This is a genomic window from Bradyrhizobium sp. AUGA SZCCT0283 (assembly GCF_018130385.1).
GTDB lineage: Bacteria > Pseudomonadota > Alphaproteobacteria > Rhizobiales > Xanthobacteraceae > Bradyrhizobium.
In genome coordinates this window covers 55,816-112,424 of record NZ_JAFCLU010000020.1, presented here as the reverse complement: position 1 = coordinate 112,424, position 56,609 = coordinate 55,816, and the positions used below count along the sequence as shown (strand labels likewise).

At 62.8% G+C, this 56,609-nt stretch carries 54 protein-coding genes, 1 pseudogene and 1 riboswitch; of the genes and pseudogenes, 29 read left to right on the top strand and 26 right to left on the bottom strand.

The features are described 5' to 3' along the window. Positions 1–44: 44 nt before the first annotated feature. The 4 genes from JQ624_RS25235 to JQ624_RS25220 all read right to left on the bottom strand — a co-directional run bounded on the left by JQ624_RS25235 (position 45) and on the right by JQ624_RS25220 (position 3,319). Complete coding sequence (locus tag JQ624_RS25235; RefSeq protein ID WP_212421613.1) at positions 45–602, bottom strand: inner membrane-spanning protein YciB; 558 nt, start codon at positions 600–602, stop codon at positions 45–47. 44 nt (positions 603–646) lie between these two features. Further along, on the bottom strand, positions 647–1,225 hold the full coding sequence (locus tag JQ624_RS25230; RefSeq protein ID WP_212421612.1) for a hypothetical protein: 579 nt from the start codon (positions 1,223–1,225) through the stop codon (positions 647–649). A gap of 151 nt (positions 1,226–1,376) precedes the next feature. Further along, positions 1,377–1,775, bottom strand: coding sequence for an MAPEG family protein (locus JQ624_RS25225; protein ID WP_212421611.1), 399 nt, complete (start codon positions 1,773–1,775; stop codon positions 1,377–1,379). A gap of 140 nt (positions 1,776–1,915) precedes the next feature. Then, a complete protein-coding gene (locus JQ624_RS25220) occupies positions 1,916–3,319 on the bottom strand; it encodes a carotenoid oxygenase family protein (protein ID WP_212421610.1) in 1,404 nt (467 codons plus the stop codon). A 113-nt stretch (positions 3,320–3,432) separates the two neighbouring features. Between JQ624_RS25220 and JQ624_RS25215 the strand changes: the two genes are divergently transcribed. After that, on the top strand, positions 3,433–4,167 hold the full coding sequence (locus JQ624_RS25215) for a TetR/AcrR family transcriptional regulator (RefSeq protein ID WP_212421609.1): 735 nt from the start codon (positions 3,433–3,435) through the stop codon (positions 4,165–4,167). A gap of 72 nt (positions 4,168–4,239) precedes the next feature. Here the strand turns inward: JQ624_RS25215 and JQ624_RS25210 are convergent, their stop codons facing one another. Then, on the bottom strand, positions 4,240–4,572 hold the full coding sequence (locus JQ624_RS25210; protein WP_212421608.1) for a hypothetical protein: 333 nt from the start codon (positions 4,570–4,572) through the stop codon (positions 4,240–4,242). Between the two features lie 117 nt (positions 4,573–4,689). Then, positions 4,690–5,307 (bottom strand): hypothetical protein, encoded by a 618-nt coding sequence (locus JQ624_RS25205; RefSeq protein ID WP_212421607.1) that lies wholly within the window; start codon positions 5,305–5,307, stop codon positions 4,690–4,692. Between the two features lie 166 nt (positions 5,308–5,473). Between JQ624_RS25205 and JQ624_RS25200 the strand changes: the two genes are divergently transcribed. After that, positions 5,474–6,199, top strand: coding sequence for an SET domain-containing protein (locus JQ624_RS25200; protein ID WP_212421606.1), 726 nt, complete (start codon positions 5,474–5,476; stop codon positions 6,197–6,199). A gap of 17 nt (positions 6,200–6,216) precedes the next feature. Here JQ624_RS25200 and JQ624_RS25195 read toward each other — a convergent pair whose 3' ends face one another. After that, positions 6,217–6,540: a DUF6522 family protein gene (locus JQ624_RS25195; RefSeq protein WP_249130057.1), complete on the bottom strand. Its 324-nt coding sequence runs from the start codon at positions 6,538–6,540 to the stop codon at positions 6,217–6,219. Further along, entirely contained in the window at positions 6,537–6,977 is a 441-nt protein-coding gene (locus JQ624_RS25190) for an Rrf2 family transcriptional regulator (RefSeq protein ID WP_283816964.1), read from the bottom strand. Before JQ624_RS25190 ends, JQ624_RS25195 begins: the two co-directional genes overlap by 4 nt. Before the next feature lie 74 nt (positions 6,978–7,051). Here JQ624_RS25190 and JQ624_RS25185 point away from each other — a divergent pair, with 74 nt between their 5' ends. Then, positions 7,052–7,522, top strand: coding sequence for a group III truncated hemoglobin (locus tag JQ624_RS25185; protein WP_212421661.1), 471 nt, complete (start codon positions 7,052–7,054; stop codon positions 7,520–7,522). Then, complete coding sequence (locus tag JQ624_RS39375; RefSeq protein WP_256380295.1) at positions 7,522–7,656, top strand: hypothetical protein; 135 nt, start codon at positions 7,522–7,524, stop codon at positions 7,654–7,656. The genes JQ624_RS25185 and JQ624_RS39375 overlap by 1 nt, the downstream gene beginning before the upstream one ends. 131 nt (positions 7,657–7,787) lie before the next feature. Here JQ624_RS39375 and JQ624_RS25180 read toward each other — a convergent pair whose 3' ends face one another. Further along, complete coding sequence (locus JQ624_RS25180) at positions 7,788–8,186, bottom strand: hypothetical protein (RefSeq protein WP_212421605.1); 399 nt, start codon at positions 8,184–8,186, stop codon at positions 7,788–7,790. 38 nt (positions 8,187–8,224) lie between these two features. Then, positions 8,225–8,446, bottom strand: coding sequence for a hypothetical protein (locus JQ624_RS25175; protein WP_212421604.1), 222 nt, complete (start codon positions 8,444–8,446; stop codon positions 8,225–8,227). A 99-nt stretch (positions 8,447–8,545) separates the two neighbouring features. Between JQ624_RS25175 and JQ624_RS25170 the strand changes: the two genes are divergently transcribed. From JQ624_RS25170 to JQ624_RS25155, 4 genes are all read left to right on the top strand, one after another. After that, on the top strand, positions 8,546–9,367 hold the full coding sequence (locus JQ624_RS25170) for a helix-turn-helix domain-containing protein (RefSeq protein WP_212421603.1): 822 nt from the start codon (positions 8,546–8,548) through the stop codon (positions 9,365–9,367). Between the two features lie 179 nt (positions 9,368–9,546). Continuing rightward, positions 9,547–9,990 (top strand): hypothetical protein, encoded by a 444-nt coding sequence (locus tag JQ624_RS25165; RefSeq protein WP_312014489.1) that lies wholly within the window; start codon positions 9,547–9,549, stop codon positions 9,988–9,990. A gap of 47 nt (positions 9,991–10,037) precedes the next feature. Further along, positions 10,038–10,850, top strand: coding sequence for a helix-turn-helix domain-containing protein (locus tag JQ624_RS25160; protein ID WP_212421601.1), 813 nt, complete (start codon positions 10,038–10,040; stop codon positions 10,848–10,850). Positions 10,851–11,216: 366 nt separating this feature from the next. Then, a complete protein-coding gene (locus JQ624_RS25155; protein ID WP_212421600.1) occupies positions 11,217–12,029 on the top strand; it encodes a nickel-binding protein in 813 nt (270 codons plus the stop codon). 145 nt (positions 12,030–12,174) lie between these two features. Here JQ624_RS25155 and JQ624_RS25150 read toward each other — a convergent pair whose 3' ends face one another. Next, positions 12,175–12,972, bottom strand: a complete 798-nt coding sequence (locus JQ624_RS25150; RefSeq protein ID WP_212421599.1) for a thioesterase family protein — start codon at positions 12,970–12,972, stop codon at positions 12,175–12,177. Between the two features lie 162 nt (positions 12,973–13,134). On the opposite strand from JQ624_RS25150, the gene JQ624_RS25145 reads away from it, so the two are divergent. Both JQ624_RS25145 and JQ624_RS25140 read left to right on the top strand, forming a co-directional pair. Then, positions 13,135–13,800: a DsbA family protein gene (locus tag JQ624_RS25145; RefSeq protein ID WP_212421598.1), complete on the top strand. Its 666-nt coding sequence runs from the start codon at positions 13,135–13,137 to the stop codon at positions 13,798–13,800. Between the two features lie 174 nt (positions 13,801–13,974). Next, entirely contained in the window at positions 13,975–14,613 is a 639-nt protein-coding gene (locus tag JQ624_RS25140; RefSeq protein ID WP_212421597.1) for an NIPSNAP family protein, read from the top strand. A 116-nt stretch (positions 14,614–14,729) separates the two neighbouring features. Here JQ624_RS25140 and JQ624_RS25135 read toward each other — a convergent pair whose 3' ends face one another. From JQ624_RS25135 to JQ624_RS25115, 5 genes are all read right to left on the bottom strand, one after another. Beyond that, positions 14,730–16,520, bottom strand: coding sequence for a vanadium-dependent haloperoxidase (locus JQ624_RS25135; protein WP_212421596.1), 1,791 nt, complete (start codon positions 16,518–16,520; stop codon positions 14,730–14,732). Between the two features lie 301 nt (positions 16,521–16,821). Then, complete coding sequence (locus tag JQ624_RS25130; protein ID WP_212421595.1) at positions 16,822–17,766, bottom strand: cupin-like domain-containing protein; 945 nt, start codon at positions 17,764–17,766, stop codon at positions 16,822–16,824. Next, on the bottom strand, positions 17,766–18,962 hold the full coding sequence (locus JQ624_RS25125; RefSeq protein ID WP_212421594.1) for a GNAT family N-acetyltransferase: 1,197 nt from the start codon (positions 18,960–18,962) through the stop codon (positions 17,766–17,768). Before JQ624_RS25125 ends, JQ624_RS25130 begins: the two co-directional genes overlap by 1 nt. Positions 18,963–19,138: 176 nt before the next feature. Beyond that, positions 19,139–21,865: an EAL domain-containing protein gene (locus JQ624_RS25120; protein WP_212421593.1), complete on the bottom strand. Its 2,727-nt coding sequence runs from the start codon at positions 21,863–21,865 to the stop codon at positions 19,139–19,141. A 78-nt stretch (positions 21,866–21,943) separates the two neighbouring features. Continuing rightward, complete coding sequence (locus JQ624_RS25115) at positions 21,944–22,990, bottom strand: FecR family protein (RefSeq protein WP_212421592.1); 1,047 nt, start codon at positions 22,988–22,990, stop codon at positions 21,944–21,946. Between the two features lie 130 nt (positions 22,991–23,120). On the opposite strand from JQ624_RS25115, the gene JQ624_RS25110 reads away from it, so the two are divergent. After that, the gene (locus JQ624_RS25110; protein WP_212421591.1) at positions 23,121–24,914 is read left to right on the top strand and encodes a ShlB/FhaC/HecB family hemolysin secretion/activation protein; all 1,794 of its coding nucleotides are present in this window, start codon (positions 23,121–23,123) and stop codon (positions 24,912–24,914) included. A gap of 3 nt (positions 24,915–24,917) precedes the next feature. Here JQ624_RS25110 and JQ624_RS25105 read toward each other — a convergent pair whose 3' ends face one another. Further along, positions 24,918–25,325 carry a hypothetical protein gene (locus JQ624_RS25105; protein WP_212421590.1) on the bottom strand — a complete coding sequence of 136 codons (408 nt, stop codon included), beginning with the start codon at positions 25,323–25,325 and terminating at the stop codon, positions 24,918–24,920. A gap of 218 nt (positions 25,326–25,543) precedes the next feature. Between JQ624_RS25105 and JQ624_RS25100 the strand changes: the two genes are divergently transcribed. The 3 genes from JQ624_RS25100 to JQ624_RS25090 all read left to right on the top strand — a co-directional run bounded on the left by JQ624_RS25100 (position 25,544) and on the right by JQ624_RS25090 (position 31,037). Beyond that, complete coding sequence (locus JQ624_RS25100; RefSeq protein ID WP_212421589.1) at positions 25,544–26,977, top strand: caspase family protein; 1,434 nt, start codon at positions 25,544–25,546, stop codon at positions 26,975–26,977. Between the two features lie 55 nt (positions 26,978–27,032). Further along, the gene (locus JQ624_RS25095; protein ID WP_212421588.1) at positions 27,033–29,072 is read left to right on the top strand and encodes a pyrroloquinoline quinone-dependent dehydrogenase; all 2,040 of its coding nucleotides are present in this window, start codon (positions 27,033–27,035) and stop codon (positions 29,070–29,072) included. Between the two features lie 987 nt (positions 29,073–30,059). Further along, on the top strand, positions 30,060–31,037 hold the full coding sequence (locus JQ624_RS25090) for an IS110 family transposase (protein ID WP_212421587.1): 978 nt from the start codon (positions 30,060–30,062) through the stop codon (positions 31,035–31,037). A gap of 231 nt (positions 31,038–31,268) precedes the next feature. On the opposite strand, the gene JQ624_RS25085 is transcribed toward JQ624_RS25090, so the two are convergent. After that, positions 31,269–31,730, bottom strand: a complete 462-nt coding sequence (locus tag JQ624_RS25085) for a PaaI family thioesterase (RefSeq protein ID WP_212421586.1) — start codon at positions 31,728–31,730, stop codon at positions 31,269–31,271. A gap of 235 nt (positions 31,731–31,965) precedes the next feature. Here JQ624_RS25085 and JQ624_RS25080 point away from each other — a divergent pair, with 235 nt between their 5' ends. From JQ624_RS25080 to JQ624_RS25070, 3 genes are all read left to right on the top strand, one after another. Then, complete coding sequence (locus tag JQ624_RS25080) at positions 31,966–32,241, top strand: hypothetical protein (RefSeq protein WP_212421585.1); 276 nt, start codon at positions 31,966–31,968, stop codon at positions 32,239–32,241. Positions 32,242–32,443: 202 nt separating this feature from the next. Continuing rightward, positions 32,444–32,674: a hypothetical protein gene (locus tag JQ624_RS25075; RefSeq protein ID WP_212421584.1), complete on the top strand. Its 231-nt coding sequence runs from the start codon at positions 32,444–32,446 to the stop codon at positions 32,672–32,674. A 109-nt stretch (positions 32,675–32,783) separates the two neighbouring features. Next, entirely contained in the window at positions 32,784–33,119 is a 336-nt protein-coding gene (locus JQ624_RS25070) for a PilZ domain-containing protein (protein ID WP_212421583.1), read from the top strand. A 126-nt stretch (positions 33,120–33,245) separates the two neighbouring features. On the opposite strand, the gene JQ624_RS25065 is transcribed toward JQ624_RS25070, so the two are convergent. The 5 genes from JQ624_RS25065 to JQ624_RS25045 all read right to left on the bottom strand — a co-directional run bounded on the left by JQ624_RS25065 (position 33,246) and on the right by JQ624_RS25045 (position 36,436). Then, positions 33,246–33,488, bottom strand: coding sequence for a DUF6894 family protein (locus tag JQ624_RS25065; RefSeq protein WP_212421582.1), 243 nt, complete (start codon positions 33,486–33,488; stop codon positions 33,246–33,248). A gap of 213 nt (positions 33,489–33,701) precedes the next feature. Continuing rightward, entirely contained in the window at positions 33,702–33,881 is a 180-nt protein-coding gene (locus tag JQ624_RS25060) for a hypothetical protein (RefSeq protein WP_212421581.1), read from the bottom strand. 1,225 nt (positions 33,882–35,106) lie between these two features. Further along, complete coding sequence (locus JQ624_RS25055) at positions 35,107–35,286, bottom strand: hypothetical protein (RefSeq protein WP_212421580.1); 180 nt, start codon at positions 35,284–35,286, stop codon at positions 35,107–35,109. Positions 35,287–35,921: 635 nt separating this feature from the next. After that, the gene (locus tag JQ624_RS25050) at positions 35,922–36,107 is read right to left on the bottom strand and encodes a hypothetical protein (protein ID WP_212421579.1); all 186 of its coding nucleotides are present in this window, start codon (positions 36,105–36,107) and stop codon (positions 35,922–35,924) included. A 128-nt stretch (positions 36,108–36,235) separates the two neighbouring features. Beyond that, positions 36,236–36,436 (bottom strand): hypothetical protein, encoded by a 201-nt coding sequence (locus JQ624_RS25045; protein WP_212421578.1) that lies wholly within the window; start codon positions 36,434–36,436, stop codon positions 36,236–36,238. Between the two features lie 283 nt (positions 36,437–36,719). Between JQ624_RS25045 and recA the strand changes: the two genes are divergently transcribed. The 3 genes from recA to JQ624_RS25030 all read left to right on the top strand — a co-directional run bounded on the left by recA (position 36,720) and on the right by JQ624_RS25030 (position 39,930). After that, positions 36,720–37,814, top strand: a complete 1,095-nt coding sequence (recA, locus tag JQ624_RS25040; protein WP_212421577.1) for a recombinase RecA — start codon at positions 36,720–36,722, stop codon at positions 37,812–37,814. 124 nt (positions 37,815–37,938) lie between these two features. Beyond that, positions 37,939–38,949, top strand: coding sequence for a hypothetical protein (locus tag JQ624_RS25035; protein WP_212421576.1), 1,011 nt, complete (start codon positions 37,939–37,941; stop codon positions 38,947–38,949). 183 nt (positions 38,950–39,132) lie between these two features. Then, positions 39,133–39,930 (top strand): hypothetical protein, encoded by a 798-nt coding sequence (locus tag JQ624_RS25030; protein ID WP_249130056.1) that lies wholly within the window; start codon positions 39,133–39,135, stop codon positions 39,928–39,930. 104 nt (positions 39,931–40,034) lie between these two features. On the opposite strand, the gene gcvP is transcribed toward JQ624_RS25030, so the two are convergent. The 3 genes from gcvP to gcvT are packed head-to-tail and all read right to left on the bottom strand — an operon-like array spanning position 40,035 to position 44,444. Continuing rightward, entirely contained in the window at positions 40,035–42,902 is a 2,868-nt protein-coding gene (gcvP, locus tag JQ624_RS25025; RefSeq protein ID WP_212421575.1) for an aminomethyl-transferring glycine dehydrogenase, read from the bottom strand. A gap of 12 nt (positions 42,903–42,914) precedes the next feature. Then, complete coding sequence (gcvH, locus tag JQ624_RS25020; RefSeq protein WP_212421574.1) at positions 42,915–43,280, bottom strand: glycine cleavage system protein GcvH; 366 nt, start codon at positions 43,278–43,280, stop codon at positions 42,915–42,917. Between the two features lie 18 nt (positions 43,281–43,298). Then, positions 43,299–44,444, bottom strand: a complete 1,146-nt coding sequence (gene gcvT, locus JQ624_RS25015) for a glycine cleavage system aminomethyltransferase GcvT (RefSeq protein ID WP_212421573.1) — start codon at positions 44,442–44,444, stop codon at positions 43,299–43,301. Between the two features lie 137 nt (positions 44,445–44,581). After that, positions 44,582–44,672, bottom strand: a riboswitch (glycine riboswitch). A gap of 214 nt (positions 44,673–44,886) precedes the next feature. On the opposite strand from gcvT, the gene alaS reads away from it, so the two are divergent. The 9 genes and pseudogenes from alaS (at position 44,887) to JQ624_RS24975 (ending at position 56,374) form a co-directional block, all read left to right on the top strand. Then, positions 44,887–47,562 carry an alanine--tRNA ligase gene (gene alaS / locus JQ624_RS25010; protein WP_212421572.1) on the top strand — a complete coding sequence of 892 codons (2,676 nt, stop codon included), beginning with the start codon at positions 44,887–44,889 and terminating at the stop codon, positions 47,560–47,562. A gap of 253 nt (positions 47,563–47,815) precedes the next feature. Further along, on the top strand, positions 47,816–49,048 hold the full coding sequence (locus JQ624_RS25005; protein ID WP_409334373.1) for a cyclic nucleotide-gated ion channel: 1,233 nt from the start codon (positions 47,816–47,818) through the stop codon (positions 49,046–49,048). Between the two features lie 7 nt (positions 49,049–49,055). Further along, positions 49,056–49,196: pseudogene (locus tag JQ624_RS39370) on the top strand (DHHA1 domain-containing protein); the annotation flags it as partial. A 245-nt stretch (positions 49,197–49,441) separates the two neighbouring features. Continuing rightward, positions 49,442–49,909: a hypothetical protein gene (locus JQ624_RS25000; protein ID WP_212421570.1), complete on the top strand. Its 468-nt coding sequence runs from the start codon at positions 49,442–49,444 to the stop codon at positions 49,907–49,909. Between the two features lie 145 nt (positions 49,910–50,054). After that, entirely contained in the window at positions 50,055–51,188 is a 1,134-nt protein-coding gene (locus JQ624_RS24995) for an efflux RND transporter periplasmic adaptor subunit (protein WP_212421569.1), read from the top strand. Then, positions 51,188–54,265: an efflux RND transporter permease subunit gene (locus tag JQ624_RS24990; RefSeq protein ID WP_212421568.1), complete on the top strand. Its 3,078-nt coding sequence runs from the start codon at positions 51,188–51,190 to the stop codon at positions 54,263–54,265. Before JQ624_RS24995 ends, JQ624_RS24990 begins: the two co-directional genes overlap by 1 nt. Continuing rightward, positions 54,262–54,597: a DUF3240 family protein gene (locus JQ624_RS24985; RefSeq protein WP_212421567.1), complete on the top strand. Its 336-nt coding sequence runs from the start codon at positions 54,262–54,264 to the stop codon at positions 54,595–54,597. Before JQ624_RS24990 ends, JQ624_RS24985 begins: the two co-directional genes overlap by 4 nt. A 151-nt stretch (positions 54,598–54,748) precedes the next feature. Further along, positions 54,749–55,315, top strand: a complete 567-nt coding sequence (locus tag JQ624_RS24980) for a cytochrome b (protein ID WP_212421566.1) — start codon at positions 54,749–54,751, stop codon at positions 55,313–55,315. A gap of 714 nt (positions 55,316–56,029) precedes the next feature. After that, positions 56,030–56,374: a hypothetical protein gene (locus JQ624_RS24975; RefSeq protein ID WP_212421565.1), complete on the top strand. Its 345-nt coding sequence runs from the start codon at positions 56,030–56,032 to the stop codon at positions 56,372–56,374. Positions 56,375–56,609: the final 235 nt, after the last annotated feature.

The following is a 56,609-nucleotide window of genomic DNA, read 5'->3' as shown; positions in this document are numbered from 1 at the left end:
CCATACAAGCCCAACCGTCTCAAGCGTCCTTTTGACGGGTATTTTCAGGCGCGCTGGGCGGCAGCGCGGAGCCGGCTGCCGACCAAAACACGAAACGCGACGTATTGAATTGCGAAGGCGGCAATCTTGGCGCCGACCAGGACGACGGTCACGTAGAACGTCCACAGCTTCATGTCGCCGGTGGCAGCGACACCGATGGTGCCGGCGGCGAGCACGAAACACAGTCCGGCCCAGGCATAGCCCGCGAAGGTGACGTATTCGGGGATGGTCTGTGTCACGATCGCCGGCATATAGCGCAACATCCATCCGCGCTTGAGCATGATGACGCCGATCGCGAAATGCCCGATCGCGGGTTTTGCCAGCACGAAGCGCGGGTCGTGGGTGAGCAGCGTCGCACTGCCGAGCACGATGACCAGCGCCAGGCTCGCCCAGGTCATGTAGCCGAGCTCCTTGCCCTTGACGCGCGAGTAGATCACCTGCGCGATGGCACCGGCGATCGCCACGCCGGTCGCCAGCAGCACGTTGTCGGTGGTGAGATAGATCGCGATGAACAGGATGGTGGAGAAAAAATCGGCGCCCAGTCTGGCGAATACGTCCTTCATCGGCTTGCTTTCTGCTGGATGGTTGTTGCGGGTCGAAAGGTAACTTAGTGGGTGCCGGGGAGGGCGTTCGCCGGCGCGGCACCATACTTCGCCTTGCGATATTGTGGATACCATGTCGTGAAGAAGGCGGCACCGTTGCGGGCGGCGAAGGCGATCACGAGTCCGGACCAGATCGGCAGGCCCGGCACATAGATCGTCAGCAGGTTGCCGGCGATCATCAGGACGAAGGCGCCGGTCCACGCCCAGGTGATGAGATAGATCGCCTTCTTGAAGCCGGGCTGCTTGGCCGTCTCGGCATCGACCTTCTCAAGCGCATATTGCAGAATGAACGGCTTGCGGATGATGAGCGATGCCAGCGAGATTGCGAGTACGCCGATATCGACCATCAGCTTGACGGCCGAATGGCTCAGGTTCGGATCGACCAGCCAGATGTAGGCGCCCAGTCCGGCGAACACGATGACGCAGCCTGCGCCGAGCATCTTGATCGAACGGCCGCGATAGACGTCTATGCCGATGACGGCAAGGCAGACCGCCGCCGATGCGAACAGGCTGATCTCGGCCGAGGTCACCAGCATCAGCAGGGCGAACGAACCGAAGGGGGCGAGGATAAGGAAAACGGTCATGGCGGCTTCTCGGAAGCTAATCTTTACATCGTAAAGATACACTAGGCGTAGCCCTGAGGGTCGTCAAGAAAAATCTTTACAGTGTCAAAATTAGATCCGAGGGCGATAAAATAAACGTATTTGCAATGAGTTGCGGATAGATTGGGCGGCCCTATATGACGCGCGCCAGGATCGTGAGGGCGCAGGCGAGCAGTAAAACAAACGTGACCGTGATGCCGCCGACCCGGCCGATGCGGAATTGCAGCGTATTGGGCGCAGCGTACATGCCGAGCGGGTGCAGCAGCCGCGAGACCAATAACGCGCCCATCAACAGATGGACCCACATCGCCGCCAGGCCGGACATTTCCAGCATCGCCACCATCAGCGTGATGATCGGGACGTATTCGATGAAGTTGGCATGCGCGCGGATCGCGCTGCGCAGTTGTTGGCTTCCATTGTCGCCGAAAGCTGCCCGGTCGCGCTGGCGCAGCCGCCCGACTTGAACGGCGAGCACGGTATAGAGCAGGGCGAGAAGGGCGAGATAGGCTGATGTGATCGAGGGCAGGTGCACGGGTGTCTCCTCCGGGGCTGTCTATTGATGCCGTCATTCCGGGGCGCCCGGAATCCTTGACGGAGATGGATTCCGGGCTCAGCCCGCCGGGCTGCCTATGATGTGCAATTGCACATCGGAGAATGACAGAGTTGAACGCCTTACGCCGGGCCGACCCAGTTGCCGTGGAAACCGTCGGGCATGCGATGGCCGAGATGCACCAGCGCGACGGGACCTGATTCGACATCCTGGGCGTTGAACACCGCAAGATCGCTGCGATTCTCCTGCGCGCGCCAGACCGCTGATAGCAGCCAGCCATCGCCCTCGCTTGCCTCACTGCTGCGTTCGACAAACACCGGCTCGGAAATCGTGTCGCCGGCGGGCAGCAGATAATGGCCGAGCCGCTTGCCCTTGCCGTCGACATGCACGATGCCCGACAGCGCGCCGAACATCGGCAAATCAGGGTTGGCGCAGGCGTACCAGCCATGGCTGTTCGCCTGTCCCGCGCGGCGGTCGTCGATGCGCGGGAATTCGCCGGTCAGATCGTCGAGATAGGTTTGCGTGAAGCGGTCGGTATTGCCTGCGAGGTCGAAAGTCCAGCGGCAGTACCGCGCGCGTGATTTCTGCGGATCGGTCTTTGAACCGTCGGGATGGGGGAATAGCGGCGCTTCCTCGAACTGCATCACGTCGGCAATGATGCGGTTGCCTTCTTCCCACGCATTCATGACGTGGAAGACGTAGCAGCTCTCGGCGCGGAACCAAACCAGATCCTTTGCCGAACCGTTGCGCTTCATGACGCCGACGTAAGCGCCTTTCTCCGGCTCCCAGGCGTAAGGCGGCTTGCCGCGCATTGCGCGCTCCATGCTGCCGGTGATGGGCAGGATCGGAAACAGCAGGTGATTTTCGGTGACGATGAAGTCGTGGACCATGCTGGCATAGGGGGATTCGAAACGATCGAACCGCGTCACCACGCCTTGGGCGTTGACGGATCCGAAGGAGAGGGCGGGGGTCAGGGGGCCCGCGGCGTTATAGCCGAAGAACACCATCTCGCCGGTCACGGGGTCGATCTTGGGATGCGCGGTGAAGGGGCCCTTGATGGCGCCGTTGTAGTCGCAATAGCCGAGACGGTTGAGTGTGCCGGGCTCGATCTCGGTCGGCAGATGGCCTTCCTCCAGCGCCAGCAGCTTTCCGCCATGGAAGATGATGTTGGTGTTGGCGACACCGCCGTCGTCAGTGATTCCGGCCGGCGCACCCGGCAGCTTGCGGCCGAAGCCGCCGAACAGCGCGCGGCCGGCGTCGTGCTCGGCCAGCCATTTCGGGGTGCGGACCCAGCGGTTGCGGTAGCTGGCGCGACCGTTCTCCAGATGGAAGGCGTGCAGCATGCCGTCGCCGACGAACCAGTGCGCGCCGGGGGCATCGAATTGCGGGTTGGGGCCGTTGCGATAAAGCGTGCCGTTGAGCTCGCGCGGCAATTCGCCGGTCACCTTGAGATGCGGCGCGTCGCATTCCATCGGGATCGGCGCCAGATTGGTTCGGGCCGCCTCGGTCTTCACCTGGTCGAGCATCTCACGTTTCCTCTGGTATATATCTTTACATCGTAAAGATATCAGTAGGGATGTTGCGGCCGGGCGTCAAGCAAAATCTTTACAGTGTAAAAATTGCGGCTATAAGGAGTCGTATGGCAAGAACATCGCGAGAAACCAGAACGATCCGCCCCGCCGCAAGGCGCAGGCCGGCGAAGCCCGTAGCGGAAAGGCCGGCAGGCCGGCGTCGCCGTCCAGCCGGCGAGACCCCTTATCATCATGGCGATCTGCACGACGCCTTGCTCGCCGCCGCCGAGCGGGTGCTGGAGCGCGATGGGCTGTCGGGCCTGACGCTGAGGGCGGTGGCGCGCGAGGCGGGGGTATCGCATGCCGCGCCGACCCATCATTTCGGCGATCTCACCGGGCTCCTGAGCGAACTCGCCGCGATCGGCTTTCGGCGCTTCAACGCGGCCATGGTGGCGGCTGGCAAGACCGAAACCCACCCGCTGATGAAGGCGCTGGCGCGCGCCAAGGCCTATGTCGCCTATGCGCAGGCGCGTCCCGGCATGTACGGGCTGATGTTCCGCACCGAGCGGCTCGACATGACGCGGCCCTCGCTGCACGAGGCGGCGACCGCCTCCTTCGAAGGATTGGCGAGCGCGATCGGAGCCGGCCGTAACGAGAAACTTACCGGCGAGGCGCTGGAGACGCTCTCGCTCGACCAGGCCGCCGCGATTGCCCGCGCGTGGTCGCTGGTGCACGGCTTCACGATGCTGTTGCTCGACGGGCGGCTGAAGGACATCCTGCACCGGCTGCCCGAAGGCACCGGGGTCGATCAGCTCCTGGATGCGATGCTGCGTTCGACGGTGCCTCGACCGTCGGTGGGGTAGGGCGGCGGCTTTGCGGGAGCTTGTTGGCGTCGGGATGGATCTGCGCGGCGAACGGCGCGGGTGGTGAGCCGCTTAGCAACCCCTGCAAATCTTGGTTTGCCGTGCGAGCCGTGCGTCGGCCTCGACGTCTTCGTTGGGCTGCCGCGTCCACTCGTCATACCGCGCTTTGGCGTCCGCCTGGGCCGGGGCGTCATTCAACGGGCCGAGAATGATCTCGCGATTGCGGGCTGTTCTTCGCTTTGCCGGCCGCTTTTCCTCGCCCGGCGCGTCATTTGCCGTCGGCGGTTCTCCCAACCCATCCCAGGCAATCGGCGTACCTGGCGTCGTCGTTGTCGAGCAGCCAGTGCCGGAGGCGCAGCAGCCGGTGAGGGCCGTGCCGGCGATGAGGAGAGCCAGAAGTTTCATTTGCATTGCTGCCCCGCGTGACGCCGCTGTGAAATATCATGATTTGACAAGGTTTAAGCACTCAAGCTTGAAGCTTTGACGTTAATGCGGCGAAAACACGCCGGGTAACCGGCTTCCTCAGCGCTTCGCAAGGCCCACGGCCGCACCCTTTTCGCCGACCACTTTCACTTCGTCCTTCCCGCACTTGAAATCACGCGCGAATTCGTCCGCCGCCTGGCGCGCAAGCTCGTTGGCATTGCGGTTGGCCTGGCCGTCGATATAGGCGACGTGGCAGACCGGGCCCGGCGGCAGCCGCGTCACCGCCAGCATCGGTTTGGCGGTCGGGCGGCCATTCTTGTCGGGATCGGCATTATCGGCGATCAGCCAGCGCTGGATGATGGCGAACGGCTTGCCGTCCACAGCCCGCCACTCAACGGTATGGGCGGTCGAATTGAACGGCCCGAACCACGACTGCGCGGCCGGCTCCCTGGCGGCTTGCGCGCGGTTACGGCCGACCGAGACGGCCTCGCGCAGATCGTCTTCGCTGATCACCACCACGAGGTTCGATTTGCCGGGGCAGATCCTGACGGTGGAATCATCGACGCTGTTGTTGGCGCTGGTGACGCGGCAGTCCTTTGGGGCCGTTGACGTGTAGGTGCTGCCGAATGTTTGGGCGTTCGCCCACGATACCGGACTGGCGGCTGCTGAGATCAGCACCACGACCGCGGGTCCGGCAGTGCGCAAGAAGGGGGCCATTTTCATCCTGCTACCCGCAGCTTTCGGGAACTCTGGCATCTCAGACGCATTCAATCTGGGGAAGGTTCAAGGGAGGTGCGCGAAATACCTGACTTTGCCACGGAATCGTCCTAGAAGAGCGGCTTCGCCATCCCTCGTTTTCCGAGCGTGCAGTCATTCAATCGTCATGACCTCTATCCCTTCGAACAAACCCTATCGCGTCGGCCGCTCCCGCACCGGGCTTGGCCTCTTCGCCACCAAGCCGATCAAGAAGGGCACCAAGATCATCCGCTATTTCGGGCCGCTTCTTGATTCGAAAAAGAAGGAAGAGGACGCGATCGAGAACAAATACCTGTTCGAGCTGAACAACCGCTGGACCATCGACGGCTCGGTCCGCAAGAACATCGCCCGCTACATCAACCACGCCTGCAGGCCGAACGCGGAATCGGACGTCAAGCCGCGCAAGCGCAAGGTGTTCATCCGCGCCATCAAGAACATCGAGCCGGGCGAGGAGATCAATTACGACTACGGCACCGATTACTTCAAAGCCTATCTGAAGCCGATCGGCTGCAAATGCGACGCCTGCGAGAAGAAGCGCAAGAAGAAGCGTGCCGAGGCGCGGGCGGAGAAAGCCCGCTTGAAGGCCAAGGCCGAGCGCAAGGCGCTGAAGAAGGCGGAGAAGCTGGCCAAGGAACAGCAGAAGGCGGAAGCCGAGCTGAAGGAAAAATTGAAGGCGAAGGCTGCGCGGAAGTCGAAGAAGCTCAATGGCCATTCGCTGAACGGCAAGTCGCTGAACGGCAAGTCGCTGAACGGCAAGCATCTGAACGGCAACGGCCGCGCCAGGGTCGCCGACAGGAAACCGGCCGGCCGGAAACAGCCGGTCTCCGCGCCGGCGCCGGCCCTTCAGGCCTAGGCCTCATCCACCGCGCCCTATCTGCCGGCCTTGCGCACCGACTTCGGCAGCACCGAATCGCCGAAGTCGACCGCCGAGCGTTGAACGATCGCGCCGGTTTCGTCGACCACGACGCGAAACCGCCGGTGTTCGGAGAAGAAGGTCAGGCGATGCCGGCCGGAGTCGGCATCAACCCCGCGCTCGGCAAGGCTCGTGATCCGGCCCGCGCGCATCTCTTCCTGCAGCAGGGACGGCGCCAGGCCCAGGCCTTCGGCGACGATGGCGGCGTCGATCTGCACCGTGCCATTTTCGAACTCGATCGGTTTCATGCGTTGCACCTGATGTTTCGTTGCGGCGGTCATGCGTGTGCCGGGCTCCGCCTGGCCGGCGCGGGATAGGCGCATTCCGCCAGCGTCGTGGCGTCGAGCTCGCGCATGAAGGCTTCGCGGGCGGCGGCAAGTTTTGCTTTTAGCCGGCAGCGCGGCTTCAGCACGCAATTGCCGCCATCCTCGCGAAAGCACTCCACCAGCGGCGGCCCTTCCAGCGCGCGCACTACCTCGCCGATGGTGATCGACTGGGCGGGGCGGGCCAGCGTGAAGCCACCGCCGACGCCGCGCTGGGTCGAGATGAAACCGCTATCGGCGAGGTCGCGCACCACCTTGGCCAGATGGTTGCGGGAAATGCCGAACTCGGCCGCGATTTCATTGGTGGCGAAGGAACGGCCGGGTTCGCCCGCGAGCCGCATCAAGGCGCGCAACGCGAAATCCGTGAACGACGTCAGGCGCATGGAAGCCCTCATGAAAGATCTGCTTGCAATTCCTCTATAGCCGTCTAAATAGGCATTTGAAATACTTATTTAAGGTAGCCAAGGAAATGGAAGCGATCGTGGCAGGGCCGGAGCGGCGTGAGCGGCTCACGGCCGAAATTGTGGAGCGGACGGGCATTGACGAGGCGATGATCGAGCGCCTGGTGCGCGGCTTCTACGCCAGGGTGCGCGAGGATGCTGTGCTGGGGCCGATCTTCGATGTCAGAATCAAGGATTGGGAGCCTCATCTGGCGCAGATGTGCGCGTTCTGGTCGTCGGTCGCGCTGATGACCGGCCGCTACCACGGCACCCCGATGGCCAAACATCTGCCGCTGCCGGTCGATGCCGGGCATTTCGACCGCTGGCTCGAGCTGTTCGAGCAAACCGCCCGCGATATCTGTCCGCCCGAGGCGGAGACGCACTTTGTGGAACGGGCGCGTCGGATTGCAGCCAGCCTCGAACTCGGTATCGCCGGCACCCACGGCGTCATGCTCGGCTACGGGGAACGATTTCGACGCAACCAGGCAGGAGCAAAGTAATGGCTTATCGTGCACATGTCGTGACGAACAAGGAGCAGGCCGATCCGTATTCCGGCAGCAGCCTGGTGCCGATGCTCGTCATCGGGCTCGTGCTGACCTTTGCCGGGATGATTGCGGCGTTGGTTTTGAGCTGAGCGCATTCCCCGTCATTGCCTGCGACAAACGCGAAGCGTTTGCGCAAGGGAGCGAAAGCGACGAAGCAATCCATCTATCCCTTATGCCGCGATATGGATTGCTTCGCTTCGCTCGCAATGACGGCCAAGGCTTATGCGGCCACCGTCTCACCGCTCTTGCGCAAACCGATATACTGCAGTTCGGCAAACACGCCTGTGGCAATCGCCTGGGCCACGATAAAGACCTGACCGAGCAGGTTCGGTGACACCGCCCCGGAGAACAACAGCGCGATGCTGCCCAGTGTCCACGCCGCGTTGCCCACGATCACCAACAGCACCAACGCCCTGGCCACCGTTGACCGCGTGGCGAGCCATCCGACCAGCGCGGTATAGGCGATCAGGAACAGGCCAGTCTCACGTAACAGGGCTTCCGGCAGATTGAGGAAGGGCGCCAGCGCGCCCGCACCGAGGGTGAGGGCTACCGCCGCGACGCCGCTGAAGATGGCGTCGGCGAGAAGGGCGCGGCTCAGGAATGTTGATGGATGGATCATGTCGGTTTTCCTTTGCTTGGGTGGACTTGGGGCAGCAATCAGCGCTGCAGCAGCGACCGGAGCTGACGCATCAGCCGCATCGGGCAGAGCGCCTTGCCGACCCTGTTTTCGATCGTCTGCACCTGCACGAACACGAAGACGCCGGTGTCGTGTACCAACGGCTGCGGCATGTTCAGGGAGCGCGCCAGCAACCAGGTGGTCAGATTGAGCGTCCACGGGATCGCAGCGGCGACGAAGCGGAAGAGGGAAAGCATCAGCATGTCATCTCCTGTGCCACCTAAGATGATCCAGCCCGTGCCCCGATTCGATTACCTCGGACGTAATGGAATGGACGAAATTCGCATGGTAGGTTTTCCACCATGAACGCACATGCTGCCGCGGCGCGAGCCGAACGAACCCAGCCGGTCCACATTGGTGACCACTTGCGCGAATGGCGCCAGCGCCGCCACCTGAGCCAGCTCGATCTGGCGGGCGATGCCGAAATATCCGCGCGCCACCTCAGCTTTGTGGAAACCGGCCGCGCCGCGCCGTCGCGTGAAATGGTGCTGAAGCTTGCCGAACGATTGGAGGTTCCCTTGCGTGAACGCAACGTGCTTCTGGTCGCCGCGGGCTTTGCGCCCGCGTTTCCGCAGCGCTCGCTCGATGATCCCGCGCTGAAATCCGCCCGGCAGGCGATCGACCTCGTTTTAAAAGCCCACGAGCCGAATCCCGCGCTGGCCTATGACCGCCACTGGAATCTGGTGACGGCCAACCGCATGGTGGCGCCGCTGCTTGAAGGCTTGCCGCAGCATTTGCTCCGGCAGCCCTTCAACATCCTAAGGCTGGCCTTTCATCCCGAGGGATTGGCGCCGCGCACGGTCAATCTCGCCGAATGGAGCGCGCATCTTTTGGAGCGGCTGCATCGGCAGTGCGAGGCCACGGCCGATCCCGAACTGCTCAAGCTGTATCAGGAACTGAAATCCTATCGGATGCCGGCGCGTTCAGGCCCGGTCTCGGCCGACAATGTCGCGATCCCCTTCAAGCTGCGCCGCAATGACGAAGTGCTGAGCTTCATCTCGACCACCATGGTGTTCGGCACGCCTGTCGACATCACGCTGCAGGAACTGGCGCTGGAAACCTTCTTCCCCGCCGACGACCTCACCGCCGAGCGGATGCGGCAGATCGCGGCCAGTCTCGGTTAGGCGCGGCGTCGTGAGGTCGTTTACGGCACACCTCGGTTGCGTGCCCCTGCCGATCGACTACAGTCACCGGTATGATCACCGCCTCTGACGCCGTTAGCGCATACATTCTCGCCAAGGACGGGAATAGACCGTTCCTTATGAGGCGCGCATTTACCAACGACGCTGAGTTGGAAGTGATCGTGAAGAGCGATGCCATTTCGTTCCCGAATTCGGCAAAGGGACTGAGCGCTCTCGAAGACATTTTGGTGCGCCGTTTCGGCCTGGACTATGAGAACGTCTTCACATTCTGCTTGTCGCGGCCTTCCGAAGCCAATCGATTTCATTTCCCTTGCCATTGGCTGGTCGGAATGTCCGCCAGAGGCGACGGTCAAATACGCGTCGGGTGCGGGCGCTATGACTGGCATTTTGGCAAGGACGGTCGTGTCGAAAAACTTGCAATTGCCATCGATTGCATGACGGTGCTTCCGGCTGCCGAGCTTTCAGCAAGCATGATCTGGTTGTCCAGCCTGCCGTATCCGTGGTGCAGCCCGGATCAGGCCATTGATGGTATGCCGACAACTGAAGGATACGCTGAAATCGCGAACTACCTGAAGCTGGCTGGTCCGATCGCTCCTGAACGATAGGTGTAAGCGACGTTTACAGCGGCTCATCCGGCTCGCATAATCGGCGCATGGACTCTCGCCAACATGCGCCGCTACCCGTCAATCCGGTCGGCGATCTCCTGCGCGGCTGGCGCAACCGCCGCGCCATGAGCCAGGCTGATCTGGCGTTCGAGGCAGGCATCTCGATCAAGCATCTGAGCTATGTCGAAACCGGCAAGGCCGCCGGCAGCCGCGACATCCTGCTGCAATTGGCGTCGGCGCTCGGTCTTTCCTTGCGCGACCGCAACGCGCTGCTGGAGGCGGGCGGGTTCGCCCGGCAATATGGCGAGCGCGATTTCTCCGCGCCCGAAGTCGCCGACGCCAAGCGGGCCATCGATTTGCTGTTGCGGCGGCATGAGCCGTTTCCCGCCATCGTCACCGACCGGCGCTGGAACGTGATGCAGGCCAATCGCGCTGCCGTGCGGCTGATGACGATGCTGCTGGGCGCGGAGCGCATGACGCGGCCGCTCAATCACATGCGGATGTTTCTGGCCCCAGACGAGCTGCGTCCCTTCGTGGTGGATTGGCCGGATGTCGCCGCCGCGCTGCTGGCGCGCGCCCGTCACGAGGCGATGGCCGCACCGCTCGATCTCGCCCTGCAATCGACCTGGCGCGAACTATTGAAGTTGCCCGATATGCCGACGCCGCAGCTCAACGAGACCGAAACGCCGGGGCCGCTCTGCGAGGTGCGGCTGAAAAAGGGCGATATCAGCATCGGCTTGATCGGCGCCGTGCTGACGCTGGGAACGCCGCAGGACGTCACGCTGCAGGAATTGCGCGTCGAGATGTTCATGCCGGCGGACGAAGGATCGGAAGCAACGCTTGTAAGACTAGCGCGTTGACTCATTGGCACGCTGCCATAGGCTGATTGATGCCAGCTTGCCAGATAGTTGGATAGCGAGGTCGTCATTCGGATCGAGAGGCGCCGATGCTGCTTACTCTCATTGAGAACCGCTCGACCATGTTGCGCGCGATAGGCCGGACAACCGGCACTTCCGAGATTAGCTGCTAACCGGACGTGCCGTGGACATGCCCAAAATCGCCGTGAATGAAGCAGACATCAGGCCGAAGGAATTGTCCCGGCTCGAGCTTCCTGCACTTCCAAAGCTTTGCCAAGCTGTTACAGTTAAATGACTCTTGCCGAGAAACACCATGCTTGGTGCAGATTTCAATCGAGTCCGTCTGAAGAAACGGGTGGAGCAACGCCAGTGCCAATTTTCCTCGACCGACACGATCTCTCGGGCCTAACAGCTTCCGATATCGCCGAGGCGCATCGAAAAGACCTGGAAGTGCAAGATCAATACGGAGTTCGTTTCTTGACGTATTGGTTTGATGAATCGCGCGGCACGGGCTTCTGTCTCATTGACGCACCGGATATCCAGACTGCGATGCGGGTTCATGACGAAGCTCACGGAGAAGTGGCGAAAGATGTGATCGAAGTGGACCTCTCAGCCGTCCAAGCGTTTCTGGGGAGAGTGTCCGATCCGGAACCGAGCGGTGAGGCAAACAACGTCACAATCGATGCGGCCTTGCGGGCCATTATGTTCACAGACATCGTTGGCTCTACCAGCATGACAGAGCGTCTTGGCGACGCTCGATCTGTGGAGATGGTTCGGGCACATGACGCGCTGGTTCGCCGCGCATTGAAGGACAAGGGTGGGCATGTGGTGAAGCACACTGGCGACGGCATCATGGCATCCTTCGCCGATGCGGCCGCCTCCGTGCAATGCGCCCGCGCCATCCAGCAAGCGTTTGAAGCCTTCAATCTGGCAAGCAAGGAGAAGCTTAAGGTGCGAATTGGTATTGATGTCGGAGAACCGATTGCGGACAGTAATGACCTTTTTGGTGCGACCGTTCAACTGGCTGCTCGTTTGTGTCAGTTGGCCGAGCCCGATGCCATTCTTGTATCAAGTGCCGTTCAGGATTGCATCCGGGATCGCTTGCATGTCACAAACATTGGTCCCTACCATCTCAAAGGCTTCCTGCAACCTGTTGACGTATACGGAATCGAATGGCGTTAACCGTCGCGACTGCCGACGACGTATCGAATGAGGCGACGACGTCCGCTGCTGGGTACTTTTCGGGCCTCATGCGATGTCCGGCTTGAGTCCGGACTGCGCACCAAGGCGGGCGTCGGCCGACCGCTCTGTATTTCGGTCCAGTGGATCAGGACGCCTGAGCCTGCGCGGCGCGACGCTCGAAGGTCATCGCCTGCAGCACTTCGGCAAACGCGCCCTTGCGATCGCTTAAGCTCGCCATCGTCAGCCCGGCACCATTGGCGCCGGCGCGGGTGCGCGAACGGATCAGGATCCAGTCGCCTTCCGGCGGGCGGAAGAAATACAGGCTGATCTCGGGATTGATAAAAGTCCATTCGCGCATGTCGACGATCTGGCCGACACCGCTGGCAAAATCGGCGGCCTGCACGGCCTGCAACAGCGGCGTGTTGGCTTCGCCCTCGACCATCGGCACGTCGAGCCGCACCCACGCCGCCGCGGGACCCGGCTTCTCCAGCGCGCCCTCGATTAGCCGCACCGATACGTTCTGGAAATAGCGGCTCCACTTTTGTGCGAAGGCCGGCGGTGGTGAGCCTGTCTCCGGTGGGGCGTCATCGCCTGCTTGCTTCGAAAACGGATCGGCGGGGGACTCGTCGCCTTGCGCCGTCAACAGCGCCGTGCAGCGGCCGATCTCGACGTCGCCGTCCACGAGGCGCACCTGCAGGGTCTTGGCCTTGCGGCCATCGCGCAGCATATCGGTCGCAAGGCCGAAGGCACGCAAGCCGGCCGGCCGCCACAGATCGAAGGTGAGGCGACGCACCGCGAAGCCGGAAGCATTGGCGAGCCGCTCGACCTCGCGCGTCATCAGCGCCGTGGTCGCGCTGCCCTGCAGCATCTCCGGCGACCAGGGCCCGCCGGCATGCTCCGTGGCGCGAAACAGGGGGCCTTCCGGCCTGAAAATGGCGGTCATATGCAGGGCTCCGCGGTTCAAATCGATACGCGAAGTTCTAGGAAGGCCGGCTGCCCGCCACAATAACCGCGGAGGTGAAGTGATACGAGACATGCGGCCATTGCCCTTGTCTCCTCGCCCGATCGGACTACCTTCCGGGCATCATTCAGCAAGGACGTCCCGATGAGCACCCTGAAACCCCTCAAGATCGATATCGTTTCCGACGTGGTCTGCCCCTGGTGCTACATCGGAAAACGCCGGATCGAGAACGCGCTGGCGCTGGTGCCGGATGTTCCCGTCGAAGTGCGCTGGCGGCCGTTCTTCCTTAATTCCTGGGTGCCGCGCGAGGGCATCAGCCGCGACGAATATCTCACCGCCAAATTCGGTTCGGTCGAAGCCTACAAGGGCATCGCCGGGCGTGTTGTAGCCGCCGCGGGCGAGGAGGGGCTGACCTACCGGCCCGAACTCGTGAAGCGCCAGCCCAACACCATCGATTGCCACCGCCTGATCCACTGGGCCGATGCGCAAGGCAAATCCGCCGAGATGAAGCAGCGCCTCATGGAGTTGTATTTCCGCGACGGCGGCGACCTGACCGATGTGAACGTGCTGGTGCAGGCCGCGGCCGATATCGGCCTCGATGCCGACGACGTGCGCAAGCGTCTTGCGACCGACGAGGATGTCGCGCTGATCTCCAGCCAGGCGCAGGAGGCCTCCGAGAAGGGCATCTCCGGCGTTCCCACATTCGTGTTCGCGCAGAAATACGCCGTCTCCGGCGCGCAGCCCGCCGAGCAACTCGCCCGCGCCATTCGTCAGGTGTCCGGCGAAATCAACGCGCAAGCGGCAGAATAGAGCGCGGCTGGTTCGTCATGCCCGGCCAGAAGCGCGAAGCGCGTCTTCGCGCTAGACGTGCCGGGCATCCACGTCCTGACCACGGTGCGGCAAGAAAGTCGTGGATGGCCGGGTCAAGCCCGGCCATCACGATCGGACGAAATCATCGGCACAAGAAACCTTGGGGGAAACGTCATGATCTATGAACTGCGCACCTACACCGTAAAGCCCGGCACGCTCGGCGACATGATCAGGGCCGCAAGCACGGTGTCGCGCGACATCCGCAAGGACGACTACGGCAAGCTCGAAGGCTATTGGTCGACCGAGATCGGGCCGCTCAATCAGGTCCTGCATATGTGGAGCTACAACAGTTACGACGAGCGCGCGCGGATGCGGGCCGAACTCGCCAAGAACCCGCGCTGGACCGGCGAGTACGTGCCGCTGATCCGGCCGTTGCTGGTGCGTCAGGATGTCCGCCTGATGAACGCGGTGAGGCCGCCGGTTGCGCCGGCATCGACGGGCAATGTCTACGAACTCCGCAACTATCGCGGCAAGGCTGCCGGTGGCCTCAAGCAATGGCTCGATGCGTTCACCGCGGTGCTGCCGGAGCGCGAGAAATATTCAAAGATCGTAGGCCTGTGGACGACCGAAGCGGGGCAACCGAACGAGGCCTGCCACATCTGGGCCTATCCCAGCCTGAACGCCCGCGCCGAAGCCCGCGGCAACGCGATGAAGGATCCGGCCTGGCAGGAATTTTTGGGGAAGGGCCCGGGCTTCCTCGAGGAAATGCACTCGACCATCATGCTGCCGGCACCGCATTCGCCGCTGCAGTGAGTCGTCCACGTAGCCCGGTTGGAGCGGTGCAGATAAGCCCGCGGCAATTGTATCTGTTTTAAGTCGCGCCGCCCATGCCGCCGGCGCCTCGCGGCAGGGGCGTCGCCCGGCTTCTGTCAGATTGTCACGCGGCTGCCGTCGAAGCGCGTGAAGGAGAAGCCGTCGAAGGGTTCGCAGAGCGTGGTGCGCTCGTCCCGCAGCATGCCGATAGCCACTTCCTCGCCGATCGCCATGGAGGCGGAAGCGTCGGAACGCCAGTGGATGCCCGCCCAATTCCGTCCGAAACCGAAATTCATCGCGAGCTTGTTCAACTCTCCACCAACCGTGAGCGGCGGGCCGCTATAGGGCACGAGCTTCGTCGGGTCAGCCGGATCGGGCTGTACCGGGTTGGCGATGACGCGGCTCTCGTCGAAAAACGCCTTCAATATGGTCGCCGTGACGGCACCAACGCCCGTGGCGCCGCCGGGATAGGTAGAGTGAAGGGGCGAGGCCTCCGGATAGGTTTGTGACAAAAGATACGTGCCGTATTTGGCTTTGCTGCGATCGAGGGCTTCCGATTTCAGGAAGTTATCATGCAACGGGTAGTCGCTCACGCCATTGGCGAGGCGATGGTGCGCCAGACCGCCGTAGGCTTCCGGTCGCACAGCCCGGTGCACGAAATACTTCTGCCAGTAGACCGCGCGGACGGAGTTACTGATCCCCGTGGCGAGTAGTGCCTGCACGTAAGGCAACCCGAAGGTGGCACCCGCAGGGGCTTGGGTTTTCGATTTCCGATACGGGTTCGATGGGTAGGACGCGGGCTCTGCCGGGGGATAGATCCCGGTGTAGCGCTTGTCCGTCCCACCGCCGGGGGTTGCAAGGAGCAGTGCCGCCGCCCACCCAAGTGCAGGACCAGTATGGATATACTCCGCGAGATCTCTTCCTGTCGTTATGTACCGGGGTGCCGCGTCGAACTCCAACCGGCGTTTCGGTGCGGCGCCGTTCTGGATCGCCAGCCACTCCTCGTATTCGGTCAGGAATTCGCTGGTGGGCAACGTGGTGCGAATTTGAGCGCTGATCCACTGTGCGGCATAGGGCACGTCGCGGAGCAGGAATTGCGAGATCAGCGGGCCGTCCAAAACGCCTGGAGGCGTGACGGAGCGGCCCTTCGGGTCAGCCGGGTCGAAATAAAGCGCATTGGCACGGAACAGCGTACCGGGTGTGACGCGCCCACCAGATTTCGGCCCCCGGAAATCGGCAAGCTTGTTGAGTTCCTCGGTTGCTGCAAGCACGTCGCGGTTTGAGGTGTCGTCGCGCAACTCGGTAAGCGGAACGTCACGAAGCAGGGATTGCCAATAGACCTCCACGGCCTCGCCGCCGCGCTCTGCACTGTCAAGGGCCGGTGCCGGCGGTATCCCAATCTGAGTAGGGTTTATGCCGCTCAGACTGACGGCCTGTGTGCCTACGGGATTGACCAGTTTGCGAGTGCCGCCGAGCGAGATTTTCTCGAAATCAGCGGGATCGCCCGACTGGCAAGCGGTATAGAGCGCCTGCCATGCCGCTTGTTCGACTTCGCCGCGTTTGTCGTGCGGCAGGCCCCGTGAATCGGAACCGATCTTGTTGGCGTAGCGCGCCTCATCGCCATTCGTCGGGTGGGGCGCGATGGGAATTTTCGCATTGTGGCTCGCGCAAGCCTCTCGGACTTCGAAGGCGCGGCGATTGAACGCTGCGTCGAGTGGCCGCGGCTTTGCGCTCACAGGCTGCGCCGCGGCCGGGGCTATGCCGGGCATGCTCGGCGGAGACGCAAGCACGGCGGCGCCAACCGCGATGCCGGCTCCGCCAAGCAGCGAGCGGCGAGTGACCGCGGTGGTCGGCAGGGCCGGCGATTTCAGGTCGGATTCAGTCGAAATGGTAGGGTGGTTGGCCATGGAGATCTCCTCCCTCGCAGGCGAATCTGGGCAGGATTGCGCCGGAGCCGGCCACTCTCTTTTGCGTCCGCTCCGGGACGCGAAATCATTCCATCGGGAGGAAGCGAGAGGAGATTGACGCAGATCAATACGTGAGTGGTGCAGACCGATCAGGCAGATGGGTCACCGGCGGCGGCTGATGAACCGAGACGATCTGCTTGTCTGGATTTCGATTGCCTGGAGCGAAACGCAATCCGGGTAATCGCATCTAGCTGCACCGGCCCCGGGTTACGCTTTGCTCCACCGGGCTACGCTGCTGCGACTACGCGCCCTTCAGATAGTAGTTCGCGCGTTTTCCCAGCGCGATCCGCCGCAGCACGCGGCGCATCGCCATCGAGGCGCGCAGCGGCTTGATGGCTGTCGTTACCGTGCGATAGAACGCAAGCTTCAGCGCGTCGAGCGCCGGCTGCTTGCCGGGAGGCTGCTGCGGCAGGCCGATACCGCGCAGCATAGAATTGAAGAAGTGCAGGTCGTTCAGCCGCCGCACTTCGTGCGTCTTCCAGGTGACCGCCATCGAGATCGAGAACGTGCCTGCGGTGCGCACCCAGTGCGGCCATTGATACGGCACGTAGCAGCCGTCGCCCGCGAACAAATGGAATTCCGTAGCCCGCGGCGCAAAACTCTCGTCGTATTTCAGGTTGCGATGCTTAGTCATCGAGCGCTCGATCTCGTCGTCACTGACGATCGTGCGGTCGGTGTTGTCGAAGATCGTGAAGAATTTTTCGCCGTGGATGTGGACGAAGAAATTGTCCTCGCTGTCAAGATGGAACGGCGTGGTCGAGTTCGGCGAGGACACGAACAGAAAGCCTTCGACCTGCTCGAAACCCGCATCCAGCAGGCTGTTGAAGCCGCGCGCGCGCGCGACCGACAGCAGGGTATCTTCCAGCAGGCGGCGATACTCAGGCGAATTCTCCACCCGCTTGAGCACCATCCAGGCGCCGGCGGTTTCGATGTTCTTCACCACTTCGACCGGATCGAGGTCGACGGTGGGAATCGCATCCGGATCCTGGCTGATCGCGACCTTGCCGGAATTGTACTCGATCAGGTCGCGCGGCAGTTCGGCGGCCAACTGCGCGATGCGCGGCAGCGCCAGCAGCGGATGGCCGACGAGCCTGTGGCGGATCGCGAACGGCTTGAGCGGGAAGTCGCGGCGGAGCGCGTCATGATCGGCCGTAATCACGGGCGCGATGGCGGTGAGCGTATTCATTAGGATTTCTCCTGCCGTGCTCTGACGAAATGAACGATGCGGCGTACCGGCTCGCGGATCGCGCCGCGCAAGCCGAGGGCTGCGCGGATCAGCGACACGACCGGGTCGCCCCGCCGCAGCGGGATCAGGACGTCGCCGATCGCAAGGCGTCCGCGCCAGATCGGGTTGATCATGGGATGGTCGGGGGCGGCGGTGGAATCGACCAGGCGAATGGCCGGATCCGCGCAGAGATACCGGGTCAATTCCAGCGTCAGCTGCACGCCCGGCGAAAACTTCGCAAAGCGCTCGTCGACGCCGAGCTTGAAGTAGAAGGCGCGATCCTGATGGCGCAGCACGATGGCGGCTGCCACCGGCGTTTCGCCGGCCCGCAGGGTCACGATCTCGCACTGGCCGGTCCCGGCCAGCGCTGACGTGGCGCGGCGGACGAAGGCCGCGTCGCCGTCGTCCTGGCTGAGCGCGGTGCCGCGCTGGCCCTTCCAGCCGCTGGCCTCCAGCATCAGGAATGTTTCGATGGCGGCGGTCATTTCGGCAGGCGTCCGCGCCACATCGAAGTGGACAGCGCCGTGTTCGGCTAGGCGATTGCGCTGGCGGCGCAGTTCTTTCAGTTTCTTTGTGCCGAGCGCCTCGCGCAGCACTTCGTCGGCGTCACCGGTAGCGTCAAGGCAGGCGCGGACATGCGATTGCAACACGAGCGGCGCCATGCCGTCGCGACGCAGCACGTCCGTGAAGGCCTTCATGGCAGCGCCATCGAGCGAGGTGGCGCGGAAGATCAGCGCATGCGCGCCGGCCCGCCGGGCCTGCTGCAGAATGCCGGTGACGGCTTCCTCCGCCATGTCACGGTCAAGCAGCGGCGTGCAGAGCGTGCCGTAGGGATCGGCGCTGACCAAGGCGGGGAGCGGGATCCTGTAGGCGCGCCACATCGAGATCACAGGCATCAGGCCGATCAGGGTGGATGTATCGCGGCACGCGCCGAGCGCGTCGGTGTCGACGCGGCCCCGTGCCGAAGCGTTCACCGCCAACTCCCATTCGGGCAAATAATAACCGTTCGGCTCGGCGGCGCGCTCGGAAAGCGTGCGCCATTGGGTCTCTGAAACGCCGGCGAGCGGCGTCCGCGCCCCGCCGGCGCCTGGCGCGCGTGCGTTCGCGTCCTTGCCCGATGCATGACGGACCGTCGATGTGTCGGCAATGTCAGCCACTTCCCCGAATCCCCGTTCGCGACTTATGTGGCCGACGACATCTTGAGGTGTGCCGCCTGGCCATCGCGTTCACAGGGCAACGCTAGTGGAAAGAGATGGAAAATAGCGTTGTCGCGACGCTCGGATTTGAGCGGTCGCGTTAACGGATGGTTTAGCCTGATCGGGCTGCTCAGCCGTTACGCCACCTCGGCAGTGGCGGGGGCAGTGAGGAATTTGGCTTCGAACTCGCTTCCCGGCATCGGCCGTCCGAAGAAATAGCCTTGTCCTTCTCCGCAGCCCATGCTGACCAGGAAATCCGCGGTGGCCCGGTCCTCGATACCTTCGGCGATGACGGACAGGCCCAGTTGCTTGGAGAGCCCGATGGTCGAACTGACGATCGCCGCGTCGTCGGCATCGGTCAGCAAGCCCAATACGAAAGAGCGGTCGATCTTCAGCCCGTCGAGCGGGAATTTCTTCAGATAGCTCAAGCTGGCAAAGCCGGTGCCGAAATCATCGAAGACGAGGCGAACGCCAAGCTCCTGAATCTCGAGGAACGTATTCAGCGCGCCCTGCTCGTCGTGGAGGAGGATGTCTTCGGTGACTTCGAGCTCGAGGCTGGTTGGACTCAAACCGGTGCTGGCGAGCACCTGCGCGACCGAGATTGCGAGGTCGCCGGACTCGAGCTGGGATGGCGAAAGATTGACACCGATGCGGAGCTTGTGTCCCGCGCGCTCCCAGGCGGCTCCCTTGGCGCAGGCGGTTTGGAGGACCCATTCGGCGATCCGCTCGGAAATCGGAGAGGTGTTGACGACCGGCATGAATTCTGCCGGCGAAACCAGACCACGCACGGGGTGACGCCAGCGGATCAGGGCTTCGGCGCCGATCAATCGGCCGTCGGCCAGATGAAATTGTGGTTGGTAGAACAATTCGAACTCATTGCGTTCCGCCGCTCGCGCCAGCTCCGCTTCCAGCGTCAGGCGCGTCTCCAGTTCGCGGCGGATCGAATCTTCGAACAGCACGTGGCCGCCGCGGTTGGTCGCCTTGGCACGGCTCAGCGCCAGATGGGCGTTGCTGAGAAGTTCGTCCGCCGTTCGTCCATCGCCCGGGCAAATGGCGCCTCCAATGCTAACCTTGACGCGGAGGTGGCGGTTTCCGGCCAGCAGAGGCGCGTCGAAGCCGTCGCCGATCCGTTCGGCGAAGCGGCTTACGTTTTCGCCGATGTCGCTGGTCGGAACTGCGATCGCGAATTCGTCTCCGCTCAAACGAGCGACCAGCCCGGCCGGCGGAATAGCCGCCGTCAATCGCTGCGAGATGGCGCGAAGCACGAGATCGCCACAGGTGTTGCCGAGCATGTCGTTGATCTGCTGGAAGCCGTCGATGCCGATCACGAGCAGTGCCACGTTGCGGCCGTTTACCGCGGCCGCGGAAATTTTCGCCTCGAGTTGGGCATGAAGCGTGTTGCGGTTGATGAGACCCGTCAGCGTGTCGTGTTCGGCAAGGTATCGAATTCTCTCGGCTTCGCGCTTGCGCACTGAAATGTCGCGCAGGATCGCACCGAATTGAAAGCCGTCGGTGCCCTGCCAGCCGGAGAAGCTGGCCTCGACCGGAAACACCTCGCCATTGCTGCGGCGTCCGTCGAACTCGACCACCGATCCGGCGGCGAGACGTGCGGCGTCCCTGATGGAGAATGACGACGTGGCAACGGCGCCGTCACGTGCGCAAATCTCATCGAACGAGCGGCCGATCATCTCCTCAGGCAGATAGCCGAAGATCGCAGTCGCGCCCGGATTCCAGACCGTGATCAGGTAATTGGAATCGGTGCAGATCAGACCATCGCCGAGCGACATCGCCACGCGCTGAAAGCGGCTCTCGGCGACCCTGCCGAGCAGATCCCTGATGTCGATTTCATCGAGTGCGATGGCTGCGATGTAGACGATGATGGCGATATGAAACAGCGACGTGTCGAGAATGAGCGGGAATGCCGCCTGCAGGGCAAACGCGCCGCCCTCGAGGGCGGCAGAGACTGCGGCGAGCAGCGCCACCCGCTTGCCGGCAGAAAGGCGGCGCCATGAGACCAGCATGACGAGGGCGAGCAAAGCGAGGCCGGTCAGCGTGACGACGGGCGAGGTCCATTGCAGCGCGCGGTTCTGCAGCAAGGATTCCGCGGCCAGTGTCTGCAGCACGGGGCCGGACAGGATCACGCCGTTCGGGACGCTGAAGCGGTCACCGAGTTCGAGCGCCGTGCCGCCGACGATGACCTTCTTGCCCTGCAGTTTTTGCAATGTCGCCGGATCGCCGCGCAGCACGTTGGCAAAGGACACTTTGGGGATTCCCGCCGTCCGGATGCTGAAATCGATCAGAAAGGGCGTGCGCTTTTCGTCGTACTGGCCGGCGAGCACGGCAGCCATCGCGGGCACGAACTTGCCGTCCAGTTTTTCACCGAACGGATAACGGCGGACGAGGCCGTCGGATCCGACCTCGACATTGACCAGCGCCGGCCAGGAATGTTCGGCGAATTGCTGCAACGGGCGATTGACGTGAAGCGTAGTTCTGTCGGTGCGAGGCTGCTGGAAGGAGGGCAGCACGACTGATCCGCCGGCGCTTTGGAGGGCTTCGGCAAAGTTTCGGTCCGACGACGCGTCGGAGGGCGTGGAGAAGTCGACATCGAGTGCGATGTCCTGGACGTCCGCCTTCTGAAGCTGCCGGATCAACTCGGCGTGGAGCAGGCGCGGCCATGGCCAGACGCCGATCCTGTCGATCGACGATGCGTCGATCGCGATAACCACAATATCGCCAGAGGCCTGTCGCGACTGCCAGCCGAACCGCAGGTCGGCCAATGCGTGGCGAAGCGAACTATGCCAGCCGCCCGCCAGAACGATTGCGAGCGCAATCATCACGAAAATAGGCGGCCGATATCGTTTCACATAGTCACCATTCTGGTGCTTCGAGTTTGGTCGTCGTCAGGCTTATTAGCTCGTGGCGCGGGTCGTTGAAGCGTGCCGCTAACGGTTCTTGTAACGGCCGTAGGCATTTCCGTTGCCATTGCCATGGCCGTTTTCGTTTCCGTTGCCATTTGCGTTGCCATTACCGTTTCCGTTGCCATTCCCGCCGCCGCTGACGGCTGCAACCGTGCTGCTCACGCCCGATGTAGCGGCGTTCGCCGAGGCCGAATCGTTTCCGGAACCGAATGAACCCCAGATCGTGTCCTTGTTGGTGGCGTTGCGGGTCCCGCCATGCGCCGCCGACTTGTCGTGGGCGAGGCCGTTCGTCGCGCGGTGGACGTTCAACCGGACCTCACCGATCGATGACGAGATGCGGGTGACGCCTTGCCTTGCGGGCTGCACGCTGGCATGCCGCGACGGCTGGACGCCCGGTCCATTCGTGGCGTGGCGGATCGCGGTAAAGCCTCCGCGCGGCACCGGAACGCGCTCGACTGACGGCGCGCGCGGCTTGCCTTGCTCGATCGGGGCGAGGGCACCGGCTCCGCCCAGCGACAGACCGGTCTTGCCGTTGGCGAACGCCGTCGCGTGTTGGCCCGCTATCACCTGGGCGATCTGACCCGACTTGAAATCTGCGACCTCAACCTGACCGCGGATCACGTCGACGGTGGTCTTCCCTGCGTTGACGGTGACGCGAAATTGCGTGCCCTTTACCACGGCTGCGAGGTAGGGGGTCTCGACCTCGAAATGCTTGACGTTGCGCTTTTCGACGTCGAGCAGGATCGAGCCGGCCTGCTGCTTGATCGTCGTCGACAGCCCTTCCTTCTTCTGGGCCGGGACGCCGATCATGGAATTCGGCGAAACCAGGATCATTTCGTCGCCGCGCTTCAGGAGGACGCGTCCGGTACGGCCGGTGCGAATGGTATCGCCCGGCTTCAACACGTCTTCCTGTTTCAGCGATGCCGGCTGCACGCCGCTGCCGGCAAGCCATACCTCGCCCGAGGACTTGTGGACCGTCCAGTCGTCGCCGTCGGCGGCGAAGGCGACGGAAGCCGTCGCCAGCATGAATATGGTCGCGAGTGCTCTTGAGACGTGAGGGATCGCACGCATTAAAACTCTCTCCGATTGCCGCTTTGTCCCGGACGTTATCGGAAATGTTTCAACATTGAGTGAGCGGAAACCGCGTTCTGCGGAGCACGCATTAACCGTTCATTGACCATAAAATTCTATTAAAAATCATATGGCTAGGGGTCCAACCAACGATTGGCGGCGCGTATCCGTACATCTACTGAAGCGCGTTTGTGCAGCTGTAGCCTGGCACCGCTTCCCGACGACTGGCGTGGGCCTATGGATCATCATCGCCTGCCTTCCCGCGCAGGCGCAGCAGGCGAACCAGCCCGGTTATGATCCGCGGCAGATCGAAAAACGTTTCGATGATCAGCAATCGAGCCAGGGCGCGAACGGGCGGCCCCGGTTGCCGTTGCCGCAATTTGTCCGGCCGGAGGGGCAGGGGGATTCCAAGCCGCTGTTCGCGCTCCGCCACGTCTCGATCTCCGGCGCCGTCGCAATACCGCAGGAGCGGCTGGCGGCGACGTATCAGTCCTATATCGGGAAAAAGGTATCGCAGGCCGACCTGGCGGCGATCGCCGCAGCGGTCAGCGACGTCTATCGCGCCGCCGGCTTTCACCTCAGCCGGGCGATCGTTCCGCCGCAGGACATCCAGGGCGGCCGGCTTCGCATTCAGGTCATCGAAGGCAGCGTCACGGAGTTGACGCTGAAGGGAGACGGCGCCGAACAGTTCGGCGTCCGGCCGATGCTCGAGGCCGTGCTGACCGAGCGGCCCTCGCGGCTTGCGACGCTCGAGCGGCAATTGCTGCTGATCAACGGACGGCCCGGCGTGCGGATCGAGGACACCGCGATCGAGGAGATCGGCACCGCGAGTGGCGATTTCCGCCTGATCCTGTCGCTGAAGACCTGGCACGTCTTCACATCGTTCGGCGTCGATAATCTGGGATCGTCGTCGGTCGGACCGTGGCAAAGCTACGGGACGGCGGCGTTCAACTCTTATCTCGCGCCCGGGGATTCACTGGTGTTGAATCTTTCGACCACGCCCGGCGATCCGCGGCAGCTCGCGTTCGGCCGCCTGTCCTACGAAGTGCCGGTCGGCACCGACGGCGCCCGCATCGGCGCGTCCGGCTACTACAGTGAAGTCTGGCCCGGCGATTACCGCCATCTCTACAGCGACAACATCAAGACCGAGTCGTTCGAAATTCGCGGCAGCATCGTTCCGCTGCAATCGCAGAAATCGAGCCTGACGCTGACCGCGGCGGCCGGATTCATCAATGCTTCCGAAAACGATGTGTTCGGCTCGATCTACGCCGACCGCATCCGCACCGCCAGCCTCACCTCGGACTACCGGCTGCAGGACAATTTCGGCGGCACCAATTATCTGACGCTGAACTATCGCCAGGGCCTCGACATTCTCGGCGCCTCGCAGCGCGGCGACGACGATCTGTCGCGCGCGGGGGCATCCGGCAAATTCTCCGCGCTGAATTTCTGGTTCACGCGCTACCAGACGCTGTCGGATGCCTGGTCGCTGAAACTTGCCGCGGCCGGCCAGACGGCGTCCGGGCCGCTGTTCACCTCGCAGCAATTCTATCTCGGCGGCATCGCGTTCGGGCGCGGCTATGGCAGCGCCGAGATCAGCGGCGATAATAGTCTGGCGGGCTCGGCTGAGCTGCGATTTGACCAAAAGACGAGCCTTCAATATCTGAGCGGCTACCAGCTCTACGGCTTCGTCGACAGCGGCGTGGCCTGGAATGACGGCTACCGCCTCAGCGATGGCCTTTCGCTGACATCGGTCGGCGGCGGCGTTCGCTTCTTCCTCGTCGACGGCCTGCAGGCCGACATCGGCGCCGCCGCGCCGCTCACCTATCGCGCGCCCGATAATCCAACCCGCGGCGCGCGCGTGCTGTTCTCGTTGACGAGTGCGCTGAAGCTTTGTCCGGTGCGGGCGACGACCCGCTGCCTGTAGCCGCTAGACCGGCTCGTAGCTCTCGGTGTTGCAGGTGTCCTCGGCTTCGACCTTCTGGCGATCGGCGATCACGCCGCCGGAAATCTCGACACGATAGGTCTGCGTGCCCAGCGGTTTGCCGGTCACCGAAACCACTTCGGCTTTGACGCATGCGGTCCAGCCCGGTCCGCGGAGGTTGGGGCGCGGCTCGGAAACGCGAACTTGGGTCGGTTGCGAGGCCGCCGTGAACACCGAGTCCAGTTTCTCCTTCAGCATGCGCTTGACGTCGGGCACAGGCTCGAGCGGGGGTGGCTCGGGCACCTTGGCGCGCAAGAACTCGGGCACCGGCGAGCGGACGTCGGCAAAGCCGCAACCCGCAAGCGTCAGCGCTGCGCCCGCCATCAGCGCTATGTGAAACCCGATCCGCCGCATCGGAGGTTGTTTTACCCCGGAGACGCCACTCCGGACAGAGTATTAGGCCCAGATAACAATCCCGATACTGTGATTTGCATCACGTCGCGGAGCTTGGGTCTGCGACAAGATCGCCGTTGAATCGAGCCCTTGTCACGCCTCACAAGGCGCCGCCGGCTTGAACCTTTGGCTTCGAGGCCATGACCAATCCGTAGCCTGCATTGCCGGGAGGTGGCACCATGTTCCGTCACGCGCTGTTCACATTGATGATTCCCGCTGCGGTTCTTTTGGGAACACATTCGGCGTCTGCCGAAAGTCGCCTCGCGCTGGTGATCGGCCAATCCGCCTATCGCTCGGTGCCGGCGCTGCCCAATCCGGCCAATGACGCCAGAGCGGTCACGCAATTGCTGACCGATTCCGGCTTCGAGGTTTCGACCGCGGCCGACCTTTCGCAAAACCAGATGCGGGAGGCGGTCAGCGATTTCGCCGGCAAGGTCGCGGCCAAGGGCGCCGACACCGTAGCCCTGGTGTTTTACGCCGGCCATGGGCTGCAGATCGACGGCGAGAACTTTCTGGTTCCGGTCGACATCGATCCGAAGCGGGAAGCCGACATTCCGATCCAGGCGGTGCGCCTCAACGACATCCTGAACACGCTGACGTCGGTGCCGAGCAAGATGCGCATCCTGATGCTCGACGCCTGCCGTAACAATCCATTCCCGGACCTCAAGACCGCCGGCGGCGGGCTTGCCCTCGTCGATGCGAAGGTCGGCGCTCCCGGCACGTTCCTGTCGTTCTCGACGTCGCCCGGCGCGGTCGCCGAAGACGGCTCCGGCTCCAACAGCCCGTATACCAACGCGCTGCTGGCGGCTGGCAAGGAGCAGAACATTCCGATCGAGGAGACCTTCAAGCGGGTCCGACTTGCCGTGAACAAGGTGACCGAAGGGCGGCAGACCCCGTGGGACAGCTCCTCGCTGACTGAGGATTTCCGCTTTTCGGGCGCATCGGTCGCGGGGCCGAAGCCTGCCGCAGCTCCGAAGAAGTCGGTCGCGGAGTGGACCCGCGATCTGAAGGGCAAGCCGGTCGAGGTGGCGAACGAGTTGATCGTGGCCGACGGTACCGACGAATCGTATGAGGCCTTTGCTGGCCTCTTCCCGCAGACGGCGCTCGGGCGATTGGCGCGCGACTGGCTCGTTCGGCACCGGCGCATGGTGGCGTGGAACGACGCCGTACTCATCAACACCGCGTCCGGATATCGCTCGTTCCTGGAGAAATTCCCCGACAGCGATCTCAGCGCAACCGCCCGCAAGCTGGAACTGCGGCTGCGCAACCGTCCCGAATTCACGCCGGCGGTTGCCGCCGCCAACGCCGCCGTGCCGCAAAACGTTGCGCTGGCCGGGCCGACCTGTCCCTGCAACGTGCAGCCGCCGCAGCCACTGAAGGTCAATGTGCCGGTCAGGCGCGTCGAGCCGGATCCGCCGAAGAAGCGGGTCGATCGCAAGCCGCCGCGCCAGCGCGAGCCGGATGACGACGTCGTGATCGTTCGCCGTCCGCCGCCGCGCGTGGTGTACGACTCGCCACCGCCGGTCAGCATCGGCATCGGCATCGGCCTCGGCGGGTTTGGCGGCGGCCGCGGCGGCCACTATGGCGACCAGGGCCGCAGGGGTGGATACTGAGGTGGCGATAGGGTAATCGAACCCGCAAGCGTTGTGCTGCGCTTGCGGGGGTAGGATGCGAAATCCGGTTCGTCTGTTCGCTTTCGTCGTTGCCATCTTCTGCGCCTTTATCTCGCTTCCGGCTCCCGCGTGGGAGCATTGGGGCGGCGATCGCGGCGGATCGCGGTTTTCGCCGCTCAGCCAGATCACGCCGGACAATGTCGGCAATCTCGTCCGCGCCTGGGAGTTTCGCACCGGCGATCTCGATCATCGCGCGCCCGAGGTGATGAAGCGGACCAAGTTTCAGGCTACCCCGCTGCTGGTCGAAGACAGCCTGATCTTCTGCTCGCCGTTCAACGAAGTGATCGCGGTCGATCCCGGCAGCGGTGCGCTGAAATGGCGGTACGATCCGAAGATCTCGACCAATCAGCGCCCGGCCAACCGCTACAATTGCCGTGGCGTGGCCTATTGGGTCGACGACAAGGCGCCCGACAACGCCGCCTGCCGCGCGCGGATTTTCATGGGCACCAACGACGTGCGCGTGATCGCGCTCGATGCCAGGACCGGCATGCCTTGCGCCGATTTCGGGACCAATGGCGAGATCAGGATCGAGACCGGCACGCCGCTGGAATGGCCCGGCGAATTCCAGATCACGTCGGCGCCCGTTATTGCCCGCGATACCGTCGTCGTCGGCTCTGCGATCGGAGACAACCGCCGCGTCGAGGCGCCACCTGGCACGGTGCGCGCCTTCGATGCGCGAACCGGGCAGCCGCGCTGGTCGTTCGATCCGCTGGTGCATAGCGGTGTCGTGGCCGGCCACGCCAATGTCTGGGCGCCGATGTCGGTGGACGAGGAGCGTGGCCTGGTGTTTTTGCCGACGTCTTCGCCGAGTCCCGACTTCTGGGGCGGCAGGCGGCCCGGCAACAACGACTACGCCAATTCGGTCGTGGCGCTGCGCGCCGAGACCGGCGAACGGGTCTGGTCGTATCAGACCGTGCACCACGATGTCTGGGATTACGATTTGCCGGCGCAGCCGACGCTGGCGCGCATCGAGACCGGCGAAGGCTTGCGCGACGTCGTGATCCAGCCGACCAAGCAGGGATTTGTGTTCGTGCTCGACCGCGATACCGGCAAGCCGGTATGGCCGGTGGAGGAACGCGCCGTGCCGCAGGGCGGCGCCGAAGGCGAGCAGCTCTCGCCGACGCAGCCGTTTCCGACCCATGTGCCGGCGTTGCTGTCGCAACAGATTTCGGCCGACGATGTGTTCGGCATCATTCCGTTCCGCGACAGCGGGATCTGCCGCGACCAGATCGCGTCCGCGCGCAACGACGGCCTCTACACGCCGCCATCGACGCAGGGGACGGTGGTGTTTCCGATGACCGGCGGCGGCGTGAACTGGGGCGGCGCCGCCTTCGACCCCGTCAATCAGATTCTCTATGCCAACACCTCGCGGGCGGTTCACATCGTCAAGCTGCTTCCGCGCGCCGCCGTGGCCGACGGGTTCAACCCGCCGCCCGGTCACGATTTCGGACGACAGCAGGGTACGCCGTTTGCGATGACACGCGCGGTCGCGGTGTCGCCCTTGGGCCTGTTGTGCAACAAGCCGCCCTGGGGCGAGATGGTCGCGGTCGATCTGAAGGCCGGCAAGATTCTCTGGCGTTCCCGCGTCGGCACCACGGAGGATCGTGCGCCGCTCGGCATCGCCTTTCACTTTGGCGCGCCGCTGGTCAGTGGCGTTGCGATCACCGCCGGCGGTCTCGTCTTCACCGGCGCGATGGATGCTTATCTGCGCGCCTTCGATGCCAAATCGGGGCAGGAGCTGTGGCAGGGCCGGCTGCCGGTGCCGGGTGTTGCCAATCCCATGACCTATCTGTGGAAGGGCGAGCAATATGTCGCGATTGGCGCCGGCGGTCATTCGGAGTCGGGCACGACTATTGGCGACAGCGTAGTCGCGTTCCGCCTGGCGCGGTCGGGCGAGGCGCCCTCGCTGCGGTCGCGCACCATCGACCGGCCCGGCGGGCGATTCATGAGCGGGGCAATTGCGGCTGGGGTGGTGCTGCTGCTGATGGCGATGCTGGTGTGGCGCTGGCGGCGGCGCAGGGTGGGGACGGCGTGAGCGGACCATCGTCATTGCGAACTTACCCATCCACGTCATTGCGAGCGAAGCGAAGCAATCCATCTTTCGGTGCGCGAGGTGACAATGGATTGCTTCGTCGCTTCGCTCCTCGCAATGACGGTGGATACAGTTTCGCCTTCTCGCGGCGCTGGTCGCCCGAGGTTTGCATCTTCGTTTGCCCCTCTGAAATCAGAGGGCGCAGGGAAGACCGGGTGCTTGCTGCACCCGCGGTCTCGCGTGCGATTTGCGCAAACAAAGGTGCACACGAGCATACAGGGCAGCGGGAGCATTCCGGCCTTCCCTGCGCAATGGCTTTACGGCTTACTTCGAGCTCTCCCCGGTGAACGGCTTTCTTGCCACCGTCGTCCTCAAGAAGCTTGCTTCTCAAGAACTTGACGCCAGCACCGCGGCGTCAGGACCACACGACTTCGCCGTACGCTCGAGCCACACACGTCAGTCGCAGCTCTCGCGTCCATCGCATCTCACCGCACGTTCGTGACGATGGCCAACGCCCCTCATCCGCCGTGAGACGGGCGGAGTTATGCCGATGATTTGCTCTCGAAGTTAAGCGGAATATTTTTGCAAAAGGGGCTGGACAGACTTTTGGTGATTTGCCCGTCGTGCCAATTGGTCGCAGGCCGCTGCATGAAGTTGCGCTTGCGCGCAAAGCAAATCAGTTCGCATTCCGTAGAGTGGGCAAAGCGTCAGCGTGCCCAAAATCTATCGTCGAGCATGTCTTGAAATGGTGGGCACGGCGCTGCGCGCCTTTGCCCACCCTTGTATTAGCGCGAAGGATTAAAGTGGCGTCGTTCCGTGAGGAATGGCCCAGCCTGGGTGGCCACCCAGGCTGGGCCGCCGATCGATCGGATCGATGCCACCCGAAGCCTTGAGGGCTGTCTTTCGTAGCAAGATCGCGATCGGCACTTCATCGGGACCCGGATGGTTGAACGAACTTTAGGTTCGCATCACAAGGGAGGGTCGAGGAAGATGGCCAAGCGTATCACAGTCTGTGCCGGGATCGATACCGGCAAACGGAAGCTCGACGTGGCAATCGATGGCAGCTGCGAGCGGTTGCAGGTCGACAACACCGCGGAAGGACACAAGGTATTGCTGGAGTGGCTGCAGCGCCACAAAGTCAAGCGCATCGGGATCGAGGCGAGCGGCGGTTACGAGCAGCCAGTGGTCGCCGTGCTTCGGCGCAAGCGATTTGTGGTGATCGTGTTTCAGCCGGCGCAAGTACGCGCCTATGCCAAGTTCCACTTGCAACGGGCCAAGAACGACAAGATCGATGCTGCGCTGATCGCCTCCTGCACCGCTGCGGTCAAGCAGATTTATCCCGCGCCAGATCCCCGGCTGTCGCCGTTTGCCGAGCACCTGACAATGATCGATCAGATCGGCGAGGATATCATGAAGCTCAAAAACCGGATCGAGACCTGCCGCAACGAGCGCATTCGGGCGATATGGAAGGAGGATATCGCCCGTCTGGCCAAGCGGCAGAGGACCGAGCTCAAGGCTCTGGTGGCGGCGCTCCGCCAGTATCCCGATCTGGCCGAGCGGCTCGACCTGATCCACAGCGTTGGCGGCGCGGGATTGCCGACCGCGGTCGCCATCCTGGTGCGAATGCCCGAGATTGGCCGGCTCACCCGCGAGCAAGCCGCGGCACTCGCCGGGCTGGCCCCCTATGACGATGACAGCGGCGAGCAGGTTGGTGCCCGTCACATCGACGGTGGACGCCAACGCTTGCGCCGCGCGCTCTATTTGGCCGCACTGCCGGCCTCCATGCGCTGGAACCCGCAGCTCATTGCCCTTTATCAACGGCTGATCGCTGCCGGAAAGGGCCACAAGCGCGCGCTGATCGCCTGCGCCAGGAAGCTGCTTATCTTCGTCAACACCGTCGTGGCCCGTGGCACGCCGTGGCAGGATGAGCCCCCAGCCGCCATCACCGCAAGCGCTACGGCCGGCTAAGCTGTTTCTTAGTTCGACCAAAGCACCGTTTCTTCGTCCCGACCGACCGCCCCCGACGACGTCGCGCGCAGCCGCCGTCAAGGATGGCCGTCGCTCGATCTGGCCCACCCCACGCTGCCGCCCGGCCACGCCTTGACGGCGGCGAGCACGGCGTCATGCTTGCGACAGCAAGCGGACAATCCGATTGCCCGCAATCAATCAATCTAATGGTTGCTACGATTCTACGATTCCCTACAGCATCGCGAACGCGCTCGAGACCATCGCCACCGGCTTGTTGTCGGCGGCTGAAAGAAGCGTGACGCGGCCAAAGCTCATGGTGCGCCCGAGGCGGACCACGCGCGCGTCCGCCAGCACGTCGGAGGCCGAGACTGCGCGCATGAAATGCGTGGTCTGGTCGACCGTCGTCATGGCCCGATAGCCGCGGTTGGCGGCGAGGTTGGCGATCACCATCGCGGTGTCGGCAAAGGCCATCAGCGCCTGGCCCGAGACCGTGCCGCCATTGCGGCACAGCCGTTCCGAGAACGGCAGGCGCAAGATCGCGCCCGGCTGCCAGTCGGCGGCATCGCCTGATGGCGCAAAGTCAAAGCGCTCGATCGAGAGATTGAGATCCATCACCCAGGGCGCAAATACCTCGCCAAGCACGCGCCTGGCTTCCGCGATGCCGAATTCCGTTGCTTGTGGCTGTTGCTGCATGAACGCCCGTTTCCTCGCCTGATATTGGTTGCCGGCATATTGTAGTGGTCATTGCGGCGAAGGGAACAGCGGCGGCGGGCCACAAATACGGCACGAAATCCTGCGAGTCCGGCCGCGCCTTGCGGGCGCGTCCGGCGCGTCGAACCAAAGGCTGGGGCCCGCATGCTTGGCGGGGCGGTTGCGCCGGTGGTATCCTGCCCGGAAACGCAAAGTCAGCGTCCCAAAGGAGAGCGTTATGAGAATGCTGAGCGCGGTCGCGGTGGTGGTGTTGTTGACGGCGCCTGCCTACGCGCAGACCCCCAACATCAACCTGATGCCGGAGCTTACGTCCAAATCGCCGGAGGAGAAGGAACAGGATGCGATCAAGGAGAGAGCCTATAAGGATTCCTTGAGGAAGATTCCCGACGCCAAGACCTCTTCCGACCCCTGGGGCACCGTGCGCAGCACCGACACGCCCAAGGCCGCAGCGGCGCCAGCCAAGAAGAGCAAGACCGGCAGCAGCGGCCAGTAAGCCTAGAGCCCCGTTCCGATTGCATCGGAGCGGGGCTCTAGATTTTTGATTTGACGCGTTTTCTTGACGCGAACCGGTCCCCACCCCCGGATCAAGTCCGAGGGCATGCTTCGCTGGAAAACGCTCTGGCCAAAGCAGCGAGTAGGATTCGTTCGCCGGCACCCCTATATTCGACCTGTCGTCATCTGTCTGGAGTTACGACATGGTCTTTCGTCCGCGCGATCTCGCGAGCCGGATGGCCGGCCGGCGCAAGCCGGACGACGGCTATCTGCGCGAGACCTTCACGCTTCCGCGCGACCAGGCCAGGGCGAGGGCGCGCGACTTTCTCAACCGTTATCCCAAGGCGGCCTATATGAGCTCGGTCGAAAGCTGGCGTGAGCTGCCCGATGGCGCCATCGAATTCACGATGCGCCGGCTTGCCAGCGCCGATTAGACAACATCCACCTGCACACAGAATTGGCGTCGATATCTCGATTTTTGCCGAATTCCGATAACCCGGTATTCAGGTATTCCGCCTAGTATTTCCCCGCACAGGAGAAAACATGGCGAGAGACCGTAAAGACCTGGGTGCCCGCAAGTTCGTTCGGGTCGACTTGCGTAAGCCGGGATTCCTGATTCCGGCGCCGGATGCACCATGGATCCGGTGCTACATCCTCGATATTTCCGAGAACGGCGCCTGCCTCGATGTGGGCGACCTCGCGGTGCCGAAGATGTTCGGCCTTTCGCTGACCGCGGGCGGCGAGGTGCGGCGGGTATGCTCATTGATCTGGCGCAGGGGCGAGATGGTCGGCGTCCGATTCATCTCCGCCCGGGAGCTGCGGAAGGGCACTGCGCCGGCCGGTGAACTGGGTGCCGCTTCCAAAAAGGCGCACGCCTAGAGCCTTTCGGTTCTGATTGAATCAGAACCGGGCTCAGATTCCTGTCTTGACGCGTTTTCTTGACGCAAATGGGTGTTCAGCCGGGATCAAGTCCGGGGAGGCTTTCGCTCGCGGTATCGCGCTTCTCTAATCGGTGTCCTGCAGCGTCTCCGCAATCAGGCGGATCCGGAATACCGGCTTCCTGGATTCATCCAGTAATTCCATTTGCCACTCGGCGTTTTCGGAGAGTTTTCGGGAAATATCCGCAATCATGTCGCCGCAGACGCCGGTCATTTCCTTCCAGGCCGCGTTATGATCAACAAACTCCGCGCCGTCATTGTTGACGCATGCATCCTCGCCATGTCGAACGCTGAAGAAGAAGATCGGCATGGCAATTGACCAAATGAGGGCCGCCGTTGGCCCCAAGGAATGCGCAAAAAGCGGGTGGAGTGGATTCCGGGTGCGCGTAAAGATCAACTCCGGGTTTTTACGGGCCTAAGCACGTTGCCGGTCATATGTTTCAGGTCATCATATGGCCTTAACCCGCTGTAATTGCTAAAAGACCTCCTCAGCGGGCGATCGGCAAAAGGGGCGCCAAGCGGGCTATTCCCGTTCGGCTTTTTTCAGCTCCCGATCGATCCGAAGCTGGACCCGCCGGATGGCAAGCAGATTGAGCTTGGCTTCGGTCTTGCCCGCGATGACCCTGTCGCCGATGCGGAATTGCCATTTCCAAATGCCCGGAGCGACCGCCGTCACGCTGAATTCAACGCCCTTGTAGATCATATAAAAATCCCGCCGCGGCCCCGACCGCTTCAAATCCAGACTTAATTCTTAAAATTGCAAACAGTCATAAATGCAACTGCTATAAGACTGGATCAGCGCCGGTTGGCCGCATGCGAAGGAGCGGAGAGGACCGGAGTACCCGCGCGGACCCCAATCAGGCGGACCCCAATCAGGACATCAGTTGGCGCGCTGCCTGCTTCAGCTCGCGATCGATCCTTGACTCGACGCGGCGCGTGGCCAGCAGCGCAAGCCGTGCCTCGATCTTTCCCGACCTGACCAGATCCCCGATCCGAAATTGCCACTGCTAGAACCCCGGGGTTTGCGACCTCGTCAGCGTATATTCTACGCCTTTGTGATTCATGGAGATCTCCCGCACTCCTGCGCAATAACGGGAGTGGAACCGCAAAGTTCCGTGGTTCCATGTGCTGACAAATACCTTGGCCGCGCGCAGGGCACGGCAGAAATTCTCGCGCTGTATGCGTTTCAACCCCGCGGGCGCGTCCGAATTCCCGCGCCGGCCCCGCTTCCGCCCCTGCTGAAAAAGCACTGCGCCGCGCAAGCGGAGTATGGTCGCTTGGCGGCGCAGGCCTATTCCCCGAGTGATGCAATGTCCCAGGCAAGTTTTTTGTCTGGACGGAATGAAAAAGGTTCAACGCCGCCCGAGACGAATCTGTCGGGCAATTTGCATGCTGAAACGGGGCCTTGCGGCGGACGTATCTGGTCGCGAGGGCGGGGGTGGTCCTCCAGATTTTCCCCGTCATCGGCGACCTCGCTGCATAGCCCCATGCGGCGGGGTCGTTTGGCTGGGCGCCGCTCATCGCGGGCGGGTTGCGATTCCTGCCATGGCCCCGCAAGGCAGCCGCCTGTGGATTGCCTCCGCCTATTCCTGGCGCGTGGGATAAGGCTGCCGCGGCGGCATATGGGGTCTCGACGGCGCGTCCGGCCGGACCGGCTGCGGCACCCGCGAGGGCTCCGGGGTGCGGCTGAGGCTCAAGAGCCGTGTGAAAAGACGGGCGCCATGCTGCTGAAGCATCGGCAGGATGGGTCCGGGGGTGAAGGCAACCTGTGTATGCATGTCGTAATGCATAGCGTGGGCATCTTGACGGACGGTTCAGGCAAAACTGCAAGCACGCCTAAAATTGTAAGCGACGTCGCCCGCACCTCGACCTGCAGATGGGGCCGATAAAACGATGAGGCCGCCGGTTCGGCGGCCTCATCGCGAGAGCTAGCCTTCCGGCTGCTCTACATCAGGCGGCCGGGGGCTGGCATCCGGCGCCTCTTCACTCCTCGCCGAAAGGTCGGCGGCCTTTTCGAGAAAGCCCGCGGCGACGTCCGGATCCGTGGTGGCCATTGCAAACTTGAGAAAGGTTACCGCCTGTTCCGTTAGATATTTCTTGCCCGGCACAATCTGGTTCCCCGTTACTACCGTTACTATCCGCCGCCCCGTCGATTACGCACTGCGGCGGAATCCGTTCCGGGGGAACAGTACAAAAGTGAACTTAAGGCAGCTTCCGGGATTGAGCGTTCGTCATGTTCGCGCCGGGCCTTGAGAGGCGGGCGTTCAGAACCGGGCTACCGGCCGGCGTCACTCCTCGCCCAGGAGTTTTCCGCTTTCCTTGTGGATGAAATGAAGCCGGGTGCAGGCGAGGCAGACGACGGACACATAGGCATTCGAATTGGGCTCGTTCTCCGGCGGGGTCGCCGGAAGCCAATGCTGTACGTTCGTGCCCAGGCGCGGGCATTTGAAAAGGATATGTCGGCCCATGGCCGGGAATATGCAGAACGTGCGCGGCGGGTCACCTCCGTATGTTTGCGTAGTTCCGGCTGGGGAAAAGCAAGCGGGGGCATGTTCAGGAAGTTGTTCATGTGTTGAGTCACAACTTTTGATAGCAGCAGAATCGGCGTTTTGCTGACCTCTAATCGCCTCCAGTTCACCGCCGACGTCGATGACAAAGGCGCGAAAGGCCGGTGCAGATGCTGGCCACGCACAAAGAGATTCTAAAAATGCTCCGATGAAAGAGGCCGCCAACTGAGGCGGCCTTACTTTCTCGGCAAAAGCCCCAGCGTCATCCACGCAATAGGAAAGATTGGGAAGAGCAGCGCCCCCAGGAGGAACCATGCGTGTTCGGAGCGCCCCCTCTCTGCCGCGTATTTCGCAGTGAAGCGCCCGGTCAAAAACGCCATCGCGACAACGGGGATCGTGATGAAGATGATCCAGCAGAACACCGGGCGGCTTCTATCGATGCTTCTGCCAAGCATACGGAGTTTAGCTCAAATTCGGCCACTCCTATTTTCAAAACCGGCCACCAGGGGTCGAAACAGGCCAGTGCCCAACTGAGGCGGCCTTGCTTCTTTTAGGCTGGTTCTGGTGGTTGGAGCCCCGGAGAGGAAAGCCACTCGTTCATGTGGGAGGCGGTTTCCAGCTGTCTGATCTTCTTGAGCAGCCCGTCCATCTGGGGACCAGGTTTGAGCTGGGCAACTTGGGCTTCCAGCTTGGCTTTCTCGGCTGCAATATTTTCCTCGAACGTGTGGGGAACAGATCGGCGACGTTGCATGGTACAACCTCGTGCTTACGGGTCCTAACCGCAGGGTTTGCACTTGCGATCCTAATATGCAGATGCCCGGCCGTCGGTTCCGAAGTGAACAATCCAAATCAGGCCACTGCGATTTTCAAACCAGGCCACTGAGGTCGGATAACAGGCCACCACCAAAAGCCGGAAAGAACATATTGCGAACATAGAACAAAGGTGGTACAAGATTTTTATACGCCATCGAATCCTGAACCTGCCACCGCCCGTTTGTCCCGCTCGCGAATCCCCGCCATAAGGAGCATCTACTATGTCCGCTACTGCCCTGCGTATCGTCGAAGGATCCTCCATGGATAAGACCAAGGCCCTGTCCGCCGCGCTCTCCCAGATCGAGCGCCAGTTCGGCAAGGGCTCGGTGATGAAGCTGGGCAAGAACGACCGCTCGATGGACATCGAGACGATTTCCTCGGGGTCGCTCGGGCTCGATATTGCGCTGGGTGTCGGCGGCCTGCCGAGGGGACGTGTGGTTGAAATCTACGGGCCGGAATCCTCGGGCAAAACCACGCTGGCGCTGCACACGGTGGCGGAAGGGCAGAAGAAGGGCGGCATCTGCGCCTTCATCGATGCCGAACACGCGCTCGATCCGGTCTATGCGCGCAAGCTCGGCGTCAACATCGACGAACTGCTGATCTCGCAGCCGGACACCGGCGAGCAGGCGCTGGAAATCTGCGACACGTTGGTGCGCTCGGGCGCGGTCGACGTGCTGGTGGTCGACTCGGTTGCGGCCCTGGTGCCGAAGGCCGAACTCGAGGGCGAGATGGGTGACGCGCTGCCGGGGTTGCAGGCGCGGCTGATGAGCCAGGCGCTGCGCAAGCTCACCGCCTCGATCAACAAATCCAACACCATGGTGATCTTCATCAACCAGATCCGCATGAAGATCGGGGTGATGTATGGCTCGCCGGAAACCACCACCGGCGGCAACGCCTTGAAATTTTACGCCTCCGTCCGCCTCGACATCCGCCGCATCGGCGCGATCAAGGAACGCGACGAAGTGGTCGGCAACACCACCCGCGTCAAGGTGGTGAAGAACAAGCTGGCGCCGCCGTTCAAGCAGGTCGAGTTCGACATCATGTATGGCGAGGGCGTCTCCAAGATGGGCGAGATCCTCGATCTCGGCGTCAAGGCCGGCATCGTCGAGAAATCCGGCGCCTGGTTCTCCTATGACAGCCAGCGGCTCGGCCAGGGACGCGAGAACTCAAAGGCCTTCCTCAAGGCCAATCCCGACATGGTCGCCAAGATCGAGACGGCGATCCGCCAGAACTCCGGCCTGATCGCCGAGCAGATCCTCGCCGGCCCCCCCGAGCGTGACGCCGACGGCGAGGAGCCGGAGGCGGCGGAGGAATAAGCTTCAGAGACGCTTCAGGGGTTAAGGCCTGAAACGGACGGACGGGTGTTGTAGACGTTGAGTTGCCGACGTCTTCAGCGCCCGTTTTGTTGTGTGATTATATGCGTGCACAGGTGATCGACTCATGAAGCGTCTGATCCTAACCAGTATGTCCGGATTCCATCTTCTTGGTGCGGGTCTCGCCGATCTTGTCGTCCACTTCAGCTATCGCTTCGCGTGGGGACAGTTGCCGTCCTCGGACGAGCTTTCGGCCTTCCTCGGAGCACGTTCGAAACAACAGAGTTCGGGGTATCACTGGTCAGACATCGCCCGCCCGCGGCGTGCTGAAGACAAGAAAAGGCGAAATCGCAGCCTTGTCGATTTTTGCGAGGCCTATGATGCGATCGAACTGTGGTTCGACCCGCATCCTAACGACCAGTTGCAACTTATCTGGTTGCTCGACCACTTCCGGTCTCACCCGGAAGCTGCAGCGAGGCTGGTTTTTCGCCTTGTTGAATTCGATTTGCTTGGCGTGAGCGAGGAGGAGCTTCGCAGGTTTGAGGTGTTCGATTTGCCCGTCACGGAGGCGGAATTGAATACGGCAAGCCGGAGCTGGCAGGCATATTGCTCGCCGACGCCCGAAGCTTGCTTCGATCTGCTTTCCAGCAATCTGAGCGCATTGCCGATGCTGAGACCTGCTTTGGTCGAACTCCTCGAAGAGTTGCCCTCCGGCGTGACCGGGCTCGGTGCGACTGAAATGCGGCTACTGGAGATGTTGGCGTGGGGGTTTGCGAACACCAATCCGCTGTTTCACATGAAGACTGTCCGCGGCACCCGCATCTTCGACGAATGGGAAATCGGCTATCTGCTCGACGGGCTGGCGTTCGGGCTCAAACCGGCCGTGGCGGGCCTCGACGAGGAACTGCGTACGCTCGACCGCAAAAATTTGCGGGACCGGCATCCAGCCTACTTGCGCAGCCGTCTGTCGCTTACCGAGTTCGGCAAGGCCATTGTCGCCCACAAGGAAGACTTCAGCCGGCACAATCCAATCGACCGCTGGTGGGGCGGCACGCACCTGACCAACGATAATCTGTGGCGCTGGAATCCTACGCTGGTCAAACCCTCCCGCAAGCAGTCCGGACGAGGCGTTCCATGACGCGTCTGGTCCTGACGGCAGATTCCTCAAGCGCGGGCTGCGTTGTGGCGGCCGGTCACGCCGATCTGGCTATCGCCATCGAGCTTCGGATGGTTTGGGGGCCACCGCGTTCCGATGCGGAGCTGGCTGCATATTTGGCGGCGAGGACGAGCCGGGAGCAGGGGCTCCCATTGGCTCGATTGGGTGCCGCCGCAACGTCGCGAGAAATTCGGCATAGCCGATCTCAAGTTCATCGAGGCTTGCGAACGTTGCGAAACGGTCGAACTCTGGATGGGAGCGGAGCCGAATGCCCAGTTGGTATTGATCTGGCTGCTGGACTATCTCGGCCCGCAGGCGAAAAGCTTAGGCATCACCCTGCGACATGTGGATACCTCGCTGGGTGAGATAGAACCGGCGCGTCTCGCAGAGTTGAAATTCCCGGGTGTTGCGATCAACGACCATCATCTCGAGGTCGCAGGACTTGCTTGGCAGGCCTATCGGGCACCGACGCCACACGCGTGGTTCGATCTGCTGGGCAGGGATCTCAGCGTCCTGCCGCAGCTTCGGCGATGCGTTCTGGAAATGCTCGAAGAGTTGCCCGGGCGCACAACCGGGCTTGGCGCGTCCGAACTGCGAATTCTGGAATTGATCGCGGCGGGCTACGTGCATCCGTTCGAGGTGTTTCCTCATTTCAAGCAGCGCTTTCAGCGCCGCGTGTTCGGCTATTGGGAAGCTGGCGCGCTCCTGGATGGCCTTGCGCTCGCCCCAAACCCAGCTGTGTCGGGCCTCGCGGAATGGCCGTTCACGCTGGAGATGCACGATGAGCGCGAGCGATTCGAACGATACAAGGAAAGCCGGCTATCGCTCACCGCGCTCGGCAACGCCATTTTGGCTGGCACCGAAGATTTCAGCCGGCATAACCCGATCGATCGCTGGTGGGGCGGCACGCGGCTGACCAACGATCGGCTGTGGCGCTGGGATCCGGTTCTGCTCGTGCCGTAGCGGGGTGGCCGTAGGACGGGTAGAGCGAAGCGAAACCCATCATCGTGCCGCGTCCGCGATGACCGTGATGGGTATCGCTTCGCTCCACCCATCCTACAGAAGCGTCACTCCGCCGCCTGCGCGTAGTCCGTAACCGGCGGACACGAGCACACCAGATTGCGGTCGCCATAGACGTTGTCGACGCGCCCGACCGGGCTCCAATATTTGTCCGTGCGCGAAACGCCGTCGGGGAAACAACCCTTGGCTCGGCTATAGGCGCGGCTCCACGTATCATCGGCGATATCGTGCACGGTGTGCGGGGCGTGGCGCAGCGGCGAGGCCTCGACTTTCCAGCGGCCAGCCTCAATCTCCGTGATCTCGCTTCGGATTGCGATCATGGCGTCGCAGAACCGATCGAGTTCGGCCTTCGATTCCGATTCGGTCGGTTCGATCATCAGCGTGCCCGGCACTGGGAAACTCATGGTGGGCGCATGGAAGCCGTAGTCGATCAGGCGTTTTGCGATGTCGTCGACGGTGACGCCGCTCGTGGTCTTGAGCGCGCGCGGATCGACGATGCATTCATGCGCGACGCGGCCTTTGGCATTCCGGTAGAGCACCGGGAAATGCGGATCGAGCCGGTTCGCGATGTAGTTGGCGTTCAGGATCGCGATCTCGGTGGCGCGCGCGAGGCCTTCGCCGCCCATCATCAAAATGTAGACGTAGGAGATCGTCAGGATCGAGGCCGAACCTGCCGGCGCCGCCGATACCGGCCCGACCGGCATGCTGCCGTCCCTTGCGGGATGGCCGGGCAGGAAAGGTTCGAGATGCGCTTTCACGCCGATCGGACCCATGCCCGGGCCGCCGCCGCCATGCGGGATACAGAAGGTCTTGTGCAGATTGAGGTGAGAGACGTCGGCGCCGTAGTCGCCGGGCCGCGACAGGCCGACCTGCGCGTTCAGGTTGGCGCCGTCGAGATAGACCTGTCCGCCATGGCTGTGAACGATATCGCAGATGTCGCGGATATGCTCCTCGAACACGCCATGCGTCGAGGGATAGGTGATCATCACGGCGGCGAGATTTTTCGAATGCTTCTCCGCCTTGGCGCGCAGATCGTCGACATCGACATCGCCGCGCGCGTCGCAGGCGGTCACCACCACTTCCATGCCGGCCATATGAGCGGAGGCCGGATTGGTGCCGTGCGCGGAGGAGGGGATCAGGCACACCTTGCGGTGCGGCTGGCCACGGGCGGCATGATAGGCGCGGATCGCGAGCAATCCTGCATATTCCCCCTGCGCGCCGGAATTCGGCTGCAGCGAGATCGCGTCATAGCCGGTGATGTCGCACAGCCATTGTTCCAGCCGCTTGAACATCGCGTGATAGCCGCGCGCCTGCTCGCTCGGTGCGAACGGATGCAGATTGCCGAACTCGGGCCAGGTCAGCGGGATCATTTCCGTGGTCGCGTTCAGCTTCATGGTGCAGGAGCCGAGCGGGATCATGGCGCGGTCGAGGGCGAGATCGCGATCCGAGAGTTTCCGCATATAGCGCAACAGCTCGGTCTCGGAGCGGTGCGTATGGAACACGGGATGGATGAGGAAGGCGCTGTCGCGCTTCAGCTCAACAGGCAGCGCCTCGCGCGCGCCGACCTCGATGTCGGCATAGGAAAGCTTGCCACCAAAGGCGCGCCACACCGCCTCGACGATCGCAGGCGTCGTGGTCTCGTCGACCGCAATGCCGAGCGTGCCGTTACCGATGCGCAGATTGATCCTTTCGGCGAGCGCGCGCGCGACGATCTCGCTCTGCTTTCCACCGGCCGTGACCGTGACGGTATCGAAGAAGGTCTGTGATTGCGGCGCAAAGCCGAGTTTTGCAAGTCCCGCCGCCAGCACCGCCGCGCGGCGGTGCACGGTGCGCGCGATATGCGTCAGCCCTTCGGGGCCGTGATAGACCGCGTACATCGAGGCGATCACCGCCAGCAGCACCTGCGCGGTGCAGATGTTGGAGGTGGCCTTTTCGCGGCGGATGTGCTGCTCGCGGGTCTGCAGCGCGAGCCGATAGGCAGGTGCCCCCCGCGAATCCACCGATAGTCCAACGATGCGGCCGGGCAGCGAACGCTTCAGCGCATCGCGTACCGACATATAGGCCGCGTGCGGGCCGCCATAGCCCATCGGCACGCCAAAGCGCTGCGCCGAGCCGATGGCGATGTCGGCGCCGAGTTCGCCGGGCGAAGCGATCAGCGTCAGCGCCAGCAGATCGGCCGCGACGACGGCAAGTGCACCCTTGGCGCGCAGCGCCGCAATCGCCGGCCTGAGGTCGCGTATTGCGCCTGACGTGCCCGGATATTGCAACAGGCCGCCGAACACGTCCGCCTTGTCGAGATCGGTGAGGGGATCGCCGACCACCAGATTCCAACCCAAGGGTTCGGCGCGGGTGCGCAGCACGGCGAGCGTCTGGGGATGCACTTCCGCGTCGACGAAGAACGATTTTGTCTTCACTTGCGAGGCGCGCTCGGCCAGCGCCATGGCCTCGGCGGCAGCCGTTGCCTCATCGAGCAGCGAGGCGTTGGCGACGTCAAGCCCGGTGAGGTCGCAGATCATGGTCTGGAAATTGAACAGCGCTTCCAGCCGGCCCTGGCTGATCTCCGGCTGATACGGCGTATAGGCCGTGTACCAGGCCGGGTTCTCCAGAATGTTGCGCTGGATTACCGCCGGCAGGATCGTGCCGGAATAGCCTTGGCCGATCAGCGAGGTGAACATTTGGTTCTGTGCGGCGAGCTCGCGCATATGCGCCAGCGCCTCGGTTTCGCTGAACGCGCGCCCGAGATCGAGCGGCGCCTTCTGCCGGATCGAGGACGGCAGCGTCTGGGCCATCAGCTCGCCAAGGCTTTTCGCGCCGACGCTGTCCAGCATCGCTACGATGTCGCGGGGCGAGGGGCCGATATGCCGGCGCACGAAATCGGTGGCGGCTTCGGCAGTGGTCTTGAGCGGCGCGTTCATGGCGTGCTTTCCTTAAGCCGTATGTGCCTTGTAGGCGGCCTCATCCATCAGGCCGCCGAGTTCGCTTTTGTCCGCGATTCTGAGCTTGAAGAACCAGGCCTTGCCGCCGGCGTCGGAATTCACCAGCGCCGGTTCGGCGGTGAGCGCCTCGTTGACCTCGACCACCTCGCCCGAGATCGGCGCGTAGACGTCGGAGGCGGCCTTGACCGATTCGACCACGGCGGCGGCTTCGGCCTTTTTCAGCGCGCGGCCGACCTTGGGCAGTTCGACAAATACGACGTCGCCGAGCTGCGACTGCGCGTAATCGGTGACCCCGATGGTGGCGACATCGCCCTCGATGCGGAGCCATTCGTGGTCTGATGTGAACAACGTCGTCATGAAACGTCCTCTGGTGATCTACCGTTTATAGGTGTTGGAAACGAAGGGCATGGCAGCGACCTGCAGCGGCAGGCGCTGGCCGCGAACTTCGGCGAAAACCCGTGTGCCGTTGGCGGACAGCGATGTCGGCAGATAGCCCATCGCCACCGGCGCATTGAGGCTCGGGCCGAAGCCGCCCGAGGTGACCTTGCCGATCGGTTCGCTTGCGGCGGCGTCCGCGAACAGCAGCGCGCCTTCGCGCACCGGCGCGCGGCCCTCAGGCCGCAAGCCAACGCGGCGGCGTGCCGCGCCTTTTTCGAATTGTGCGAGAATCTTCTCCGCGCCGGGGAAGCCGCCGGCACGCGCGCCGCCATTTCGGCGGCTCTTCTGCACCGACCATTCCAGCGCGCCCTCGACCGGCGTCGTCGTGGTGTCGATGTCGTGGCCATAGAGGCAGAGCCCGGCTTCCAGCCGCAGGCTGTCGCGCGCGCCGAGACCAATCGGCAGCACGTCCGGGTTTTCCAACAGCGCCGTCACCAATGCTTCGGCCTGTGCGGCCGGAACCGAAATCTCAAAACCGTCCTCGCCGGTATAACCGGAGCGCGAGACGAAGCAGTCCAGGCCAGCCACCTGGCGCGGGCCGGTATCCATGAATCGCATTGCCGTGACGTCTGCACAAAGTTTCGCCAAAGCCTTTTCCGCTTTCGGTCCCTGCAGCGCGATCAGGCCGCGACCAGCCAGCGAATCGATGACGCAGGTATCGGAGAGATGCGCGCGCAGATGCGCCTCGTCCTCGGCCTTGCAGGCGGCGTTGACGACCAGAAACAGGTGGTCGCCGAAATTCGCCACCATCAAATCGTCGAGAATGCCGCCGTCTTCGTTGGTGAACTGGGCGTAGCGCTGCCGTCCCGGCGCAACCGCCACGATGTCCTGCGGCACCAGCCGCTCCAGCGCCAGCGCCGCATCCTTGACCTGGCCTGATTTGGGACGCAGCGCGAGCTGGCCCATATGCGAGACGTCAAACAGCCCGGCGTTCGCGCGCGTATGCAGGTGCTCCTTCAGCACGCCGGCCGGGTATTGCACCGGCATCTCGTAACCCGCGAAGGGAACCATCTTGCCGCCGCGCGCCACATGGAGCGCGTGCAATGGGGTGCGTTTCAGGGGAGATTCGTCGCGCGCCAGCATTCGGGGACCCTCAGGGGTTCCGGGGACCAGCCCCCGAAAACCCGAAAGAAAGCCCCATCTGTCGCTGTGCCTGAGAGTATTATCCCGTCGGCGGACGCCTTGGGCCAAAGCCGCCCGGCGTCACTTTCCAGATGCTATTTCGTCACGCGGTTCGTTTGCCTGAGAGTTTCCGGGGCGGTTGCTCCTTCGGCGCCGGCGCTTAAGCCGATCTCTCCCGACGTGACGTCTTACAGATAAGAGGGAAACACAGCCCTGCCAAGCCTGTCAACGCAGCCGCAGCATTATCAACGGGATGTGCGCGCCCATCTTGTGTGCTGCGGCAAGCCTATGATCCGCCTGCACAGTTTCTGGACACCGTGGGCGGCCTTGTCTAAAAGCGTTCCGCCGGAAGGTTAAAGGCTGGTTGCGGGCCTGACCCGGCCCCATTTCCGATTGGATGAACATGAGCGGCGTCAACGAGATCAGGTCGAAATTCTTGGATTTCTTTGCGGAGAACGGCCACGAGATCGTGCCGTCGTCACCGCTCGTGCCGCGCAACGATCCGACCCTGATGTTCACCAATGCCGGCATGGTGCAGTTCAAGAACGTCTTCACCGGCGTCGAGAAGCGCGCTTACCAGCGTGCCACCACCTCGCAGAAATGCGTGCGCGCCGGCGGCAAGCACAACGACCTCGACAATGTCGGCTATACCGCGCGGCATCACACTTTTTTCGAGATGCTCGGCAATTTCTCGTTCGGCGATTACTTCAAGGACTGCGCGATCGAACTGGCCTGGAACCTCGTCACCAAGGAATTCGGCCTGCCGAAGGACAAGCTGACGGCGACCGTCTATATCGACGACGACGAGGCCTTCAATCTCTGGAAGAAGATCGCAGGTCTCCCGGAGTCGCGAATCATCCGCATCGCCGGCTCCGACAATTTCTGGCAGATGGGCGACACCGGCCCGTGCGGGCCGTGCTCGGAAATTTTCTACGATCACGGCGACAAGATCTGGGGCGGCCCTCCGGGCTCGGCCGAGCAGGACGGCGACCGCTTCATCGAAATCTGGAATCTCGTGTTCATGCAGTTCGAGCAGCTCGAAGGCGGCGTGCGCAATCCGCTGCCAAAGCCTTCGATCGACACCGGCGCGGGGCTGGAGCGCGTCGCGGCCGTGCTGCAGGGCAAGCATGACAATTACGACATCGATCTGTTCGTCGCCCTGATCCGGGCGATCTCGGAGTTGACCGGCGCCGACCCGCAAGGGCCGCAGAAGGCCTCGCTGCGCGTGATCGCCGACCATCTGCGCGCCTCGTCGTTCCTGATCTCCGACGGCGTGCTGCCCTCCAACGAAGGCCGCGGCTATGTGCTGCGCCGGATCATGCGCCGCGCCATGCGCCATGCGCAGCTCCTCGGCGCGCGCGAGCCGCTGATGCATCGGCTGGTGTGGGCGCTGGTGCGCGAGATGGGGCAGGCCTATCCCGAACTGGTGCGCGCCGAAAAGCTGATCGAGGAAACGCTGCGGCTGGAGGAGACCCGCTTCCGCAAGACGCTGGAGCGGGGACTTTCGATCCTCGACGAAAAGAGCGCCGGCCTGAAAAAGGGCGATATGTTCGACGGCGACACCGCGTTCACGCTGTACGACACCTACGGCTTCCCGCTCGATCTGACGCAGGACGCGCTGAAGTCGCGCGGCATCAGCGTCGATCAGGCGTCGTTCACCGACGCGATGGAGCGGCAGCGCGAAAAGGCGCGCGCGTCGTGGTCGGGAAGCGGCGATACCGCGAGCGAAAACGTCTGGTTTCCGCTGCGCGAAAAGCTCGGCGCCACCGAATTCCTTGGCTACGACACCGAGAGCGCCGAAGGCGTGGTGACCGCGCTGGTGAAGGACGGCAAGGATACTGACAGCCTGAAGACCGGCGAGAGCGGTGCGATCGTGCTGAACCAGACGCCGTTCTACGCGGAATCCGGCGGCCAGGTCGGCGATACCGGCCTGCTGACGGGCGAGGGCGTCAAGTTCCGCGTGTCAGACACGCAGAAGAAGGCCGGCGATCTCTTCGTGCACCTAGGCACGGTGGAGCAGGGCACGCTGAAGGTCGGCACCGCGCTGCAGCTCGAAGTCGATCACACGCGCCGGTCATCGATCCGCTCCCATCACTCGGCGACGCATCTGCTGCATGAGGCACTGCGCCAGGTGCTCGGCGATCACATCGCCCAGCGCGGCTCGCTGGTCGCGCCGGATCGGCTGCGCTTCGACTTCGTGCATCCGAAGCCGATCACGGCGGAAGAGCTCGCCCGTGTCGAAGACATCGCCAACGAGGTGGTGCTCGAAAACGAAGAGGTCACGACGCGGCTGATGGCGGTGGATGATGCCCGCGAAGCCGGGGCGCGCGCCCTGTTCGGCGAAAAATACGGCGACGAGGTCCGTGTGGTCTCGATGGGCAAGCAGGCCCGCGCGCAAGGGACCAATGCTCTCGGCTGGTCGGTCGAACTGTGCGGCGGCACCCATGTGCGGCGCACCGGCGATATCGGTCTGATTTCGGTGACCGGCGAAAGCGCGGTGGCGTCGGGCGTGCGGCGCATCGAGGCGCTGACCGGGCGTCATGCGCGCAAGCACGCCAACGATACGATGGCGGTCGCCAAGACCGCGGCGTCGGAGCTGCGCACCACGGTCGACGACATGCCGGCGCGGATCGCGGCCCTGATGGAGGAGCGCAAGAAGCTCGAGCGCGATTTGTCGGATGCGCGCAAGAAGCTCGCGATGGGCGGCGGTACGTCGGTCGGGAATGGCGCTGCTGCCGGCATTCGCGAAGCCGGCGGCGTCAAGCTGCTGGCGCGGGCGGTCGAGGGCGTCGAGACCAAGGATCTCAAAAGCCTGGTCGACGACGGCAAGAAGCAGATCGGCTCCGGCGTGGTCGCAATCGTCGGCGTCACCGAGGACGGCAAGGCCGGCATCGTCGTCGGCGTCACCGCCGATCTCACGGCGCGCTTCAACGCGGTGGAACTGGTGCGCAAGGGCTCGGAAGCGCTCGGCGGCAAGGGCGGCGGCGGGCGGCCCGACATGGCGCAGGCCGGCGGCCCCGATGGCGCCAAGGCGAGCGCGGCGCTGTCGGCCATCGAACAGGCGATGGCTGGCGCCTGAGCGCTCTGAGTGCCACCTTACCTCGCCCCGCTTGCGGGGAGAGGTCGGATTGCGTAGCAATCCGGGTGAGGGGGACTCTCGGCGTACGCTCCTCTTTCGAACTTGCGGAAGCAGCCCCTCACCATAGCCGATGCTTCGCATCGGCGTTCTTTTGTTATTAAGTAAGGACGGTGGCCATAGGCCGCCTACGCCCTCTCCCCGCGAAGAGCGGGGCGAGGGAGCTACCAAATGTGGTAGCTGACGGAGACAATCGATCGTGGCCACCGTTCCGGGCAAACGCGCCAGCAGCGACCCGGACCTCCGGGACCGGCTCTACGAACTGCTCGAACACGATCATCTGCCGCATTCGGTCGGCTCGCGCTTTGCCCAACTGATCGTCGCCATCATCATCCTCGATGTGCTGGCTATGATCCTGGCCTCGGTGCCGGAATTCGATGCCGGGCTGGGCTGGCTGTTCACCACCATTGAAGTCGCCGCCGTCGTGGTGTTCGCGCTGGAATATCTGGCGCGGCTGTGGAGCGTGGTCGGGCATTCGCTTCGTGCCGTGACGCCGGCGCGGGCCCGGCTGGAATATGCCTTCTCCAGCCTCGGCATCATCGATCTGATGGCCTTCCTGCCGGCGGCGATCGCGTTGACCGTGGGCGACCGCTCGGCGCTGGTGCTGTTCGGCTTGCTGCCGTTTTTCAAACTGGTGCGCTATTCGCCGGCGCTGCGTTCGCTGCTGGCGGCGCTCCATGCCGAGCGCCGCACGCTTTTCGGCTGCGTCGTGATCCTGACCGGCGCGGTGCTGCTGTTCGCCTCGCTGCTCTATGCGATCGAGCGCAACGTCCAGCCCGACAAGTTCGGCACCATTCCGCAGGCGATGTGGTGGGCGATCGTCACGCTCGGCACCGTCGGTTATGGCGACGTGGTGCCGGTGACGCCGCTCGGCAAGATCGTATCGGTGTTTGCCATCGTCGTCGGCTTTGCAATGATCGCGTTGCCGGTCGCGATCGTCTCGCGCGCATTCACCGATGAAGTGCGGCGGCGCGATTTCATCGTCACCTGGGCGATGCTGGCGCGGGTGCCGTTGTTCTCGCATCTCGGCGCCTCCGAGATCGTCGACATCATGCGGCTGTTGCGGGCGCAGACCATCGAATCAGGCGAAGTGCTGGTGCGGCGCGGCGATCCGGCCTCATCGATGTATTTCATCACTGCGGGCGAGGTCGAGATCGAACTGCCGAGCCAGCGGGTGCGGTTGTCGAACGGCACGTTCTTCGGCGAAATCGCGCTGTTGCACCGTACCAAGCGCAGCGGCACGGTGACCGCGACGCGCAAGACCAAACTGCTGGCGCTGGACGCGCAGGATTTTCACGCCCTGATCGAGCGGCTGCCCGATCTCGCAGCCCATGTGAAGGATACCGCCGAGGCGCGGTTGGCCGATACGGCGGAACTGCTGAAGGGCGATCTCGCGCCTGCCGAAATTGCGCAAGCGGAACGGGACTAGCGGCTCGCATCTGGTGCCCAAGGCCTCCGAGGCGCTCGGCGGCAAGGGCGGCGGGCGGCTCGACATGGCGCAGGCCGGCGGCCCCCATCGCGCCAAGGCGAGCGTGGGGCTGTCGGTGCCTGAGTGGTCACGAATTTGTCATAGCTGATGCATAGCGACATTGCCGTAATTGCTGCTGACTCGATCGCGAATAACCCAAAAACGAACGTCCCGCGCGCTTCTGGCCCTCGGGACAACTGCGGTAAGCCCGCTGCAAGTAGCTCGCATGAGCGAACTGGCTTTCTGAAATCGTCTCGAACGTTGCGTCAGCGCAAACTTCCGCTTTCGGACCGTCCCTATCTTTCAATGAGACAAACGGATACAGCCCGCAACGGGTCCAGCAGGAAACACGACATGCTCACCACAAAGCTGTTGATGTCGGGATTGATTGCCTTCGGCTTGGCAATAGCCCCGACTGGGGTTGTTGCGGCCGAGCCGCACGCCCACGCCGCCACCGCCGAAATCAAGCTCGACAACGGCAAGAAGTGGCCGACCGATGAGGCCTTGCGGCGGGGGATGAGCGAGATCCGCACAGCAATGGCGGATGCGCTCCCTCCTATTCACGCCAACAAATTCTCCCGTGAGGCCTTCGATGAACTGGCCGGACGCGTGCAGGGGCAGATTGATTATGTCACCGCGAACTGCAAGTTGCCTGAGGAGGCCGATCACCAGCTTCACATCGTCCTGGAACAGATTCTCGACGGCATTGCCGTCATGAAGGCGGACAAGGGGCGCGACGAGGGCGCCGTCAAGATTGTGCAGGCACTGGAACTGTACGGCACACACTTCAACCACACTGGCTGGAAACCGTTGAAGCACTAGGCCGCTCTCGCGTCGTCTAGCCGGCCGGATCATCCAGCACATCTGTCGCTTGACGCAAATCAAAGCATGGGAGCCCGGACGGACTACTCAAGTTTAACGGAACGCGCGACTTGGCGGCGCCACCGGATCATATGGTTTTTTGCCGATGAAGCTCGCTCAGGCGATCCGAGGTCTTTGCTCATGGCGGAGGTTGGCTCGAGCCTCGCTTGCGCTCGTCCTGATTGGCCCCGCAACCATAGCGTTAGCCGAGGACGAGGTGAAGGTCAGTCCTGCGCAGGCACAAACCCTGGGCGTTCGCGTCGTGCATCCCGTATCGAGCCGAACCGACCAGACACTGCCCTATCCCGCCCAGATTGTTATTCCCACGCCCCAATTGTGGGTCGTGAGCGCTCCCGTGGCCGGCATGGTCAATGGTCTGTCGGTTGCACGAGGCGACCGGGTCAACTCCGGCCAGCCTCTCGTCACGCTTGAGAGCCCGAGCTTTGTGTCGCTTCAACGTGACTACCTGCATGCCTTCGCGCAGGACGCACTTGCCGCCCAGCAGCTCAAACGGAACACCGACCTCTTTGAAGGAAAGGCGGTGCCGCAACGCGTTCTGGAGACCAGCCAGACCGAAGCCCGGCAGGCAAGCATCGTCGTGGCGGAACGGCGGCAAATGCTTCGGCTCAGCGGTCTCTCAGACGCAGCCATTTCGCGCCTGACCAGCGAGACGGCGATTACGGCGACAGTTTCGGTCACTGCGCCTCAGCAGGCAACAGTGGTTGAAATCATGGTTTCCCCAGGCCAGCGGGTTGAGCAGGCGGCGCCGCTCGTCAAGCTCGCACGATTGTCGACCTTATGGGCCGAGATTGCGATTCCGGCATCGAGCATCCGCGCCATCCGACCAGGAGCGAGAGTGGAAATCGACGGCTACGCGTCCCCTGGGCAGGTCATACTGGTGTCGGAAACAACGGATGCGGCGACCCAGACTATTTTGGTGCGAGCAGAAGTGCCGAATACGGGTGAACTACGCCCCGGGCAAACCGCCGCAGTACGGATCAGCTTTCTTTCCTCCGGTGAAAGTGCCTGGGAGGTTCCCTATAGCGCGCTTGTCCGGCGCGGAGACAAGGCGTCGATCTTTGTTGCAATCGAGGGCGGATTTCGTCTGGCGCCTGTGACGCTCCTCGCCGAGGATCAAGACCACGTCGTGGTGTCGGGCGCGATCACGGACAAGGACGAGGTCGCCGTCAGTGGAATCACCGCCCTGCGAGGGATTTTGCTACGGCTCGGGGCCGAATAATGCTCGAGCGCTTGGTCGCTTTCGCGCTGTCGCAGCGCCTGTTTGTCGCCTTGAGCGTCCTTCTGCTCATTGGCGCGGGCATTGTTGTTCTGCCTGGTCTGCCGATCGACGCATTCCCTGACGTCTCACCCGTGCAGGTGAAAGTCATCATGAAGGCGTCGGGTCTCACCCCCGAGGAGGTCGAACAACGGATCACGGTTCCAATCGAGCTCGAACTGCTTGGATTGCCCAACAAGAAGATCCTTCGCTCGACGACAAAATACGCGCTCGCCGACATTACCGTCGATTTTGAAGACGGCACCGACATCTATTGGGCGCGCAACCAGGTCTCGGAACGGCTATCCAATATCGCGCGCGATCTTCCGGAGGGCGTGACCGGTGGCCTCGCCCCGATCACGAGCCCTCTCGGTGAAATGTTCATGTTCACGATCGACAGTCCCGATCTCTCGCTGGCCGAGCGGCGAAGTCTGCTCGATTGGGTGATCCGCCCGGCGCTGCGAACCGTTCCGGGGGTCGCCGACGTCAACTCGCTTGGCGGTCATGTCCGGGCCTTCGAGATCGTGCCGATCAGCGATGCCCTTGCGGCACGCGGCATTTCGTATGACCTGTTTCGGCGGGCGATCGAGACCAATAGCCGCAACGACGGCGCCGGCCGCGTCAACCAGGGAGAAGACAGCGCCCTTGTCCGCATCGAAGGCAGCATCCGCTCGATCGATGACATCAAGGCCATCGTGGTCGACACCAGGGACGGCATTCCGATCCGGGTCAACGATGTTGCCCACGTTCAGGTCGGTTCGCTGACGCGCTACGGCGCCGTCACGGTCGACGGTCGCGGCGAAACGGTCGAAGGACTCGTGCTTGGCTTGCGCGGTGCCAATGCCGGTCAGCTCGTGCGCGACGTCCGCCAGCGCCTGCAGGAGCTGCAGCCCTCGCTGCCGAAGAGCGTTACCATCAACGTGTTTTATGACCGGAGCCGGCTGGTCGGCCGCGCGGTCGGAACCGTCGTGCGGGCATTGGGTGAAGCCACGGTTCTGGTCATCGTGCTGCTGCTGCTGTTTCTCGGCAACTGGCGGGCCTCGCTGGTGATTGCCCTGAGCCTGCCGCTTGCGATCATGATCGCGCTGATCGTCATGCGTGCGGTCGGCATGTCGGCCAACCTGATGAGTCTGGGTGGCCTGGCGATCGCCATCGGCATGCTGATCGACGCACTGGTGGTCGTCGTCGAAAATATCGTTGGAAATCTCAGCAAGGATCGGGAAGGGAAGACGACGCCGCTCGTCCATACTGTGTTCCGGTCGGTCTGCGAGGTGTTGGAGCCGGTTTCAACGGGCGTGCTCATCATCATCATAGTATTCGTGCCGCTGCTTGCGCTGCAGGGCCTCGAGGGAAAGCTGTTCACTCCCGTCGCGCTCGCAATCATCTTTGCGCTCGCCGCCTCGCTGTTGCTGGCGCTCACGGTTATTCCGGTAGCGACCTCGTTTCTGCTCAAGGCGGCCCCGCACCGGGAACCATGGCTGATCAGACTCGCTTCACGAGGCTATGCGCCTGCGCTTGGATGGGCACTGGCCAATGAGCGCAAGGTGATGGTCGCGGCGGTGGCGGCCCTCGTTGCGGCCGGCTTTGCCTACACCAAACTCGGCAAGACATTCATGCCGACCATGGACGAAGGCGACATCATCGTCAGCGTCGAGGCAATTCCGTCGGTCAATCTCGATCAGGCAAATGCGATCAACGCGAGGCTTCAGTCTGCCATTCTCGCGCGCGTACCTGACGTCGCGGGAATCGTTGCTCGTACCGGATCGGATGAGCTCGGCCTCGATCCGATGGGGCTCAATCAGACCGACACGTTTCTGGTCTTGAAGCCGTCGGAAGAGAGAAGGACGGTCGACAAGTCCGCCCTCCTTCAGCAGCTCCGTCAAGTGCTCGCAGACTTTCCGGGACTGTCGCTCGGCTTCACGCAACCGATCGACATGCGCGTCCAGGAGATGATCAGCGGCGTGCGTGGCGACGTCGCGGTGAAAATTTTCGGTCCTGACATCACGAAGCTCAATGAGATAGCAAGCAAGCTGTCGGCGATCCTGTCCGGCATCGATGGCGCAGAGGACGTGTACACGACGCTCAATGAAGGCGCGCAGTATTATACGGTCTCGGTAAACCGGCTGGAGGCGGGTCGTCTCGGTTTGGCGGTGGATACGATTGCCGCCTCGCTGCGCACCCAGATCGAGGGCCGGACCATCGGCACGGCCCTGGAAGAGGGGCGCCGCACCCCGATACTGCTGCGTGGAAGTGAGAAGACGCGCGAAGCGCCTACCTTACTCGCCAACCTGCCCCTGACGCTTGCGTCCGGGCAGCACGTGGCGCTCTCTCAGGTGGCCCGCATTCACCGGGTTGACGGTCCCGTCAAAATAGACCGCGAGGACGGCGGCCGTATGAGCGTGGTTCGATCCAATGTCCGAGGTCGCGATATGGTGGGCTTTGTCGAGGCTGCGCAGCAGAAGGTGGCCACAGATCTTGTGCTGCCGCAGGGTTATCGGCTCACCTGGGGTGGCCAGTTCGAAAACCAGCAACGCGCCGCTGCGCGCTTGACTGTCGTCGTGCCCGTTGCAATTGGACTTATCTTCGTTCTGCTTTTCACCACTTTCGGCTCAATCCGCCAGGCGCTGATGGTCCTGGTAAACATCCCCTTCGCTCTCATCGGTGGTGTCTTTGCGCTTGTGCTGACGGGCGAGTATCTGTCCGTTCCGGCTTCGGTCGGATTCATCGCGCTGCTCGGCATCGCCGTGTTGAACGGCGTTGTGCTCGTCTCGTACTTCAATCAGTTGCGCGCCCACGGCGTCCCGGAGGCTCGCATTGTCGTGGAGGGCGCCAAGCGCCGGCTTCGGCCGGTGCTGATGACCGCCAGCATTACCGCGCTCGGACTTGTCCCGCTGTTGTTCGCTTCCGGTCCCGGATCGGAAATTCAGAAGCCGCTGGCCATCGTGGTAATCGGCGGGTTGCTGTCGTCGACGCTCTTGACCCTGATACTTCTGCCAATCCTCTATCGCCGGTTTGGCGGCGTAGCGAAGGGGGGCAAATGACGGTTCAACCTGTTTGCCTGACGGTGATCGCCGCTCGCTCGCTTCGCGAGGAGTTGTTCGACTATCTCAGCGAGCAGCGCGACCTGGTATCCGGATTCACCGCATCTGATGGTGCAGGTCACGGCCCGGCCGTACAGTTGCAGACCACGGCCGAGCAGGTCAAAGGTCACGCCGACGAGGTGCTGGTTCGGACAATTCTGGAAAGGCAAGATGCCGCACGATTGCTCGCCCGGCTCAAGACGGCGTTCGCAGGAGCCAGACTCACATATTGGATCATGCCGGTGATGGAATTTGGCGTGATTGATGACCGTCAGGACAAAGCTGGAATCTGAGTGGAATTTTCCTGAGATACTTAACGCAGCAGGCACCTCGCCTGGTCGAAGAGAGCTTTTTCATTTCTCGGTAAGGTCGCGTGTTGGGCCACTTGACCTATGTCAACGGGCACCAGCCGGCCGGGAGTACCTTTCAAAAGAGGGTTCTGATATGCGGTTATTTAATTCAGCCAAGGACTACGGCGCTATTCCGCAGGCGTTGCATTGGTTGACGGTCTTCCTCGTTGCTCTTGCCTGGGCGCTTGGGACTTTCGACAATGTGCTGCCCAAGGGTTGGCCACATGATTCAGGTCTGTTCGTTCATATTTCCGCAGGGATAGCGATCCTCGCGCTTCTTGTGGCGCGCATCGCCTGGCGGTTAGTCGACCCGGTTCCGCTGCCGGAAGCGACTGAATTTGGCGCATGGATGGGAAAGTGGCTGGATCCTGCCGCCCAGATCGCGCACTACGGCCTTTATGTTTTGCTGGTAGCGGTTCCTGTCGTTGGCATTGTGCTTCAGTTTGCGCGTGGCGATGCCCTGCCGCTTTTTGGGCTGGCCGAGATTCCATCGCCATGGCTCAAGGATCGTGCCTTCGCCCATAGCGTAAAGGAGGTGCACGAAGTTCTGGCCCATGCGCTCGTGATCCTCGCGACCATGCACGCAGCCGCGGCGCTGATCCATCACTGGATATTTCGAGACCGCACGCTCGTTCGTATGCTGCCTCGTTCCGACAAATAATGCGGACGGCATACCGCCTCGCTTTGCAGGACACGTTCATGATTGGCGTTGTAGAACAGTCGCCGGGTGCGCTTGTCGGCTTAAGCCAACGTCAACTTCGGCTACGACGCAGACGATTGGCTGATAACCGCAGGCGGTTCATCGCAAGGGACTGGGAAGAGAGTAACTTACAGAGACTTCGTGACGTTTGGCGGTTGGCTTGTCGTGGTCGCGATCGTCGGCGACACTGAGACGGCAAGGCCAGCATTGTGGTCGGCGTCATGAGCGATATCGCGAGCTGGTGCGCAAGGGCTCCGGGGCGCTCGGTGGCAAGGGCGGCGGCGGCCGGCCCGACATGGTGCAGGCCGGCTGGCCTAATGGGGCCAAGGCTAATGCGGCGCTGTCGGCATCGAGCAGGCGATGGCCGGCGCCTAGGCGCAAACAAGCCGGCGCGTGGGCTCATACACTGCGCGATTGCGAGCGCTGTCGCCGCAATTGCAATGACTACGATATCATCTTAGCGCCTACAGGTGAGAACGGCAGAAAGGCTGACGCCACCTTCATTCGTCACGCTGCGGCCTAATTCGTGGTGACGCTGTAGAGAAGCCACGTTGATCGAACCCTCGATGGTGCCGCGGACCCTGCGGGCAGCATTGGTAGCGCCATTCCGGTAGACAACCCGATCGCTGGACTTACGCGACAGCCGACTTTGGCGTTCGGGCGAGAGGTGCCAAGATGACCTGGTGGATGATAAAGCCATCTCTATTTGCGTCGATCGTTTTTGGCGCTTCGATCTGCGTGGCGTCCGCGCAGGACGCCAAGGTTTCAGTCGACATGGTCGGAGCAGGGGGCATGAGTTGCGCTCACTGGCGGTCTACCGAAGAGCATCTGTTGGAGGGGACGGTCTGGATTCACGGTTTCTGGACGGGACTTAACTACGTTGCCGCGGCGAGCGGCCAAACACAGCCGAGAATCAGTGTGTCTTCGATCATTGCGGAAGTCGAAAAGACATGCGCCCGCAAAGCATCGCAGACCTTGGCCAGCGCCGCATGGACGACGTATCTTGGGGCCAAGCGGTAGGGCCCGATTGTCCGGACGTATCTTCTGGTCAAGTGCGTTAGGAATATCTCGCGGGTATTCGCGGCTTCAGCGATTGTCTTGAATGGTGAGCTGCCCAACGTCATTGCAGGTCCGTTCAAAGAGCGGCAAGGAAGAACTTGAAGGCGCCGCGACCTGTCGGGCCTCAGGCAGGGGCATCTCCCAATCGATCGAACCATGGTCCCGCACCGGCTGATACGGCCGTTGTCCTGCACTC

Bases quoted from the DNA above. Each gene is read 5' to 3' on its own strand.
- JQ624_RS25190 (WP_283816964.1), bottom strand. From the start codon at position 6,977: ATGAGGGCTTCCATGCGCCTGACGTCGTTCACGGATTTCGCGTTGCGC.
- JQ624_RS25065 (WP_212421582.1), bottom strand. From the start codon at position 33,488: ATGCCGATCTTCTTCTTCAGCGTTCGACATGGCGAGGATGCATGCGTC.
- JQ624_RS25100 (WP_212421589.1), top strand. From the start codon at position 25,544: ATGTTCCGTCACGCGCTGTTCACATTGATGATTCCCGCTGCGGTTCTT.
- JQ624_RS25220 (WP_212421610.1), bottom strand. From the start codon at position 3,319: ATGCTCGACCAGGTGAAGACCGAGGCGGCCCGAACCAATCTGGCGCCG.
- JQ624_RS25180 (WP_212421605.1), bottom strand. From the start codon at position 8,186: ATGATCCATCCATCAACATTCCTGAGCCGCGCCCTTCTCGCCGACGCC.
- JQ624_RS25105 (WP_212421590.1), bottom strand. From the start codon at position 25,325: ATGCGGCGGATCGGGTTTCACATAGCGCTGATGGCGGGCGCAGCGCTG.
- JQ624_RS25080 (WP_212421585.1), top strand. From the start codon at position 31,966: ATGAGAATGCTGAGCGCGGTCGCGGTGGTGGTGTTGTTGACGGCGCCT.
- JQ624_RS25085 (WP_212421586.1), bottom strand. From the start codon at position 31,730: ATGCAGCAACAGCCACAAGCAACGGAATTCGGCATCGCGGAAGCCAGG.
- JQ624_RS25000 (WP_212421570.1), top strand. From the start codon at position 49,442: ATGCTCACCACAAAGCTGTTGATGTCGGGATTGATTGCCTTCGGCTTG.
- JQ624_RS25160 (WP_212421601.1), top strand. From the start codon at position 10,038: ATGGACTCTCGCCAACATGCGCCGCTACCCGTCAATCCGGTCGGCGAT.
- JQ624_RS25175 (WP_212421604.1), bottom strand. From the start codon at position 8,446: ATGCTGATGCTTTCCCTCTTCCGCTTCGTCGCCGCTGCGATCCCGTGG.
- JQ624_RS24995 (WP_212421569.1), top strand. From the start codon at position 50,055: ATGAAGCTCGCTCAGGCGATCCGAGGTCTTTGCTCATGGCGGAGGTTG.
- recA (WP_212421577.1), top strand. From the start codon at position 36,720: ATGTCCGCTACTGCCCTGCGTATCGTCGAAGGATCCTCCATGGATAAG.
- JQ624_RS25045 (WP_212421578.1), bottom strand. From the start codon at position 36,436: ATGCAACGTCGCCGATCTGTTCCCCACACGTTCGAGGAAAATATTGCA.
- JQ624_RS25215 (WP_212421609.1), top strand. From the start codon at position 3,433: ATGGCAAGAACATCGCGAGAAACCAGAACGATCCGCCCCGCCGCAAGG.
- JQ624_RS25210 (WP_212421608.1), bottom strand. From the start codon at position 4,572: ATGAAACTTCTGGCTCTCCTCATCGCCGGCACGGCCCTCACCGGCTGC.
- JQ624_RS25115 (WP_212421592.1), bottom strand. From the start codon at position 22,990: ATGCGTGCGATCCCTCACGTCTCAAGAGCACTCGCGACCATATTCATG.
- JQ624_RS25135 (WP_212421596.1), bottom strand. From the start codon at position 16,520: ATGGCCAACCACCCTACCATTTCGACTGAATCCGACCTGAAATCGCCG.
- JQ624_RS25235 (WP_212421613.1), bottom strand. From the start codon at position 602: ATGAAGGACGTATTCGCCAGACTGGGCGCCGATTTTTTCTCCACCATC.
- JQ624_RS24990 (WP_212421568.1), top strand. From the start codon at position 51,188: ATGCTCGAGCGCTTGGTCGCTTTCGCGCTGTCGCAGCGCCTGTTTGTC.
- JQ624_RS25170 (WP_212421603.1), top strand. From the start codon at position 8,546: ATGAACGCACATGCTGCCGCGGCGCGAGCCGAACGAACCCAGCCGGTC.
- JQ624_RS25095 (WP_212421588.1), top strand. From the start codon at position 27,033: ATGCGAAATCCGGTTCGTCTGTTCGCTTTCGTCGTTGCCATCTTCTGC.
- JQ624_RS25035 (WP_212421576.1), top strand. From the start codon at position 37,939: ATGAAGCGTCTGATCCTAACCAGTATGTCCGGATTCCATCTTCTTGGT.
- JQ624_RS24980 (WP_212421566.1), top strand. From the start codon at position 54,749: ATGCGGTTATTTAATTCAGCCAAGGACTACGGCGCTATTCCGCAGGCG.
- JQ624_RS25070 (WP_212421583.1), top strand. From the start codon at position 32,784: ATGGCGAGAGACCGTAAAGACCTGGGTGCCCGCAAGTTCGTTCGGGTC.
- JQ624_RS25110 (WP_212421591.1), top strand. From the start codon at position 23,121: ATGGCTAGGGGTCCAACCAACGATTGGCGGCGCGTATCCGTACATCTA.
- JQ624_RS39375 (WP_256380295.1), top strand. From the start codon at position 7,522: ATGGCTTATCGTGCACATGTCGTGACGAACAAGGAGCAGGCCGATCCG.
- alaS (WP_212421572.1), top strand. From the start codon at position 44,887: ATGAGCGGCGTCAACGAGATCAGGTCGAAATTCTTGGATTTCTTTGCG.
- JQ624_RS25205 (WP_212421607.1), bottom strand. From the start codon at position 5,307: ATGGCCCCCTTCTTGCGCACTGCCGGACCCGCGGTCGTGGTGCTGATC.
- JQ624_RS25075 (WP_212421584.1), top strand. From the start codon at position 32,444: ATGGTCTTTCGTCCGCGCGATCTCGCGAGCCGGATGGCCGGCCGGCGC.
- gcvP (WP_212421575.1), bottom strand. From the start codon at position 42,902: ATGAACGCGCCGCTCAAGACCACTGCCGAAGCCGCCACCGATTTCGTG.
- JQ624_RS24985 (WP_212421567.1), top strand. From the start codon at position 54,262: ATGACGGTTCAACCTGTTTGCCTGACGGTGATCGCCGCTCGCTCGCTT.
- JQ624_RS25130 (WP_212421595.1), bottom strand. From the start codon at position 17,766: ATGAATACGCTCACCGCCATCGCGCCCGTGATTACGGCCGATCATGAC.
- JQ624_RS25145 (WP_212421598.1), top strand. From the start codon at position 13,135: ATGAGCACCCTGAAACCCCTCAAGATCGATATCGTTTCCGACGTGGTC.
- JQ624_RS25140 (WP_212421597.1), top strand. From the start codon at position 13,975: ATGATCTATGAACTGCGCACCTACACCGTAAAGCCCGGCACGCTCGGC.
- JQ624_RS25230 (WP_212421612.1), bottom strand. From the start codon at position 1,225: ATGACCGTTTTCCTTATCCTCGCCCCCTTCGGTTCGTTCGCCCTGCTG.
- JQ624_RS25060 (WP_212421581.1), bottom strand. From the start codon at position 33,881: ATGATCTACAAGGGCGTTGAATTCAGCGTGACGGCGGTCGCTCCGGGC.
- JQ624_RS25200 (WP_212421606.1), top strand. From the start codon at position 5,474: ATGACCTCTATCCCTTCGAACAAACCCTATCGCGTCGGCCGCTCCCGC.
- JQ624_RS25195 (WP_249130057.1), bottom strand. From the start codon at position 6,540: ATGACCGCCGCAACGAAACATCAGGTGCAACGCATGAAACCGATCGAG.
- JQ624_RS25090 (WP_212421587.1), top strand. From the start codon at position 30,060: ATGGCCAAGCGTATCACAGTCTGTGCCGGGATCGATACCGGCAAACGG.
- gcvH (WP_212421574.1), bottom strand. From the start codon at position 43,280: ATGACGACGTTGTTCACATCAGACCACGAATGGCTCCGCATCGAGGGC.
- JQ624_RS24975 (WP_212421565.1), top strand. From the start codon at position 56,030: ATGACCTGGTGGATGATAAAGCCATCTCTATTTGCGTCGATCGTTTTT.
- gcvT (WP_212421573.1), bottom strand. From the start codon at position 44,444: ATGCTGGCGCGCGACGAATCTCCCCTGAAACGCACCCCATTGCACGCG.
- JQ624_RS25185 (WP_212421661.1), top strand. From the start codon at position 7,052: ATGGAAGCGATCGTGGCAGGGCCGGAGCGGCGTGAGCGGCTCACGGCC.
- JQ624_RS25150 (WP_212421599.1), bottom strand. From the start codon at position 12,972: ATGACCGCCATTTTCAGGCCGGAAGGCCCCCTGTTTCGCGCCACGGAG.